At 67.6% G+C, this 53,440-nt stretch carries 62 protein-coding genes and 1 tRNA gene (2 of these 63 running past the window's edge); 30 read left to right on the top strand and 33 right to left on the bottom strand.

What is annotated here, in order from left to right; translation table 11 throughout:
* On the top strand, window positions 1–141 hold the end of the coding sequence (locus FOZ74_RS09155; RefSeq protein WP_255437542.1) for an RNA polymerase sigma factor. Its footprint begins 486 nt before the window's first position; the window shows 141 of its 627 coding nt (coding positions 487–627); the start codon falls outside the window, past its left edge; the stop codon is at window positions 139–141.
* A gap of 9 nt (window positions 142–150) precedes the next feature.
* Window positions 151–894 carry a hypothetical protein gene (locus tag FOZ74_RS09150; protein ID WP_146912775.1) on the top strand — a complete coding sequence of 248 codons (744 nt, stop codon included), beginning with the start codon at window positions 151–153 and terminating at the stop codon, window positions 892–894.
* 22 nt (window positions 895–916) lie between these two features.
* Here the strand turns inward: FOZ74_RS09150 and FOZ74_RS09145 are convergent, their stop codons facing one another.
* The 13 genes from FOZ74_RS09145 to FOZ74_RS09085 form a co-directional block, all read right to left on the bottom strand.
* On the bottom strand, window positions 917–1,354 hold the full coding sequence (locus FOZ74_RS09145; RefSeq protein ID WP_255437850.1) for a type III secretion system chaperone: 438 nt from the start codon (window positions 1,352–1,354) through the stop codon (window positions 917–919).
* A gap of 72 nt (window positions 1,355–1,426) precedes the next feature.
* Window positions 1,427–1,702, bottom strand: coding sequence for an EscF/YscF/HrpA family type III secretion system needle major subunit (locus tag FOZ74_RS09140; RefSeq protein ID WP_146912773.1), 276 nt, complete (start codon window positions 1,700–1,702; stop codon window positions 1,427–1,429).
* A complete protein-coding gene (locus FOZ74_RS09135) occupies window positions 1,699–2,049 on the bottom strand; it encodes a hypothetical protein (protein WP_146912772.1) in 351 nt (116 codons plus the stop codon). Before FOZ74_RS09135 ends, FOZ74_RS09140 begins: the two co-directional genes overlap by 4 nt.
* Window positions 2,050–2,066: 17 nt before the next feature.
* Window positions 2,067–3,479 (bottom strand): type III secretion system inner membrane ring subunit SctD, encoded by a 1,413-nt coding sequence (gene sctD / locus FOZ74_RS09130; protein WP_146912771.1) that lies wholly within the window; start codon window positions 3,477–3,479, stop codon window positions 2,067–2,069.
* A 117-nt stretch (window positions 3,480–3,596) separates the two neighbouring features.
* Entirely contained in the window at window positions 3,597–5,690 is a 2,094-nt protein-coding gene (sctV, locus tag FOZ74_RS09125; protein WP_146914148.1) for a type III secretion system export apparatus subunit SctV, read from the bottom strand.
* Between the two features lie 29 nt (window positions 5,691–5,719).
* A complete protein-coding gene (gene sctY / locus FOZ74_RS09120) occupies window positions 5,720–6,154 on the bottom strand; it encodes a type III secretion apparatus assembly chaperone SctY (protein WP_255437540.1) in 435 nt (144 codons plus the stop codon).
* Between the two features lie 4 nt (window positions 6,155–6,158).
* Window positions 6,159–6,578 (bottom strand): type III secretion apparatus assembly protein SctX, encoded by a 420-nt coding sequence (gene sctX, locus FOZ74_RS09115; RefSeq protein ID WP_186764562.1) that lies wholly within the window; start codon window positions 6,576–6,578, stop codon window positions 6,159–6,161.
* A gap of 256 nt (window positions 6,579–6,834) precedes the next feature.
* Complete coding sequence (locus tag FOZ74_RS09110; RefSeq protein WP_146912769.1) at window positions 6,835–7,284, bottom strand: type III secretion system chaperone; 450 nt, start codon at window positions 7,282–7,284, stop codon at window positions 6,835–6,837.
* Window positions 7,285–7,286: 2 nt separating this feature from the next.
* Entirely contained in the window at window positions 7,287–9,842 is a 2,556-nt protein-coding gene (locus tag FOZ74_RS09105; protein ID WP_146912768.1) for an inositol phosphate phosphatase SopB, read from the bottom strand.
* Window positions 9,843–10,040: 198 nt separating this feature from the next.
* Window positions 10,041–10,421 carry a CesT family type III secretion system chaperone gene (locus FOZ74_RS09100; protein WP_146912767.1) on the bottom strand — a complete coding sequence of 127 codons (381 nt, stop codon included), beginning with the start codon at window positions 10,419–10,421 and terminating at the stop codon, window positions 10,041–10,043.
* A gap of 3 nt (window positions 10,422–10,424) precedes the next feature.
* Window positions 10,425–11,537 (bottom strand): type III secretion system gatekeeper subunit SctW, encoded by a 1,113-nt coding sequence (gene sctW, locus FOZ74_RS09095; RefSeq protein WP_146912766.1) that lies wholly within the window; start codon window positions 11,535–11,537, stop codon window positions 10,425–10,427.
* Window positions 11,538–11,645: 108 nt separating this feature from the next.
* The gene (locus FOZ74_RS09090; RefSeq protein ID WP_146912765.1) at window positions 11,646–12,128 is read right to left on the bottom strand and encodes a type III secretion system chaperone; all 483 of its coding nucleotides are present in this window, start codon (window positions 12,126–12,128) and stop codon (window positions 11,646–11,648) included.
* A gap of 35 nt (window positions 12,129–12,163) precedes the next feature.
* The gene (locus FOZ74_RS09085) at window positions 12,164–14,650 is read right to left on the bottom strand and encodes a hypothetical protein (protein ID WP_146912764.1); all 2,487 of its coding nucleotides are present in this window, start codon (window positions 14,648–14,650) and stop codon (window positions 12,164–12,166) included.
* A 183-nt stretch (window positions 14,651–14,833) separates the two neighbouring features.
* Between FOZ74_RS09085 and FOZ74_RS09080 the strand changes: the two genes are divergently transcribed.
* The 26 genes from FOZ74_RS09080 to FOZ74_RS08955 all read left to right on the top strand — a co-directional run bounded on the left by FOZ74_RS09080 (window position 14,834) and on the right by FOZ74_RS08955 (window position 39,194).
* Window positions 14,834–15,127, top strand: coding sequence for a hypothetical protein (locus FOZ74_RS09080; RefSeq protein ID WP_146912763.1), 294 nt, complete (start codon window positions 14,834–14,836; stop codon window positions 15,125–15,127).
* Window positions 15,128–15,488: 361 nt separating this feature from the next.
* The gene (locus FOZ74_RS09075; RefSeq protein ID WP_146912762.1) at window positions 15,489–16,139 is read left to right on the top strand and encodes a hypothetical protein; all 651 of its coding nucleotides are present in this window, start codon (window positions 15,489–15,491) and stop codon (window positions 16,137–16,139) included.
* A 26-nt stretch (window positions 16,140–16,165) separates the two neighbouring features.
* Window positions 16,166–16,663 carry a SycD/LcrH family type III secretion system chaperone gene (locus tag FOZ74_RS09070; RefSeq protein ID WP_186764561.1) on the top strand — a complete coding sequence of 166 codons (498 nt, stop codon included), beginning with the start codon at window positions 16,166–16,168 and terminating at the stop codon, window positions 16,661–16,663.
* 45 nt (window positions 16,664–16,708) lie between these two features.
* Window positions 16,709–17,539 (top strand): type III secretion system translocon subunit SctB, encoded by an 831-nt coding sequence (sctB, locus tag FOZ74_RS09065; RefSeq protein ID WP_146912760.1) that lies wholly within the window; start codon window positions 16,709–16,711, stop codon window positions 17,537–17,539.
* A gap of 23 nt (window positions 17,540–17,562) precedes the next feature.
* Entirely contained in the window at window positions 17,563–18,786 is a 1,224-nt protein-coding gene (gene sctE / locus FOZ74_RS09060) for a type III secretion system translocon subunit SseC family protein (protein ID WP_146912759.1), read from the top strand.
* 28 nt (window positions 18,787–18,814) lie between these two features.
* Complete coding sequence (locus FOZ74_RS16470; protein ID WP_186764560.1) at window positions 18,815–19,291, top strand: tetratricopeptide repeat protein; 477 nt, start codon at window positions 18,815–18,817, stop codon at window positions 19,289–19,291.
* A 36-nt stretch (window positions 19,292–19,327) separates the two neighbouring features.
* Window positions 19,328–19,768 (top strand): hypothetical protein, encoded by a 441-nt coding sequence (locus tag FOZ74_RS09050; RefSeq protein WP_255437537.1) that lies wholly within the window; start codon window positions 19,328–19,330, stop codon window positions 19,766–19,768.
* A 37-nt stretch (window positions 19,769–19,805) separates the two neighbouring features.
* Window positions 19,806–20,240, top strand: coding sequence for a type III secretion system inner rod subunit SctI (sctI, locus tag FOZ74_RS09045; RefSeq protein ID WP_146912758.1), 435 nt, complete (start codon window positions 19,806–19,808; stop codon window positions 20,238–20,240).
* Entirely contained in the window at window positions 20,237–21,076 is an 840-nt protein-coding gene (sctJ, locus tag FOZ74_RS09040) for a type III secretion system inner membrane ring lipoprotein SctJ (protein ID WP_146912757.1), read from the top strand. The genes sctI and sctJ overlap by 4 nt, the downstream gene beginning before the upstream one ends.
* A gap of 86 nt (window positions 21,077–21,162) precedes the next feature.
* Window positions 21,163–21,864 carry a hypothetical protein gene (locus FOZ74_RS09035; protein WP_146912756.1) on the top strand — a complete coding sequence of 234 codons (702 nt, stop codon included), beginning with the start codon at window positions 21,163–21,165 and terminating at the stop codon, window positions 21,862–21,864.
* Window positions 21,834–22,475 carry an HrpE/YscL family type III secretion apparatus protein gene (locus FOZ74_RS09030; RefSeq protein ID WP_146912755.1) on the top strand — a complete coding sequence of 214 codons (642 nt, stop codon included), beginning with the start codon at window positions 21,834–21,836 and terminating at the stop codon, window positions 22,473–22,475. The genes FOZ74_RS09035 and FOZ74_RS09030 overlap by 31 nt, the downstream gene beginning before the upstream one ends.
* On the top strand, window positions 22,472–23,857 hold the full coding sequence (sctN, locus tag FOZ74_RS09025) for a type III secretion system ATPase SctN (protein WP_146912754.1): 1,386 nt from the start codon (window positions 22,472–22,474) through the stop codon (window positions 23,855–23,857). The genes FOZ74_RS09030 and sctN overlap by 4 nt, the downstream gene beginning before the upstream one ends.
* Window positions 23,854–24,363 (top strand): type III secretion system stalk subunit SctO, encoded by a 510-nt coding sequence (gene sctO, locus FOZ74_RS09020; protein ID WP_146912753.1) that lies wholly within the window; start codon window positions 23,854–23,856, stop codon window positions 24,361–24,363. Before sctN ends, sctO begins: the two co-directional genes overlap by 4 nt.
* Window positions 24,360–24,968, top strand: a complete 609-nt coding sequence (locus FOZ74_RS09015) for a hypothetical protein (protein WP_146912752.1) — start codon at window positions 24,360–24,362, stop codon at window positions 24,966–24,968. Before sctO ends, FOZ74_RS09015 begins: the two co-directional genes overlap by 4 nt.
* Window positions 24,969–24,982: 14 nt before the next feature.
* Window positions 24,983–26,101 (top strand): type III secretion system cytoplasmic ring protein SctQ, encoded by a 1,119-nt coding sequence (gene sctQ / locus FOZ74_RS09010; RefSeq protein WP_146912751.1) that lies wholly within the window; start codon window positions 24,983–24,985, stop codon window positions 26,099–26,101.
* Between the two features lie 22 nt (window positions 26,102–26,123).
* Complete coding sequence (sctR, locus tag FOZ74_RS09005) at window positions 26,124–26,774, top strand: type III secretion system export apparatus subunit SctR (protein WP_146912750.1); 651 nt, start codon at window positions 26,124–26,126, stop codon at window positions 26,772–26,774.
* 78 nt (window positions 26,775–26,852) lie between these two features.
* Window positions 26,853–27,122 carry a type III secretion system export apparatus subunit SctS gene (gene sctS, locus FOZ74_RS09000; protein ID WP_146912749.1) on the top strand — a complete coding sequence of 90 codons (270 nt, stop codon included), beginning with the start codon at window positions 26,853–26,855 and terminating at the stop codon, window positions 27,120–27,122.
* Between the two features lie 24 nt (window positions 27,123–27,146).
* The gene (gene sctT, locus FOZ74_RS08995) at window positions 27,147–27,947 is read left to right on the top strand and encodes a type III secretion system export apparatus subunit SctT (protein WP_146912748.1); all 801 of its coding nucleotides are present in this window, start codon (window positions 27,147–27,149) and stop codon (window positions 27,945–27,947) included.
* A complete protein-coding gene (gene sctU / locus FOZ74_RS08990) occupies window positions 27,944–28,990 on the top strand; it encodes a type III secretion system export apparatus subunit SctU (RefSeq protein WP_146914145.1) in 1,047 nt (348 codons plus the stop codon). The genes sctT and sctU overlap by 4 nt, the downstream gene beginning before the upstream one ends.
* 67 nt (window positions 28,991–29,057) lie before the next feature.
* Window positions 29,058–29,465, top strand: a complete 408-nt coding sequence (locus FOZ74_RS08985; RefSeq protein WP_146912747.1) for a type III secretion system chaperone family protein — start codon at window positions 29,058–29,060, stop codon at window positions 29,463–29,465.
* Between the two features lie 11 nt (window positions 29,466–29,476).
* Complete coding sequence (gene sctC / locus FOZ74_RS08980; protein ID WP_255437536.1) at window positions 29,477–31,411, top strand: type III secretion system outer membrane ring subunit SctC; 1,935 nt, start codon at window positions 29,477–29,479, stop codon at window positions 31,409–31,411.
* A 1-nt stretch (window position 31,412) separates the two neighbouring features.
* Window positions 31,413–34,172, top strand: a complete 2,760-nt coding sequence (locus FOZ74_RS08975) for an MFS transporter (RefSeq protein WP_146912746.1) — start codon at window positions 31,413–31,415, stop codon at window positions 34,170–34,172.
* A complete protein-coding gene (locus tag FOZ74_RS08970) occupies window positions 34,159–35,196 on the top strand; it encodes an ABC transporter substrate-binding protein (protein WP_146912745.1) in 1,038 nt (345 codons plus the stop codon). Before FOZ74_RS08975 ends, FOZ74_RS08970 begins: the two co-directional genes overlap by 14 nt.
* Window positions 35,193–35,951 carry a hypothetical protein gene (locus FOZ74_RS08965; RefSeq protein ID WP_146912744.1) on the top strand — a complete coding sequence of 253 codons (759 nt, stop codon included), beginning with the start codon at window positions 35,193–35,195 and terminating at the stop codon, window positions 35,949–35,951. Before FOZ74_RS08970 ends, FOZ74_RS08965 begins: the two co-directional genes overlap by 4 nt.
* On the top strand, window positions 35,948–37,132 hold the full coding sequence (locus tag FOZ74_RS08960) for a hypothetical protein (RefSeq protein ID WP_146912743.1): 1,185 nt from the start codon (window positions 35,948–35,950) through the stop codon (window positions 37,130–37,132). The genes FOZ74_RS08965 and FOZ74_RS08960 overlap by 4 nt, the downstream gene beginning before the upstream one ends.
* Window positions 37,122–39,194, top strand: a complete 2,073-nt coding sequence (locus FOZ74_RS08955) for a PP2C family protein-serine/threonine phosphatase (protein ID WP_146912742.1) — start codon at window positions 37,122–37,124, stop codon at window positions 39,192–39,194. Before FOZ74_RS08960 ends, FOZ74_RS08955 begins: the two co-directional genes overlap by 11 nt.
* A 110-nt stretch (window positions 39,195–39,304) precedes the next feature.
* Here the strand turns inward: FOZ74_RS08955 and FOZ74_RS08950 are convergent, their stop codons facing one another.
* The 20 genes from FOZ74_RS08950 to FOZ74_RS08855 form a co-directional block, all read right to left on the bottom strand.
* Complete coding sequence (locus FOZ74_RS08950; protein WP_146912741.1) at window positions 39,305–39,904, bottom strand: hemerythrin domain-containing protein; 600 nt, start codon at window positions 39,902–39,904, stop codon at window positions 39,305–39,307.
* Between the two features lie 588 nt (window positions 39,905–40,492).
* A tRNA-Met gene (locus tag FOZ74_RS08945) sits at window positions 40,493–40,569 on the bottom strand.
* 25 nt (window positions 40,570–40,594) lie between these two features.
* Window positions 40,595–40,984: a 50S ribosomal protein L17 gene (gene rplQ, locus FOZ74_RS08940; protein WP_146912740.1), complete on the bottom strand. Its 390-nt coding sequence runs from the start codon at window positions 40,982–40,984 to the stop codon at window positions 40,595–40,597.
* A gap of 92 nt (window positions 40,985–41,076) precedes the next feature.
* Window positions 41,077–42,069: a DNA-directed RNA polymerase subunit alpha gene (locus tag FOZ74_RS08935; protein WP_146912739.1), complete on the bottom strand. Its 993-nt coding sequence runs from the start codon at window positions 42,067–42,069 to the stop codon at window positions 41,077–41,079.
* Between the two features lie 112 nt (window positions 42,070–42,181).
* A complete protein-coding gene (gene rpsD / locus FOZ74_RS08930) occupies window positions 42,182–42,805 on the bottom strand; it encodes a 30S ribosomal protein S4 (RefSeq protein ID WP_146912738.1) in 624 nt (207 codons plus the stop codon).
* A 95-nt stretch (window positions 42,806–42,900) separates the two neighbouring features.
* Complete coding sequence (rpsK, locus tag FOZ74_RS08925; RefSeq protein WP_146912737.1) at window positions 42,901–43,305, bottom strand: 30S ribosomal protein S11; 405 nt, start codon at window positions 43,303–43,305, stop codon at window positions 42,901–42,903.
* 17 nt (window positions 43,306–43,322) lie between these two features.
* Window positions 43,323–43,688, bottom strand: a complete 366-nt coding sequence (rpsM, locus tag FOZ74_RS08920) for a 30S ribosomal protein S13 (RefSeq protein ID WP_146912736.1) — start codon at window positions 43,686–43,688, stop codon at window positions 43,323–43,325.
* A gap of 21 nt (window positions 43,689–43,709) precedes the next feature.
* Window positions 43,710–43,823 (bottom strand): 50S ribosomal protein L36, encoded by a 114-nt coding sequence (gene rpmJ / locus FOZ74_RS08915; protein ID WP_084301239.1) that lies wholly within the window; start codon window positions 43,821–43,823, stop codon window positions 43,710–43,712.
* Between the two features lie 125 nt (window positions 43,824–43,948).
* Window positions 43,949–45,268 (bottom strand): preprotein translocase subunit SecY, encoded by a 1,320-nt coding sequence (secY, locus tag FOZ74_RS08910; protein ID WP_146912735.1) that lies wholly within the window; start codon window positions 45,266–45,268, stop codon window positions 43,949–43,951.
* Between the two features lie 16 nt (window positions 45,269–45,284).
* The gene (gene rplO / locus FOZ74_RS08905; RefSeq protein WP_146912734.1) at window positions 45,285–45,716 is read right to left on the bottom strand and encodes a 50S ribosomal protein L15; all 432 of its coding nucleotides are present in this window, start codon (window positions 45,714–45,716) and stop codon (window positions 45,285–45,287) included.
* A 10-nt stretch (window positions 45,717–45,726) separates the two neighbouring features.
* Window positions 45,727–45,909, bottom strand: a complete 183-nt coding sequence (gene rpmD, locus FOZ74_RS08900) for a 50S ribosomal protein L30 (RefSeq protein WP_146912733.1) — start codon at window positions 45,907–45,909, stop codon at window positions 45,727–45,729.
* A 26-nt stretch (window positions 45,910–45,935) separates the two neighbouring features.
* Window positions 45,936–46,457, bottom strand: coding sequence for a 30S ribosomal protein S5 (gene rpsE / locus FOZ74_RS08895; RefSeq protein ID WP_146912732.1), 522 nt, complete (start codon window positions 46,455–46,457; stop codon window positions 45,936–45,938).
* A 12-nt stretch (window positions 46,458–46,469) separates the two neighbouring features.
* Window positions 46,470–46,835 carry a 50S ribosomal protein L18 gene (rplR, locus tag FOZ74_RS08890; protein WP_146912731.1) on the bottom strand — a complete coding sequence of 122 codons (366 nt, stop codon included), beginning with the start codon at window positions 46,833–46,835 and terminating at the stop codon, window positions 46,470–46,472.
* Between the two features lie 14 nt (window positions 46,836–46,849).
* Window positions 46,850–47,383, bottom strand: coding sequence for a 50S ribosomal protein L6 (rplF, locus tag FOZ74_RS08885; RefSeq protein ID WP_146912730.1), 534 nt, complete (start codon window positions 47,381–47,383; stop codon window positions 46,850–46,852).
* Between the two features lie 22 nt (window positions 47,384–47,405).
* Window positions 47,406–47,801, bottom strand: a complete 396-nt coding sequence (rpsH, locus tag FOZ74_RS08880) for a 30S ribosomal protein S8 (RefSeq protein ID WP_146912729.1) — start codon at window positions 47,799–47,801, stop codon at window positions 47,406–47,408.
* Window positions 47,802–47,821: 20 nt separating this feature from the next.
* Entirely contained in the window at window positions 47,822–48,127 is a 306-nt protein-coding gene (gene rpsN, locus FOZ74_RS08875) for a 30S ribosomal protein S14 (RefSeq protein ID WP_146912728.1), read from the bottom strand.
* Between the two features lie 8 nt (window positions 48,128–48,135).
* The gene (gene rplE / locus FOZ74_RS08870) at window positions 48,136–48,675 is read right to left on the bottom strand and encodes a 50S ribosomal protein L5 (RefSeq protein ID WP_146912727.1); all 540 of its coding nucleotides are present in this window, start codon (window positions 48,673–48,675) and stop codon (window positions 48,136–48,138) included.
* Between the two features lie 11 nt (window positions 48,676–48,686).
* Window positions 48,687–49,007 (bottom strand): 50S ribosomal protein L24, encoded by a 321-nt coding sequence (rplX, locus tag FOZ74_RS08865; RefSeq protein WP_146912726.1) that lies wholly within the window; start codon window positions 49,005–49,007, stop codon window positions 48,687–48,689.
* A 12-nt stretch (window positions 49,008–49,019) separates the two neighbouring features.
* Window positions 49,020–49,388 (bottom strand): 50S ribosomal protein L14, encoded by a 369-nt coding sequence (rplN, locus tag FOZ74_RS08860; RefSeq protein ID WP_146912725.1) that lies wholly within the window; start codon window positions 49,386–49,388, stop codon window positions 49,020–49,022.
* Between the two features lie 169 nt (window positions 49,389–49,557).
* A complete protein-coding gene (locus FOZ74_RS08855) occupies window positions 49,558–51,165 on the bottom strand; it encodes a glycerol-3-phosphate dehydrogenase/oxidase (protein ID WP_146912724.1) in 1,608 nt (535 codons plus the stop codon).
* A gap of 35 nt (window positions 51,166–51,200) precedes the next feature.
* Between FOZ74_RS08855 and glpK the strand changes: the two genes are divergently transcribed.
* Both glpK and proC read left to right on the top strand, forming a co-directional pair.
* Window positions 51,201–52,703, top strand: coding sequence for a glycerol kinase GlpK (gene glpK / locus FOZ74_RS08850; protein ID WP_146912723.1), 1,503 nt, complete (start codon window positions 51,201–51,203; stop codon window positions 52,701–52,703).
* Between the two features lie 99 nt (window positions 52,704–52,802).
* A protein-coding gene (proC, locus tag FOZ74_RS08845) for a pyrroline-5-carboxylate reductase (protein ID WP_146912722.1) crosses the window boundary here: on the top strand, window positions 52,803–53,440 show its 5' portion. The gene runs 199 nt beyond the window's last position; the window shows 638 of its 837 coding nt (coding positions 1–638); the start codon lies at window positions 52,803–52,805; its stop codon lies off the right edge, out of view.

The following is a 53,440-nucleotide window of genomic DNA, read 5'->3' as shown; positions in this document are numbered from 1 at the left end:
GTGGCCGTGGACGAGCTCTCCTATGAGGATGCGGCGGCCTTGCTCACCGTGCCGGTGGGTACGGTGCGCAGCCGCATTTCGCGTGCGCGCGGCGAACTGCGCAGTCGCATGCGGCTGGCCGGCGTCGAGCTGGATTTTTGAGCTTGCGCCATGGGTTTCGCGCCTCAACCCGCCATCCCCCCCCGGCTGTGGCCGGTGCGCGAAGAGCGCCTGCAGCAACTGCGCTCCCGGCTGCTTGCCCCCGCAGATGCCGATGCGGTCATGGGTCTGCGCGAGCAGGTCTTGAGCGACCTGCCGCACCCGGACCTGTATGTGCGCGAGGACGACGAGCCGGGCTTCGTGCACCTGCATCTGGCACGCAAGGATGCGCGCGGCGGCGAAACCATAGGCGTCTTCGATGCCGATCGCCTCGTGGCCTATGCCATGCTGGGTCTGCCCGCGGCGGGCGACGCGGACAATCTGGCGCGCTACTTTCCGGCGCACGTCGCCAGCCCGGCGCGCACCGCCCACCTGGCCAGCTGCATGGTGCTGAAGCCCTACCGCGGCCACCATCTGCAGCGCATGCTGCTGGTGGCGCGCATTGCGCTCGGGCAGGCGCATGGGCGCAGCTTCTTCGTGGCCATGGTGTCGCTGCACAACCATGCGAGCCGCCACAACATGATGCGCGAGGGCATGCGCATAGGCTGGGTGGGGCAGATCGACGGACTCAAGCGCCAGCTGCTTGCCATCGAGCCGGACGGCGACTGGCGCTTCGACGCGGTGGAGCGCCACCTGGTCGATGGCCAGGACTGGCAAGGCCAGAGCGAGCTGACCCGAAGAGGCTGCTGGGGCGTGGCCCATCAAGACCTGCGCGGGGACGCGGACCGGCTGGTGTTCCTGCGCCGAACGGCCTGAGCACCGGGCCGGCAATCGCGGCTCACACCTTTTGCATCCAGGGCGACATCGGCGCCGGCGTCACCGGCTGGCTCGTGGGGGCGCTGAGCCGGGGCTCCCAGCGTTCTGCCGCGTTCAGCATGTTTTCGATCTGGCGCAACAGCTCGGGCGCGCCACCCTGCGCCGGCACCAGCGCATGCTGCAGGCACGGCTGCTGCGCGTCATCGAGGGCAAACCAGCCGCCCGCGCTGCCGCCGCCCCAGGCATTGGCGCCCAGCAACAGCAGGGCGTGCTCGGGTGTGGGCGGTGCGCACAGCAGCCGGCAACTGAGCAGCACCCGCCCCTGCGCAGGGGCTGCGCGCAATTCAAGCATGCGCTGTCCGTCAAACACCAGGCGGCAGCACCCCTGGGCATCGGCGCGCAGGCCTTCGATGCCCAGTTCCCGGCCCAAGGCCAGCAGCAGCTGGCCAAATGCATCCATCACGACAGGTGCTTCTCAAGCAAGCCAACCCCAGCCGATACCAGCCCTCTTGGGCGCTGTCCGCAGCGGCTTTCAGCCTGCTTTCTGGATGATGCCCTTGAGCGCATCGCCGAGTTCCTTGGTGATGGTGCTCTGCAGCTGGATCATCATCGACCATTTCTGCAGGTCGGCCTGCAGCATGAGCATGTCGGCCTGGCTGACGTTGCCGTCGCCGGCGCTGTTGATCTTGTCGATCTTGGCGCGCAGATTGGTTTCCGCGTTGTCGGTCACCGCGCCCAGGGCCTGGGCAATGGAATCGAAGCTGACGACACCGCCCCCGGCGGAGCCCGGGCTTACTGAAGCAGTCATGGGATCACTCCTTTCTGGCTAGCTGAATGGCCGAGCTTGTTCGATGCGACTCCATCGTTCGGCACACCGATCGAGTCCAACACGGCTTGCGCGGCCTCACAGGCGGCGCGAACCGCTTGCAATACGGCGAATTCCTGCGGTTTGACACCCGCCTGCACAGCTCTGCGCAGACGCGCGTCCATCGTCGCGATCCGCGCGACCGCCGCTCCACGGGCCTCTCGCGCCGCTGCGGCCGGGCCGTCGAGCGCGGCCTCCAGCGGGCTCAGGGCGCCCCAGGGGGCAGGCTCGGCCTCGGTGGCCGGGCGGGAAAACCCATGGATGGCCAAAAAATCACGGAGCTCGCTCATGGCTGCATTGTGCGGGTTCAACGCTCTACCACCAAGCGCCGCGGCATGTCGAAGATCAGCAGCTCGGGCTCGATGGATTGCAAGCGCCAGCCCGCATGCGTGCCCCCGGGCAGCAGGCGGCTGCCGTCGGGCAGCACCAGATAGGACTGCCGGCCGCTGACCACGCTGCGGATGGCAAAGGGCGCGGGGCCGCGTTCGGCCTGCTGCAGCGCCTGCACCGATTGCACCGACACATGCAGCGGCAGGCCGCGAAAGCGCTTGACCAGAGCCACGAGGGCGTTCTCCAGCTGGCTCCGCGCATTGGGCAGCAGCGCGACGCTCAACTGCATCTGCTCGCCATCCCACTGCGCCCGGGTATCGGGGAAACCCGCCGCGGTCAGCACCGAACGCACCTGCGGCGCCAGCTGTTCGGCCAGGCGCAGGCCATCGCTCACCGTCAGTTCGCGCGGCAGTTGCTCGCGTACCGCGGCCAGCGCTTCATTGCGCATGCCCGCGTCGGCGACGATGCCCTCCACACGCAGGCTTCCCGGCCCATCCGGTACGAAATCGAGTTGCGGAAAGCGCATGGCCAGCAAGGCGCGCAGCTCGGCCTGCAGTTCGCTGGCCACGCGCACCTGCAGCGCCGGCTGCGGCTGGTGCTGGGCCAGGGCTTCGGCCAGGCGGTCGAATTGCGCGAGCGTGTCCACCCAGCCCTGCACCAGCACCCTGCCATCGGCGCGCGGCTGCAGCTTCAGGCGCAGTGCCGGATCCACCTGGGCAACGCGCAGCTGCAAATCACCCAGTTGGCGGCGCGCGGCCTGCGTGCGATCGATCGGCGCAGCGGGCGCTGGCGCCAGCCCCGCGACCGGTGCCGCGCTACGCACCCAGACCCAACAGGCCAGCGCGATCGGCAGGCCCAGGGCCGCCAGCAGCAGCCAGCGACCGCCGGCCGTGCGCGTGGCCTGGGCACCGGCAGCCGGCACACCGGTGCGCTCGGCTGCGTCCGCACTCGGCGGCAAAGGTGGCAAAGGCGCGAGCGGGTCGGCTGGCGCATCCTGGGCGACCGCCAACGTGATCGCCGCAGCCTGCTCGGCTACGGGCGCCGCCGCCCGCGCGGGCAGCGTCGTCGGCCCATGCCCCGGTGCCCTTGGCCAATCGGTGTGCGGCGCGCTCACGCACAGGCTGAGGCCACCCCAGCGGCGCGCCACGCCCAGCTGTGCGGCCTCGGCACACGCTTGGTCGTCCGGTGTTCCGGCGGCCGGCCAGAGCAGCCAGCGGCCCCCTTCGAGCAGATGCAGACGTGCCAGACCGGCGTCCGGCGCCAGGTCGGTCAGGATCACGTCGCCTTCATCGCCCGCGCCCAGCAGCAGGCCGTCGAAGGCCGGCGCGCTGGCGCCCGCATGGCGGCCGTCGAGCACGCGCAACTCGACCGCAAAGGCATCACGCATCATGGCGCGGCGCCCTCCGCTGTCTGGCAGCGATCGTGCACGGTTTCAAGCAAAACATGCCTCCAGCCGTTGCCTGTTCTGCGTCAACAGCTATCAATTTGGGTGCGTTCACGACCACGCTCACAAATCGATCCGTGCCAGCGGCTGGATGTTGATTTCCTGCGTCAGCTCCTGGTAGCTGAGCACTGGCAGTTCGTACAGATCCTGCTCGATCATCTTGCGCATGTAGCGGCGGATGTCCATCGAGGTCAGCAGCACGGGACGTTGGCCGCTCGCGCCGATGTCGCCCACGGCCTTCCTGATGTTTTCCACCAGCTTCTTGCTCACCGCCGGGTCTAGCGACAGGTAGCTGCCCGCCGAAGTCTGGCGTATCGCTGCGCGCACCTGGTCTTCGATGGCCGGCGCCAGCAGGTAGGCGGGCAGCACGTTCTGCCCGCTGGAATACTTGTAGCTGATGTGGCGCTTGAGCGTGGAGCGCACGTATTCGGTCAGCAGCACCGAATCCTTTTCCTTCTGTCCCCACTCGATCAGCGCTTCGAGGATGGTGCGCAGGTTGCGCACCGAGATGTCTTCGGACACCAGGCGCTGCAGGATCTCCGCGATCTTCTGTATCGGCAGCACGCGCGTCGATTCCTTGACCAGATCGGGAAAGCGCGCCTCCATCGCCCCGAGCAGGAAACGCGTCTCCTGGATGCCGATGAAGTCGGCCGAGTACTTCTTGAGCACGAAGGCCAGGTGGTAGGTCAGCACCTGGCTGGCGTCCATGAAGGGGATGCCGCTGCCGCTGAGCGTGTCGCGCAGCGCATCGCTGACCCAGAGCGTGGGGATGTGCGGCAGGAACTTGCGGTCGCTCTCGTAGGCGATCTGCAGCGCGTCCAGGTTCCGGGTGTTCTCGCGCACCAGCAGATAGCCGGGACGCAGTCGCCCTTGCGAGACCGGCACCTCCGACAGCAGGATGTTGTAGCTCTCGGCCTCCAGCGCCTCGTTGAAGCGCAGCTGTATGCCCGGAAACGGCACACCCAGGTCAAAGTACAGCGCCCGGCGGATCTTCAGCAGCTCGTCGTTCAGCGTTTCGGCATCAAAGCTGTGCTGCAGGCCGGCGGCCACGTCCATGAGCAGCGGCACCGTGGGGGCAAATTCCTCGCTGCCGTCGCCCTTGGGCTTGCGCGGCTTCTCGCCCGCGGCCTGCATGGCCGGCACTTCGGTGACCTGGCCGGTGGCCTCGTCCACCACCTTGCGCGTACTGCGCAGCAGCGTGAAGCCCAGACCGCCCACCACCAGCGCCAGCACCAGGAATACCGGCCAGGGCATGCCCGGAATCAGCCCCATGCCCAGCGCCACGGCGGCAGCGATCATCAGCGCGCGCGGCTGCGCCATGACCTGCGCGCCGATGTCCTTGCCGACGTTGGACGGCCCGCCGTCCTCGGACTGCACGCGCGTGACGATCATGCCGGCGCAGATCGCGATGAACAGCGCCGGGATCTGCGAGATCAGCCCGTCGCCTATGGTCAGGATGGAGTAGGTCTTCATCGCATCGGCCGCGCTCATGCCGCGCTGCATGGTGCCGATGACGATGCCGCCCAGCAGATTCACCGCCACGATGATGAGGCCGGCGATGGCGTCGCCCTTGACGAACTTCATCGCGCCGTCCATCGCGCCGTAGAGCTGGCTTTCCTTCTCCACGATGCCGCGGCGGCGCTTGGCCTCTTCCATGTCTATGGTGCCCGCGCGCATGTCGCCGTCGATCGACATCTGCTTGCCCGGCATCGCGTCCAGCGAGAAGCGCGCCGCCACCTCGGCCACGCGCTCGGCGCCCTTGGTGATGACCACGAACTGCACGATGGTGAGAATCAGGAACACCACCAGGCCCACGACCAGGTTGCCCCCAACCACGAAATTGCCGAAGGTTAGGATGATGTGCCCGGCGTCCGCCTGCAGCAGGATCAGGCGCGTGGTGGCGATCGAGATGCCCAGGCGAAACAGCGTGGTGACCAGCAGCACCGACGGGAACGAGGAAAACGACAGCGGCGAGGGCAGATACATCGCGACCATCAGCAAGATGGCCGAGATCGTCATGTTGGTGCCGATCAAAAGGTCGACCAGCCAGGTCGGCAGCGGCAGGATCATCATGAAGATGACCGCCACCAGGAAAGCCGCCAGCACCAGGTCGTTGCGGCTGGTGACGACCTGCACCACGCGCTGCAGGCGCGACAGACCGCCGGACGCCAGGGTATCGCCCGCCACTATGCGCCCGCCACGGCAGCCGCCGTGTCCCCATGGCTTGGCGCGGCCGCCTCGTCGCGCAGGCGCACATAGGCGCGCATGGCGCTGGCCGCTTCCTGTGCCTGGCCCTGGGCCTGCAACGCCTGCGCACGCACCAGATGAAAGGCCGCGTCCATGGCGCCAGCCAGCGCCAGGCGCTCCAGCGTGGCCAGGGCGCGCTGCGGCTTGGCCGAACGCACCTGCGCCAGCGCCAGCATGAGCAGCGCACGCGCGTCGTCCGGCGCCAGCACGTCGCGCGCTCCCAGCAGCACCGCCGCCTTGTCCGGCAGGCCGTGCTGCAGATAGATGTAGCTCAGCAGGTCCATGACCTCGAGCTGGCGCGCCAGCGGCAAGGCGCCGCCTTGCGCTTCGGAGGCGGGCAGCTCGCCAGCCCGGGGCGTGGTGTCAGCAGCCAAAGGCTTACCCCTGATAGAGCACGCTGCGGTACATCTGCACCAGGTCGCGCAGCTGGCATTCTTCGTTCAGCAGGCGCGTGGCGCGGTTGAGCATGCGCAGCTGCTCGGCGTCCTGCCTGCTCTCGGAGCCCTGCAGGCGGGCCGCGGCCTCGCGCAGGCTGTGTTGTATGCCCTCCAGACCCTGGCGAAAGCGCGTGGGTGTCATCAGTTCGCGGTGCTCCAGCTCGGGGCGGATGCGGCTCTCCAGCGCATCGTCGAGCGTGGGCAAGGCCAGCAGCGCCTCGACCTGCGGGCGGGCCGCCACGTCGGCCGGCGCGCTCTCCTGGCGCTGGGGCAGCGAGGGCATGTCCTCGCGCCGGGCGTAGGTCACGCGGTCGATGCCGCGGTCAAAAGCCAGGCTCTGGCCAAGGGCGAAGTCAGACATGGTGCAGATCCGTTGAACAACAGGATGAAAGAGAAAACGTCTTGCCGCCCCTTGAGTAACCGCCCGCGGCAGCCGGTTCCATTGTCCGCCAAGCCCCGTGGCGCTGGCGCATGCAGAGGGGCTCTCCATCGCAGGCCGGGTTCGGCCCGCAATCACCCACGCGCGGCGGCGCCGCAGCGCGTAATGTACGGTCCGCCCGCCGTCTCGGCCGACAGGTCCTTGCGCAGCCCTGGCAAGGCGCGGTCGCGCGCCCGCCTCAGGCGGCCCAGACCCCCGGCGGCAGCGCTGCGGCGCCGGCAGGCGGGCTGCCGCCGGGCGCGCCCAGGCGCGTCTGTTCGGCCAGCGCCACCTCGGCAAAACGCGCCAGCTCCTGGGCCAGCCCGGCTGCGTCCAGGTCCTGCAGCGGCCACAGGCGCGCCAGGGTGAGCTGATCGCCCCACAGCGACCAGGTCGCTCCCTGGCTGCCTTCCCAGACATGGTTGGCAGCAAGCAGCCGGCGCAAGACGGCCTCGGGCCGGGCGGCCGGCAGGGCACCCACCTGGGCGTAGGCCAGCAGTGCCGCCTCCTGCTCCTGCAGCCGCAGCGTGAGCTCCAGGCGCTCGTCTATGCGCAGGCCGCAGGCGCCATCGGCGTCGGGTACGAGGGGCAGGCCCAGGACGTCACCCAGGGCGTGCAGCAGCGCATGGGCTTGTTCACGTGTGTTCATGTTCAGCTCTTGGTGTATCTGGAAAGACCGAGGAAATTGGCGGTGAGCTCATCGTCGCCGCCGCTTCCGCCAAACTGCTCGTACAGCGCACTGACGCCCAGCAGCTTGTAGCCTGCGTAGCCGGTGTTCAGGCGCTGCATCTCGAAGTTGCCGCTGTGCGTGACGACTTCATGGAACTGGGCGATCTCCTCCGGGCTGCGCACGCGTTCATAGTGCGGCACCCTGCCGCCGAGCTGCATCTGCAGCTTGAAGTGCTTGATCTCGGCGTCGAGCTCACCCGTCCTGTCTTTGCCACTCTTGCAGTTGAACATGACCTTCAGGCCGAACATCTCGGCCAGCACCGCCAGACGCGTGGGCATTTTGTAGGGTTCGCTGCCGGCCACGCGGTAGCTGCCGTCCTGCTGGATCTGCGCGATCTGCTGCGCCAGATCGCGCGCCTGCGACAGCCGCAATTCGATGGGCGCCAGCTGCGCCCGCAGCCGGCGGGCGCGCTCGCCATCGCCCGAGCGCTCGGCACTTGCGAGCTCAGCGCGCTTGTCCAGCACCTGCTGCTCCAGCTCGCGCATGCGGGAGCCGACCAGGCCGCCGGGCATGCCGCCCTGGGCGATGGTCTGGACGTCCTCACCCAGCAGCTTGCCCAGCGCCTCGCCGTTGAGGCCGGCGACGTTGTCCCAGCCGCCCACGAGCCATGAGGCCGAGCCCACGCCACCCGCATTCACGCCGTAATTGCAGGCCACGGGGTTCACCCGCAGCGTGATCTGGCGCGGCCGCCCCTCCTCGTCCAGCACCTCGAAGCTCTGCACACCGCTCACGTCCTTCCAGGCCTGCACCTGGTCTTGCACCATGCGCCGCTCGTTCTCGTGCGCGCCCTTGATCAGCGGGCGCACGTTGTCCGGCGTGAGCAACGATATGGACAGGATGTCCACCGGCACCTTCTCGCCGGCCAGCGCACGCTGCATCAACGCCGGGTCGGTCAGCACGGTGGCCAGCACCGTCTCGCGCGCGCGGTTGAGATTGGCCTGGCGGCGCATGGCGTCCACCAGCGCGGCGTCCTCGCGCACGGCGGCGAGCGTCTCCTTCAGGCTGATCGGGCCCAGATGGTGCTGCAGCTGCTGCGCCTCGTAGTCGGCCAGTCCGGTGTCGCTCAAGGTCTGCAGCAGGCGCACCTCACGCTCGTTCTCGCGCAGCCATTGCTCCTTGGGCAGCAGCTGCTCGACCATGGGGGCGAGCTCGTCGTCGCCCATGTGAGCAATCTCGCCCGGCGTGATGCCGAAGGCCGAGATCACGCCATGGCGCAGCCCGTCGAACAGCACCTGGCCCTGCCCGTCCGTGAGCCGAGTGCGCGCGAGGTTGACCGCATGGGTGTATTCAGCGCTGCTGTGGGCATTGAAACCCTTGCCCGCGTAGGCGCTGATGAAATTGCCCGCCGGGGTGGTTTCACTGTAGCTGAGCACCGTCTCGCTGCCCGATTGCAGCTGGATTTCCTTGACGATGGGCGCCCAGTCCTGATCCCTGTTGAGCACCTCGTTCATCGCATGGTGAAACGCGTGACCCACACCCCCGGGGTCGAGGCCGACTTGCTTGAAGACGGCCTTGAGCGTGTCCTGGATGATGGTCTGCTCGTCGATCCTGGGCGTGTTGGCCGCGGTGCGGTGGCTGTTCAGAAGTTCATTCACGTGCAGCTGGCGCGCGCGTTTCTGTTCGCCGCCGAAGAGCCAGCCCTTCAGGCCCGTGACCGGCTTCTTGCCCACCACTTGCGCGGCATTGCCGAGCTGGCCGGCGTGCTGCAGCGCCTGCGTGCGCAGGAAGTCCGCACGCGCCTGGAAGATCTCGGCGCGCGCCGCGTTCAGCGCCTGGCGCTGGGCGCCGCTCAGGTCGGCACGCTGCAGCTGCGCATCGATCACGCGCACCGCCCCCTCGGAAAACTGCGCCTTGCTCTGATACATGCCCGAGAGCGAGAGCGGTGAATCCACCACCGTGTGCCCGAGGTAGCTGATGCGGTCCTGCACCTGGGCCTGCAGGCTCTCGCACAGCGTCCGCACCTTGTCCTGCACGCCTTCGGGCAGGTCATCGAAGCCATCCTTCAGCAGCCCGGCAAGTTTGTCCTGCAGGCCATCGAGCCCCTCCATCTGCGCCATGAGCTTGTCGCCCACGGCCGGGCCGGCACTCAGCTGGGCATAGGCGTCCCCCAGCAGCTCCAGATGTTCGCGCAGCGCCTGCCCGGCGGCGCTCAGCTGGCCGCCATGGGCAGCACGGTCGGCTTCGGCGGCGTTGATGAGGGCATTGATCTGGCCCACCGTGGCATCGCGGCGCGTGCCTATCTGGTGCGCCGGCACGCCGTCCAGCCGCAGGTCGGTGAGCTTGCGCGCGCCGCCGACGCCGCCATTGACTGCACCACGTATGCTCTGGGGCAGCGACAGCGCAATACGGTGGGCGCCAGCCTGGCCACCGAGCGAGCCGACCGAGCGGCCCTCCTGCTTGCCGGTATCCAGGTTGATCGTCGCCAGCCATTGGGCGCTTTGCAGCTGGCTGCGGTTGCCGATGCTCTCCAGTGGCATGCTGTTTCTCCTTGCTCCAGCACGGCGCTGCACCGCGCAGCGCCGCCTCTCCCGGTTTGAGTAACGCCACCCAGGGTGCCAGTTCCACCGGAAAAATTTTGGTCTTTTTGGCCTCTGGCCCTTATGCAGAAACCGCTGACAGCTAGCGTTTTTGAATAGTCCGGCTGGGTGCGTGCCCGGATCTTGCTGCACCCCGCCTCAGTCGCTGCGCAGCCGCTGCAACAGGGTCTGCAAGCCCTGCATGGCCTGCTCCAGTTCGCGTGCGCCCAGCCCCTGCTCGGCCAGGCGCAGCGCCAGCACCAGCCAGTCCTGGCCGTCGGCACTGAACAGGCCGGGCTGGATCGCCGCCGCCCCCGCCTCGGGTAGCGCCGCACGCTTCATCGCGCGCAGCAGCAAGACGGTGGCCTCGTGTGCCGCCACGGGCTCGCTCAGGTGCACCACCACCTGCTCACCCTGGCGCGCCACGCCGAGGGCCGCGCCCGACGCAAAGCGCAGCTGCAGACTGTCATTGGGCCCGGGCGCCAGTGCAGCGATGCCTATCCGGTGGCCAAGATCGGCCAGTGCCTGTTCCATGGACATGGGTCAATACTCCTCGCGGTCTATGGCCACGTCCAGCGCTTCCTGCACCGCGTTGAAGACCGAAAAACGCTGTTCGCCATCGTTGAAGACCTGCGGTGGCATCTCGTGCAGCAAGCTCTTGACGCCACCGATGAAGGCAATCTGCGCCGCCACTTCGCGCGCGCCGTAGCTCTCGGACAAGCTGGAAAAGCGCGTCGGCGACAGCCAGTTTTCCGCACTCACCGCGACCAGTTCCTTCATCAGCGCGACCGCACCGGGGTTCGCGTTCAGGTCGTGCCTGGCTGCAAGCCCGGACAGCAGGCTCTGACAGCCTTCCAGCACGGTGGCAGCCACGCCAAGGTGGTAGATGTCCTGCACTAGGCTCTGCAGCCGTGCAGGCTCGGCGCTCGGGCGCTCGGCAGCCAGATCCTGGCCCAGCGCGCGCGTCAGGCGCTGCAGGCCGCGGGTGAAATCCTGCTCGCCAAAGCGCTCCACCACCAGCTGCAGGGTCTGGTTGAGCGTGGCCGCGCCCAGCACCACGTCGGCGTAGGCCTGCTGGAACCGCGCCACCTCGGCCGGCGCGCCCGCTTCCTCGGCCGCTGCGCCTATGGTGTTGATGTCCGCGCGGATGCGCGGGCCGTGGCTCATCTCCAGGTCTTCGAGTGCCTCCTGCAGACGCTCCAGCACGTCCGCCGCGGCGCCTTCGCGCTGGCCTTGGCCCAGCGCGTACTGCAGCGCCAGATACTGCGAGCCGGGGTTGTCAAAGCTCTCTCGCGCCAGCCTGGCAGGGTCGCCCTGGCCGGCAAGCATGCGCTTGGCAAGCGCCACGAGCTTTTCCGGCCCGTCGTTGCCCTCCGCGGCGTTGACGTAGGCTTCGATGGCCTCGGCGCTCATCAAGGCCAGCGGCCGGGCCAGCTCCTTCTTGCGCTCTGCGGTGTGCTTGGTTTCGGCCTTTTCGGAGTGGTGCAGGCTGATCTCTTCGGCCGCGTCGGTGAGCACCGAGTCGGCAGTGTCCACCACCACCTGCTGCTGGTTCAGCATGCCGCGCATGCCGGCGCTGGCGTCGGCGCCGGCACCGGCGTTCAGCCCCGGGCCAAAGCCGGCCAGGCCGGCTTGCGATGCATCAATGCGCTCCATCTCGATACTTTCTCATGTCCGCTTCAGGCAAAGACCGCGCCACCGCGCCGCCGCCGAGCCGTCGGCCCCGGCCGGCACGGCGAAAGCACCGGCGGCGCAGCCGCGCGGTCAAGCACGCAGAAAGTGGCCCATGTCCGGCACGCTCACGGCGGCGTCCACGCCTTGGCCGCCGATCGGTCCGGCGGTCAGGGCCGTCTGCACGGCCACGCGCTCGCTCCAGTCTTCCGCCGCCGCGATGAACTGCTCCACCAGTTTCACGAAGGCCGCGGCCGAGGTGGTTTCGGCCGGTACGCTGCGACACAGCACGATCTCGCGCAGGTGCGCGTCGATCGCGAGCGTGGCCCCGGCGGTATCGCCGCCGAACAGATTGGCTTCGAGCAGCGTGCGGTACAGGGCTTCGCCCCCGCGGGCCGGGGCCGCAGCGAGCACGCTGTAGATCTGGATGAGGCCGGCTTCGGCGTCGCGTTCGAAGTCGATCGCCAGGCTCGCACCCACCACCAGGCGCGCACAGCCCTGGTCGTCAAAATGCAATGCCTGCGGCAGGCCGGCGCTCTGGCCAAGGTCCAGCAGAAGTTGGTCGCATGAGGACATGTTCGGTTTCCTTCACAAGATGGGCAGGGCGCGGATCAGGGATTCTCGTCCTGTGGGGGCGCCGGCACGAGCTCGTAGCTGTACTCCAGCGGCTCATGCATGCGCACCGACAGGTCGGCGCCGATGTGCAGCGCAAAGCGATACTGCACCCGGCTTTGCTCGGGTTGCATCAGCACCGGGGCGCCCAGCCCTTCGGACGCATTGCGCGGCGCCGGAAAGAACATCGAGATATTGGAGGTCTCGTGCTTCACGGTAAGCAGCAGACCGCCCTCGCCATCGCTTTCGAAGCGGTAGTCGTTGTGCTCGACCCCCATCACGCGCCCCGGCGTGCCGTCGTCCAGGCGCAGCGGGCTCGATTGCGTGAGCATCACCGCCTGCATGCCGGCCTGCACGTTCTGGTTGGCCAGGCGTGTGGCCAGCATCAGCAGCGCATCGTTGTTGCCGGCAAGGGCACGCAGCTGCGCCACCGCCCCTGCCATGCGCGCATTTGCATCGGCCACGCCGGCGTCAAGCAGCTCGCGCGCCTGCCCCCCGTCGGTGGCTATGGCATAGCGGGCGCGCGGCAGGTCCTTGATGAAGCCGGCCGTCACCTGCCCGTGCACGTCGTGCGGCGGATCGGTCTGTGGCCGGGCGACCATGGCATCGATGTTTGCTTTCAGGGCATCCTGCACTGCCGGACCGCCCCGGCCGAAGCGCACGACAAGCCTGTCGTCGGGCGTGAGGGCCACGCCGTACTGGGCAAGCAGCAGCTCGCGCACCTGCGGCGCCTGCCCCGCCCAGCCCGGCTCTCCCGCGACCAGCTCGCGCGCCTGCAGCGCATTGCCCACGGCCTCACGCAGCAGGTGGATGTCGGTCACGCGATCGAACATGGTGGCGCCCAGACGCGGGTCGAAGGCTTCCGTCGACTGCCCGCCGGACAGCAGCAGGGAGGCGCTGTTGCTCAGCTCGGAAGCGAGCTCCTCCATCACCTGGCTGTTCAGGCGCTGCGACAGCGCCTGCAGCGCCGGCGTATCCATCTCCTGCATGGCGCGCTCCATCAGCCGTGCGCGAAAGTCCATGATCTCGTCGGCCCCTTCGGCCTTCATGCCCAGGTTCATGTGCACCTGCAGCGCCTCGTCGCCCAGGGGCTGCGCCCGGGCCAGCCCCTGCAGGCACGCCGCCAGGTTGCCCGTGGCCAGCGCCGTCAGCGCCGCCTGCGCGCCCTGGGCATAGGCGGACAGCACCTCTTCGCGCCGGCGGTTGGCATCCGCGGCCACCTGCGCCTGACCGGCCTGCACGCCAAGCGCACGCAATCCCTGGCCAAAGGCGTGCAACTGGCTGGAATTGAGCTCGGACAACTGGAGCAGATGGTCGGGCGTGAGGTAGTCCTCCAAATGCGCGAGTACGCGGGCGTGGGCGGCGTTCACCGCCTCGGGGAAACGCAGGTCGTGCACCTCGCTGTGTTCGCGCAGCTCGGCGAGCGCCTGGCCCATTTCGGCAACCTGGCGCATGTAGGCCTGGGGGCTGTGCAAGGGGCCGCCGGGGTCGTCCTCGGGCGCCAGGCCCGCGTGGCTGAGCAGTGCGGCAAAGCCCGTGGTCAAGGTCTGCTCCAGCTGTTCGGCACGCAGGCCGATCGCACCCATGACCACGAACGAGGCCGTCGTGGCATCGTGGCCTGCAAGCTGTCTCGTCTCGTTCATCAGCGCATGCAGTTCGCGCGTGGGCAGCTTGTTGACCATGGACGCCAGCGGCTCGAGCTCGCCCGCATCCTGCGCCTGACTGGTACGCTGCTCCAGTGCCTGCAGCACCAGCGCACGCTGCATGTGCCTGAGCTCATCCCGGGGCACGTTCCTGAAACCCTGCTGCTCCAGAACCTCACGCGCGGTGTTGTAGAGCTCCTGGAAGGCCCGCCCGGTGATGCCCTTGTCGGCAGCCTCCTCGGCCACCATCGAAATGGCCAGATCAAGGGGCTCGCGCAGCGCGGCCACTGCAGCTTCCACCGCGCCCTGTTCCATCGCACGGCGCACGGCGGCCAGCGTCGGGTCCCCCTTGAGCGCGGAATTCTCCGCCATGGCCAGGCCCGCATGCAGGGCTTCGCGTTGTGCCGGGCTCATGTTGGCAAGGTGCACCGCCGTGCGCTGCTCTATCAGGTCGGCATAGGCGAGGCCCCGACTCGTCGCGGGCCGGGCAGTGGTGGGCAAGGCTTGCAGCAGGCGCAGCGCGGTGGCGCCGTCCGCCATGTGCCCGCGGCCATGCGAGAGGGCACCGAGCAGCTCGCCAAGCTGCGCCCCCGACTCCTTCAGGCCGGCGCGGAACTTGGACCCGCTGCGCACCCCGTGCGGGGTCACCGCATTGAGCGCCCGCGAGGCCAGGCTCTGTATGCCGCGGCCTATGTCAGACAGCACGCGCCCGGCGCTGCGCGCAGGCTGCGCCTGACCCTGCTGAATCTGGCGCCCGCCCAATTGGCCCACGGGACTTTGCTGGAAATCGTGGCGTAGCGCGATGCCATGCATGGAGGCGCCGGGTTGGATGGCTGGTGGCATGTTCGTGGTGTCCTTTCGCTGACTTGAGTAACCGCTGTCAATCGCAAGTTCCACGAAAGATTCTTGCCGGAATCCGTATTGACCCGGCTGCATGGAACCATTTTTTGCGCTACGTTACTTATCCTGCGCAGATCGCGACATGGTCTTGTCGATTCCCGCCAAAACGCCCAGGAGAACTTACGCATGGCACACACCCCGTCCCCCGAAGAACGCGCCGCCCAAGTGCGGGAAGCCATCCACAACGCCGAGAAGGCGCTGGAGCGCGGCCAAAGATTTTTTGAGGAACATGGTCTGGACAGCGAAAAGGCCCATGCTTTTCTCAGCTCCAAGATGGACGAGAAGGCACAGACCGAGGCACGGCGCCAGTTTGAACAAGACATGCGGGACATTGATCAGGAGGTGCACGAGCAGGCCGCCCGTGAAGCCAGCCTGAATGCCGCGCCTTCCGCGCCTCGCAGGCATCGTCCCATGATTTGAAACAGCGGATTTGAAAATCCGTTGTCCATGAAAACCGGCGCGGGCAGGTGAAGCTGCTGAAACAGCGATGCCCCCGGAAGCCATCAAGTACTGAGGCGCAGCCAATACGGCGCTCATTGGAGCCTAAATGGCGAATGAACACGCCGCGCCTGCAGGATTGATCGACAAGAGGGATGGCGCCGCGGATGAACCCACGCGTCTGCAAAGCAGAATTCCAAGCCGAGAACAGGCTCCGACGCACAGCACGACATCCTTCCGAAGATCAAAAAGATTTCGTGGATCTGGAACCCAAGTGGCCCTGCCGTTACTTACCCTTCAAGTATTCCCGTACTTTTGAACATATTTATTCAAGGAGCTGAAAATGAGCATCTCTGGCGTTGGCAATGCTGCCATGCAAAACATCGATCTCCAGAACATGGATATTGAAACCCTGTTGATGACTGTTCAGTCGCAACGTGCCCAGTTGCTGGACGTGCAGTTAGCCAATCAAATCCAGGAAGTTCAGAACCGCAACGACAAGATCGCCAAGTTGAACGCCGTTCTGACTGCTCTGAACAAAATCGATGGCGAATTCAAGAAGGACAAATCCACCGAGAAACTTGGCAAAGACCTCTACCAGAAACACCAAGCCGAGCTGAAGGAGGCGTGCGATGCCGCCGGGATTTCGCTCGAAATATCCGACAAGGTGGACAACAGCGCGCAAATTGCAAAACTTGAAAAGATGGCAAAGGATTATCCTGGACTATCTTTTGCCTACAAGGGTCAGATCGACAGCCTGAAGATGACGCACAACCCCGACGGGGGGCTCTCTCCGAGCACAAAGAAAGGCGACATAACCACCGCCATCAACAACGTCAAAGGACAAATCGATGCGGCCAACAATTCCACCCAGATGGACATGCTTCGCTTGCAAAGCTTGACCAACAAGCGCAACGAAGCCTTCGACGTGATGACCAATTTCATCAAGAAGATGCAGGACAGCCGCTCCGCAATCATCGGCAACATGCGCTGATGGATGTTCGCCGAGGAAGCTTTGTTGTGAACAACGCCATGAGCAACACGACGCCCGAGCAGGAAGCCATGCCCTTGCAGGCCGAATTTCGCCAACTGCTGCTCAACGGCGGCATTCTGGCCAACATCTCGGGCATCACCGAGCAGGAGTGCGAAGGCCTTTACCAGTTTGGCCACGGCTTCTACAGCCAGGGCCGCTATCAGGAGGCTTTTCGCATCTTCGCGCTGCTCGTTACCTACAACCACCTGGAAGCACGTTATCTGATGGCACTGGCGGCGTCGGCGCAGATGCTGGGCCGCTATCGAGACGCGCTGCAGCACTACACCACGGCTACGCTGTTGTTGCTGACCGATCCGGCACCCTTGCTGTACAGCGCCGAATGCTGTATCGCGCTACGTCAGACGGAAGGCGCCATCGAATCCCTGCGACTGGCGCTTGAGCTTTGTGGCGACCAGCCCGAACACGCTGCGGTGCGCACCCGCGCCGAGGCGCTCCTCGCACCACTGCAAGCTGCGGCGCACTGAGAGACCGCCAGACCTCGGCAAAACTCTTCTACCTGGAGTACTTTCATGTCCATTTCCGGCACTACCAACCTCCCGCCGTCATCCAGCCTGCCGCCACAAGACCCCTCCGCTACCGGGCGCATCCAGTCCGGCGTGGGCGCCCAGTTCACGGACATCAGCGAGGCACGGCAACAGCTTCAGGGTCTGATCGACAGCGTTGCCGGCAGCTTGGCACGGTCCGATCTGCCGCTGCCGTCAAGCCCAAGCAGCAAGGCGGCATCCAGCACCCTGAATGCGATCGGACAGCTGTCCTTGCAGGAGATGCAGACCGACATCTACGCGGTCATGGCGCTGGTTGCCAAAAGCGCGCAGCAGCAGCGCAATTCAGCGCGCGAACTGCGCCACAGCGAAATGGCGGCGCAAGTCAAATCCCTGACCGACGCAGCCCAGGAGATCCGCAACGCCGCCAAGGATCGGCTGGCGGGTGCCATCCTGTCCGGCACCATGCAGATCGGCGCTGGCGCCGTGCAGATCGGCGGTGCCGCCAAGACCATGAAGGCCACGCAGAATGCGTTGGGGCAATCAGGTGTCAGCGACGCTCAGCTGGGTGCGCTCACTCAAGTCGCGGCCGGCTACAACACCACCACCCAAGCCGTCGGTCAAGTCATGACCGGCACCGGCAGCATCCTGGGCGGGATCATGGAACACCAGGCGGCGCAGCACGATGCCCGCAAGGCCGAGTTGGAAGCGGCGGCCAAGGCGCACGAAACCGCCACTCAGCAGGCAGGTGACGTGATGCAGCAGATGCAGGACATGCTGCGCGATATTCGCGACAAGCTCACCTCGATGGATCAGTCGCGCTCCGAAACCGCGCGCGGTATCGCACGCAACATCTGATCCGCTTCCTGGAAGGCCAAACCATGACGAGTATTTCAGCCGCCGGCACCCCGCCCACCGGTCTTGGGCAGATGCAAACCGACGCCAACCTGGCTGCGCTGCAGCAGGCAGCGGGGACGATCACGACGCAGCCGATGAGCGCCGCACTGATGGCGCAGCTGCAGGCAACGCTCAATACCACGCCGTCCAAGGGCGACGGCGTGAAGAACGAGCTGAACGCACCGGCCATCGCGGCCCCGATATCGCAGCTGTCCGCGGACGATCTGATCGCCCTGCTGCAGCACATGAAGAGCAAATCGCAGGATCAGCAAGTCAAGACGGCCCAATTGGGCCTGGAAAAATCCCGCATCGATGCGAAGCAAAACAACGAGGCGCAGCAGAAAAAAATCAAGGAATGGATACAGAAGTGCGAAAAGGAGGCCAAGGCGGGTTTTCTTGGCAAGCTTTTCGGCTGGATAGGCAAGATTTTTGCCGTGATTGCTGCCGCCATAGCCGTGGTGGCGTCGGTGGTGGCCACACCGTTTTCCGGCGGTGCGGCGGCAGCGCTGACGGCACTGGCGGTCGTGGGTCTGGTGGCTGCGACGATGTCACTGGCCGACCAGATATCCAAGGAGGCCGGGGGGCCGGAGATCAGCCTGTCCAACATGATGACCAAGATGGTCGGCGGCCTGCTCAAGGCCTTCGGCGTGCCCGAGGAAAAGGCCGAGCAGATCGGCCGCGCCATGGCCGGCGCACTGGCGATACTGGCACCGGTGGCCGTGCTGGTCGAGCCGCAGCTGCTGGGCACGATGGTGCAGGGCATCGCCCAGCTGGCGGGCGCAGATGCCAAGACCACGATGGCGCTGACCATGGCGTTCAGCATGGCAGCGGCCCTGACGGTCGGAATAGGTACGGCGGTGGCCAGCGGCAACCTGGCCAAGATGTCCGACCCGCTGATGAAAGCCGTCAAGTCCATCGTTGATGCCGTGGCGCAGACCGTCAGTGCCACGACGCAGATCGGCCAAGGTGCCGCCAATATCGCCAAGGGCGTTTATGCGGAACAGGGCGAGAAGGCACAGGCCGACAAGAAGGAACTGGAGGCCTTCCTGCTGAAAATCAATCAGACGATGGAGGATCAGCGCGAAGAATTGCGCAAGCTCATCCAGCAGCTGGAGGAAGGTGTTCTGGCTGTTAGCCAGATGATCCAGAACGCTGCCGAGAGCATGTCCCAGATCACCAGCAACATCGGCAAACGCGCCGCCGTCTGACCCTGAACACGTTTGCGGAGAGATTTGCATGAACACGCCACAAACACGGCTACAAAGCGATGCAGACCGCTTTGCCGCCGATTTCACCCGCGGCTTTGAAGAGCTGCAGGCATCGCGGCGCTTCACCGCCGAGCAACTGGAAGTGATCTACGCCCTGGCCTATTCGCACGTGCAGCAGCAGCAATGGCAAAAGGCCCTGGCGATCTTCGCCTTCCTGTCGCAATACGGGCCGACGCGTTCGCACTACCTGGCCGGCCTGGCGCTGTGTCTGCAGATGGTGCAGCGCCACGACGAGGCGATCAACATCCATTCGCTGATGCTCGTGCTCTTTCCCGAGCAGCTCGCGCCCCTGCTGCACATCGCCGAAAGCCAGCTCGCCCTGGGCGAGCGCGCGGCGGCGGTCAAAACGCTGCAACAGCTCGACGCCGCGCTTCCCGCCGGGGTTATGCTTCAGCAGCGCGCCCAGGCCCTGCTGGAGCGCCTGGCGAGCACCGCCAGCGCCTGAGCCTTGCAAGAATGCCCATGGGCCCACTGCTTGTCGATGACCGCTGAATCCGCGCTGCTGGGCAGCGACGATATCCGTCTGCTCACCGAAATCGGCTTTCTTGCTGCCGGTCGCGGTGAGCTCGCGCGCGCTGAAGCCATCTTCGGCGCGCTCGCCTTGCTGCGCCCCCAGCGCGCGTTCGCCCACGTCGGCATCGCCCTGGCCTTGATGAACCGGGGGCGCCCCGGCGAGGCGGCGGCGCGCACCGAGCGCGTGCAGTTGCCCGCCGGCCCCGAACGCGAGCTGCTGGCTGCCGTGCGCGGCCTGGCCTTGCAGCTCGACCGCCGCAACGCCGAGGCCACGCGCCTGCTGCAGTCCGTCGTCCACCCGCATGCAAACGCCCGGGAGCCGGCAAGCGATGGCGTGCGCCTGGCCCGGCGGCTGCTGGGCGAGGACGTGTCCGCCGCCCCTGCCGCGCTGGCCACCGCCCCGGTCTGAGCAGGTGTAAACGCCCCCACGCATCCGGAGCCCGCCCATGGAAATCGCATCCGCCCACCTCGTTGCGCAACTGGCGCAAACACTGCCGAGCCCGGCGCCAGCGGCGGAGCCGCCTGCGCTGGCAGCGGGGCCCGACGCTCTGGCGGCGGCACGCTTTCAAAGCCTGATGCAGGCACCGCCGGCAGAACTGACCGCGCCCGCTGCGGCGGCGCAGCAAGCGCTGGGCAGCGCTGCGCCGCTGAGCGTTTCACTGGGCGACCGCATTCTGTCGGGCATGCAGCACACTGCAGGCAGCGTGCAAGGCACCTGGCGCTCGGTGGCCGACAAGCTCAATTCCCCGCTGCCCATGGACACGCGCGAGATGCTGCAGGTCCAGCTGCAGCTGTCGCAGGTAGCGGTGCAGTACGAGCTGCTGGGCAAAGCGATTTCGCGCAGCACGCAAAACATTGACCAACTGGTGCGCATCCAATGAGCTTGCACCGTGCCCCCTCTTTCTGGCGCCGCGCGCTGCATGGTCTGGTGCTGTCCCTGAGCCTGCTGCTGCTGGCCTGCGGCGGACGCGTGGACCTGATGGGCGCCGTGCCCGAAGACGAGGCCAACGAGGTGCTGGCGGTGCTGCTCAAGGCCGAGGTCAATGCGGTCAAGACCCCCGGCAAGGACGGCCTGGTCGGCGTGCAGGTGAGCAGCCAGCAGGTGGGCCAGGCCTTGCAGGTGCTGCGCGACAACGGGCTGCCGCGCGAGCGCTACGCGGGTATGGGCCAGGTGTTCAAGAAGGAAGGCCTGATCTCCTCGCCACTGGAAGAGCGCGCGCGCTATGTGTATGCGCTGTCGCAGGAGCTCTCGGGCACGCTGTCCAAGATCGACGGCGTGCTCTACGCGCGCGTGCACGTGGTGCTGCCCGAGCGCGGCGTGGCCGGCGAGCCGGGCGTGCCCTCCACCGCCGCGGTGTTCATCAAGCACCAGGAGGGGCGCGACCTGGAGCTGCTGCAGCCGCAGATACGGCGGCTGGTGACCAACAGCATTCCGGGCCTCTCGCCCGAGCGTGTCTCCATCGTCTTCGTTTCCGCCCCGGCGGCGGAGGAAGCGGCTGCCAGCCCGCCGCTCGCCCACGTGATGGGTATCGGGGTCAGCGCCGATGCGGCCGCCCGCTTGCAGGCGCTGCTCTGGGGCCTGGTGATCGCGCTGCTGCTGGCGCTGGGCGCCGCCGGCTGGCTGACCTGGCGCTTTGCCCTGCCCGCCTGGAAGGACGGCAAGAAGGCTGCGGGCGGGCTGCAGACAGCACAGGGAGCGCAACATGGCACAGCCTGAGATAGCCACTTTTATGGTAGCTGTCAGCGCCCGCCACACAAGCGTTTGAGGCCATTTTCTTTTAAAACAACGGGGACAGCACTGAAGTGGCCACGAGCGCGACACCTGCTGCATGGCACGGCCTGGGGCATCCGGCGCTGGCGCAGCTGCTGCGCTTCAACCAGCTGCCCAGCTTGCTGCTGCACCCCGAGCAGGCACAGGAGCTGGCGCCGCCCGAGGGCTGGAGCAGCCCGCTGGCCCAGCGCCCCGGCGTGCTGGCCGCGCTGCACAAGCGCTGGTCCGCGCGCCTGCTGCAGGGCCTGGGCAGCGCGGCCACGCCGGTACTGGACCTGAGCCTGCCCGCTCTGGCGCTGGCGCTGGCGGACGCCGGTCTGCTGGCTCGCCTGGCGCGCGCGCTCGGCTTGGCGCTGCTGGCGCGCGAGCTGCGCCGCGTCATCGTGCGCGACGAGGTGCTGGCGCTGCGCCAGGCGCTCGGCGCCGAAGAGGTCCGACAGGCGCTCGACGAGAGCCCGCACGCCCACCCCGAGCTCGAAGACGCGCAGCTCTGGCTGGCCCACGGCTGGACAGCGGCGCCCGAGCTGCTCGGCAGCTGCGTGCTCGCGCGCGCCTGGGAGGATGCACCCGCTCCGCTCGCGCGGCGTGCCGACTGGCGCCTGCCGCCGCTATCCTTGAGCGCCCAGGCACGCGCAGGCCTGCCGCTGCCACCAAGCGCGGCGCGCACACTGTGCCTGCGCCGACTTGAACAGATGGATCCCGCATGGCTTTCCTGCTTTACCGCGACGCACTGAGCCCCACGCGCACCCTGGCCAGCCGCGTGCCGCCGGGCACACGCATCGTGCGCGCCGCCGACGTGGCCGCGCTCGGCGAGGCCGACGCGCTGCTGGCCGACGCCCGCGCGCAGGCCGAGGCCATCGTCGCGGCCGCGCAAGGCGCGTTCGACGAAGAGCGCCAGCGCGGCTACCAGGACGGCCTGATGCAAGCGCGCATGGAGCAGGCCGAAAAGATGATCGACACCGTGAGCCGCACGGTGGACTACTTTGCCCAGGTCGAGCAGGAGATGGTGGCGCTGGTGATGGGCGCGGTGCGCAAGATCGTCGAAGGCTTTGACGACGAGCAGCGCGTGCTGGCCGTGGTGAAGAATGCGCTGTCGGTGGTGCGCAACCAGAAGCAGATGACGCTGCGCCTGCACCCCAGTCAGGTCGAGGTGGTGCGCGCGCGCGTGAACGACCTGCTGGCCGCCTACCCCGGCGTGGGCTATCTGGACATCCTGGCCGACGGCCGCCTGGCGCCCGACAGCTGCATTCTGGAGAGCGAGATCGGCATGGTCGAGGCCAGCATCGAAGGGCAGATCGCCGCACTGCAGGCCGCCTTCCAGAAGATCCTGGGCAACCGCGTATGAACGACTTGGCCGCCCCTCCCGCCGCGCCGGCGCGCAGCAACCGCCAGTTCGACTACATCACCGAGATGATGGAGCTGGCGCTGCAGGACACTTCCACGCTGCGCATCAAGGGGCGCGTCACCCAGGTGATAGGCACCATCATCAAGGCGGTGGTGCCGACGGTGAAGGTGGGCGAGGTCTGCCTGCTGCACAACCCCGGTGAAGACTTCGAGATGAAGGCCGAGGTGGTGGGTTTCGTGCGCGACGCGGCGCTGCTCACGCCCATAGGCGACATGTATGGCATCTCGGCCGCCACCGAGGTGATTCCGACCGGACGCTCGCACATGGTGCCGGTGGGCTTCGGCCTTCTGGGGCGGGTGCTCGACGGCCTGGGGCGGCCGCTGGACGAGGCCGAGCGCGGCCCGCTGGAGGCGACCAAGTACTACCCGGTGTTTGCCGAGGCGCCCGACCCGCTCACGCGACGCATCATCCGCGAGCCGCTGGAGCTGGGCGTGCGTGCGCTCGACGGCTTGCTCACTTGCGGCGAAGGCCAGCGCATGGGCATCTTCGCAGCCGCGGGCGGCGGCAAGTCCACGCTCATGGCCATGCTGGTCAAAGGCGCGGCGGTGGACGTGACGGTGGTGGCGCTGATCGGCGAGCGCGGGCGCGAGGTGCGCGAATTCCTCGAGCACGACCTCGGCCCCGAGGGTCGGCGCAAGGCCGTCATCGTCTGCGCCACCAGCGACAAGTCCTCCATGGAGCGCTCCAAGGCGGCCTACGTGGCCACGGCGATTGCCGAGTTCTTCCGCGACCAGGGCAAGAAGGTGCTGTTCCTGATGGATTCGGCCACCCGCTTTGCGCGCGCCCAGCGCGAGATTGGCCTGGCTGCGGGTGAGCCGCCCACGCGCCGGGGCTTTCCGCCCAGCGTGTTCGCCACGCTGCCCAAGCTGATGGAGCGCACCGGCATGAACCACCTGGGCTCGATCACGGCGCTGTACACCGTGCTGGTGGAAGGCGACGACATGACCGAGCCGATCGCCGACGAAACCCGCTCCATCCTGGACGGGCACATCGTGCTCTCGCGCAAGCTGGGCGCGGCCAACCACTACCCGGCCATCGACGTGCTGGCCTCGGCCTCGCGTGTGATGAACGCGGTGATCACGCCCGAGCACAAGAAGCTCGCCGGGCGCCTGCGCGAGCTCATGGCCAAGTACGAGGAGGTGGAGCTGCTGGTCAAGATCGGCGAATACAAGCGCGGGGGCGACCCGAACACCGACGAGGCGATCGACAAGATCGAGGCGATACGCGCCTTCCTCAGGCAGCGCACCGATGAGCGCTGCGGCATGGAGGAAACCCTCCAGCGCCTGGCCGACCTGGTCGGCCCGGGTGGAGCCAGGCCATGAGCGTGTTTCGCGACCTGCTGCGCATCAAGACCTTCCGCGAGGACCAGGCCGAGCTCCAGGTGCGCCACCAGCGCGAACAGGCGCGCCAGGCGCGCCAGGAACGCGAGCAGGCCCAGGCCCTGCTGGAGCGCCTGCTGCGCGAAGGCGTGGAGGTGGAACTGCGCATGTACCGCGAGCTGTGCGAGCGCATCGTGCGCCTGCGCGAGATCGAGGACGTGCAACTGGCCGTAGCCGGTTTGCGCCAGCGCGAGGCCACGCAAGAGGACGCGGTGCAAAGCGCGCTCGGCCAGGAGCAGCAGGCCGATGCGGCGCTGCAGCAAGCCCGCCAGGCGCACAAGGAGGCCACGCGCCAGAAGGAGAAGTTCATTGACCTGTCGGCCAACTTCGACAGCGAGCGAGCGCGCGAGGCCGAGCGCCGCGAAGACCTGGAAATGGAAGAAGCCGCCAGCGTGCGCCGCGACCGCGAGGAATGGGACGTGAGCGAGCCCGAGGAGGAAGGCGCATGACCGGCAGCGACCGCGGCATCCACCTGGACATCGGCCTGCCGCCGCGCTCCGATCCACGCCACACCGCCGGCGACAGCGGCCTGGCCAAGCCCGGCAAGGGCGGGCGCGACGAGCAGCAACTGCAGCAGGACGCCGGCCGCATGCAGTCGCTGTTGCAACAGGCACCCGCGGCATCCGCCGCCCCGGCACCCCAGGCCGAACGCCCTTTCGACCTGTTTGGCCAGGGTATGTCCGGCGTTGCGGCAGTCACCGGCCCGGCTGCCCCCGCGCCCGGAACCGGCGCGCTCGCCGGCCTGGACGAGCGCCTGTCGCAAATGGCCCGGCGCCTGCTGGTGGGTGAAGGCCGCCACGGCGGCCAGGCCGTGCAGATGCAGCTGGCCGACGACGACCTGCCCGGCGTGGTGCTGGAAGTCTTCGAGGACGAAGGCGCGCTGATCGCCCAGTTCACCTGCTCGCAGGAAGACCCGCGCGAGCGCCTGGCGCGCAACGCCCCCTGGCTAGCCGAGCAACTGGCCGAGCGCCTGCAGCGCGCCACCCTGGTACGCGTGCTGGCCGACGACCCCGAGGACCCCTGCCCCGTGGAGGCCCGCGCGGGCCGTGCCTGACCCCTGCACCGTTCATGAACGATCTGTCCTCGCCCGCATCGCCGCCCGCGCTCGAACGCCTGTCGCGCAACGAAGCCCAGGCGCGCACCACCATCGCCCAGCGCGGCGGCGCACTGGCGCTGCGTCTGGGCGGCCAGGCCTGGCAGGCGGATCTGCGGCCGCTGGCGGGTGGTGCCGCTCCTGCCCCACAGGACTGGATGCTGCAGGTCGAATGGGCCGGCGCCACGCTGTGCGTCTGCGTTCCGCCGGCCAGCGTGGGCGAGCTGAGCGCCCCCTTGCTCGACGGCGCGAGCCTCACCGAACTGCCCGCCGAGCTGGCGCTGGCCATGCTGGAGGCGGCCCTGGGCGACGTCTTCACCGCGCTGCGCACGCTGGGCCGCGGTGAGCCCCAGCTGCTGCAGGCCGCCACCGGTGCCGAGCTTCCGGCCGGCTGCAGGCATGGCGTGCAGGCCTTGCTGCGCCAAAGCGATGGTCCGGCGGCGCTGGATGCCACTCTGCACCTGGATGCGCTCGGCCTGCTGTTGCTGGCCGGCCTGCTGGTCAGGCGTGCGCCCCGCCCGCCCGCGCCACATGCCCTCTGGCCGCTGCGCCTGCCCGCCGAGATCGGCTGCACCCGGGTGACCGCACAAGAGCTGGCCAGCCTCGGCGCGGGCGACGTCGTGCTGCTCGACGTCAACCATGTGGACGCGCAGCGCACGCTCTGGCTCAGCGCAGATGGCCAGCAGGGCCTGCGCGTGCAGTTGCCCGCGCTCTCCCCGTACGAATCCGAATCCGAAGCTTCAGCCGGGCCTCAGGCGCAGCCGCCGCAGGCCCCCGTGCTGATCGTCACCCATGCCTGGAGTGCCACCATGCCCACCACCGAACCCGCGCCCGCCGAACCGCTGGACGCCGATGCCGAACTCGCTTCGCTGGACGCGCTGCCCGTGCGCCTGTCCTTCGACCTGGGCGAGGTGACGCTCACCCTCGCGCAGGCACGCGCGCTGCAGCCGGGACAAACTCTGGAGCTGGCGCGCCCGCTCTCGGGTGGCGTGCGCATCCGTGCCAACGGCGCGCTGATCGGCGAGGGCGATCTGGTGCAAATCGACGGCCAGCTGGGCGTGAGCGTGCGCACGCTCACGCTCCAGAACCCCTGAAGCGCAAGCACGACTGCCCTGCATGAACACCGGGTTCGACCCCATCACGCTGGCCCTGGTGCTGGCCCTGCTGGCACTGTTGCCCACGGTGGTGGTGGTGACCACTTCGTTCCTGAAGATCGCCGTGGTGCTGGCGCTGCTGCGCAACGCCCTCGGGGTGCAGCAGGTGCCGCCCAATCTGGCGCTGTACGGCATGGCGTTGATTCTCTCGGCCTACATCATGGCGCCGGTGGGCGTGCACATGGCCGACAGGCTCAGCGCCAACCCCGAGACCCTGGGCAGCGTGCCCGCACTGGTAAGCGGCGTGCGCGAAGGCGCAGAGCCCCTGCGTGAGTTCATGGCGCGCAACAGCAAGGTGGAGCAGCGCGACTTCTTCCTGCGCACCGCGCAGCGCCTGTGGGGGCCGGACCTGTCGGCCGGCATGACCGAGCGCGACTTCATGGTGCTGATGCCGGCCTTTCTGGTATCGGAGCTGACGGCGGCCTTCCAGATCGGCTTCCTGCTCTACCTGCCTTTCGTCGTCATAGACCTCATCGTCTCCAACATCCTGCTGGCCATGGGGATGATGATGGTCTCGCCCGTCACCATCTCGCTGCCGCTCAAGCTGTTTCTCTTCGTCATGCTCGACGGCTGGTCGCGTCTGGTGCAGAGCCTGATCCTGACCTATCTTTGATCCACAAAACAAATAGCTGCCGGCGCAAGCGGGGCAAGCGTTAGAGGCCGATTTCATCAATATTCCATTTGCCTGACCATGCAAACCGTAGACGTCGTCGCGTATTTCACACAAGCCTTGTATCTGGTGCTGTGGCTGTCACTGCCGCCGATCGCAGTGGGGGCGTTGGTGGGTACGCTGTTCTCGCTGTTTCAGGCGCTCACGCAAATCCAGGAGCAGACGCTGTCCTTCGGCATCAAGCTGATCGCGGTCACCGTCACGCTGCTGCTGACGGCGCGCTGGGTGGGGGGCGAGATGTTCAACTTCGGCGCACAGATCTTCGACGCGCTGGCGCTGGCGGGGCGCTGAGCCGGGCCGCCTGCAGGGAACCCGATGGACGCGCCGGTTACTTACGAAGACCTCAAGTCCTGGCTGCTGGCGCTGGCACTGTCACAGCCGCGCATCCTTGCCATGTTCATCGCCCTGCCCCTGTTCAACACCCAGGTGGTGCCCGGCCTGCTGCGCTTCGGCGCCGCCGGGGCGCTGGGCCTGCTGACGGTGCCGCTGCTGCACGCGCAACTGGGCAGCGCCGATCTGACCTCGCCCGCGGTCTGGACGTTGCTGGTGGTCAAGGAGGCCTTCATCGGCTTCGTGCTGGGTTACCTCGCGGCCATCCCGTTTTGGACCTTCGAGGCCGTGGGCTTTCTGATCGACAACCAGCGCGGGGCCAGCATCTCCTCCACCCTCAATCCGCTCACGGGCAACGACTCCTCGCCCATGGGCATCCTGATGAATCAGGCCTTCATCGTCTTCTTCCTGGTGTCGGGCGGCTTCGGCCTGTTGCTGGGTGGGCTGTACGACAGCTTTCGACTGTGGAGCGTCACCGACTGGGCGCCGCAGCTGCACCCCGACTCCGCCGCGCTGATGCTCGAGCAGCTCAACCGCCTGGTGCGCATGGCGCTGCTGCTGGCCGCGCCGGCGATGGTGGCCATGTTTCTGGCCGAGCTCGGGCTGGCGCTGGTCAGCCGCTTTGCGCCGCAGCTGCAGGTGTTCTTCGTCGCCATGCCGGTCAAGAGCGGACTGGCGGTGCTGATCCTGATTCTTTACGCCGCCTCGCTGTTCGACTACGGCAGCGACCTCGTGGATTCCGTAGGGCGCGCCGTGCCCTTCTTGAACGAGCAGTGGGGGCGCTGATGAGCGAAAAAACCGAACAGCCCACAGCCAAGAAGCTGCGTGATACACGCCAGAAAGGCGATGTCGCCTACAGCAAGGACTTCACCCAGACCATTCTGATTCTGGCCATCTTCGGCTACATGCTGGTGGCCGGCGGCAAGATCGTGGACGACCTGCTGGAGATGATTCTGCTGCCCGCCACCGTGCTGCAGATGAATTTTGCCGACGCGGCTAACGTGGTCAGCTCCGAGCTGCTCAAGGCCGCCACCTGGGTGCTGCTGCCCTTCCTGCTCATCATTCTGATCCTGGGCATTTTTGCCGACGCGATGCAGGTCGGCCTGGTGCTGGCTTTTGAAAAGCTCAAGCCCTCGGCCAAGAAGCTCAACGTCATCGCCAACCTCAAGAACATCTTCTCCAAGAAAAATCTGGTGGAGTTTCTCAAGTCGGCCATCAAGATCGGCTTTCTGTCGGCGCTCCTGTGGCTGCTGCTGCGCGACGCCTTCCCCATCATGACCAGCATTCCACAGGCCGGCCTGGCGGGCATGGGGCAGGTGATCGGCTCGCTGATCAAGACCATGCTGATCAACATCGGCCTGGCCTATGCCGTCATTTCGCTGGCGGACTTTGCCTGGCAGCGCTATTCGCACCGCAAGCAGCTCATGATGAGCAAGGACGAAGTCAAGCGCGAATACAAGGAGATGGAGGGCGACCCGCACATCAAGCACCAGCGCAAGCAGCTGCACCAGCAGATGATGCAGGAGGGCGCCGTCAACAGCGCGCGCAAGGCCACGGTGCTGGTGACCAACCCCACGCACATCGCCGTGGCCCTGCACTACGAGGAGGGCGAAACACCACTGCCCGTGGTGCTGGCCATGGCCGAAGGGGCGCTGGCCGAGCGCATGATGCGCGCCGCACGCGAAGCCGGCGTGCCGGTGATGCAGAACATCCCGCTCGCGCATTCCCTGATGGAACAGGCCAGCAGCGGCCAGTACATTCCATCGGAGCTTGTCGAACCGGTGGCCGAAGTCCTGCGGCTGCTGCAGCAAATGAAAGAACACGAATGAGAGCGCCCTGCGCCATTCCCCAATCGGCCTGCCGCGGCGCCGGCCACACCCGCTTCACGGAACACGCATGCTGACCGCTTCCCACCCCACTGCCGGCAACGCCCTGCTGGCCAGCTACGCCGCCACCGCACTGGGCCAGAGCGGGCCGCACGACGGCAGCCGGCTCAACCTCACGGTGGACGAGCGCTACCGGCTGCAGCTGCGCAGCCTGTCCGACGGACGCATCCAGGTGCGCTCGCGCCTGTGCGAGCTGCCCGAAGCCGGCCCGGCGCGCGACGAGCTGCTGCGCAGCATGGGCGCGCTCGCCTGCGGGCGCATCCAGGGCGCTGGCGCCGCCTGCGTGGTGGACGCCAGCGAGCGCGCGTTCTGGCTCAGCCAGACCGCGGCCGCCAGCTCGACGCAGGAAGTGGACGAGCTGGTCGGCGACTTCGTCAACGAACTGGCCTTCTGGGGCCAGGTGCTGTCCAGGCAATGAGGGCGCCGAACATGATGCGCGCCAATGCGTGGCACTGGGGCCGCCGCGCGACAGTGCTGGCAAGCCTGGTCGCGGTGTTGGGCCTGGCCGGGCCGACGGCCTACGCCAGCCCGCCGCCCTGGACGGACGACCCCTTCAACTACTACGCCGAGAAGCCCGTCTCGGTGGCCGAGGTGCTGCGCGACTTCGCCGGCTCCTTCAGCCTCGGGCTGGATCTTTCGCCGCAGATCGGTGGCAAGGTCAACGGGCGCTTTCAGGCGCGCAACCCCGGCGAATTCCTGGACCAGCTCGGCAGCGCCTACGGCTTTCAGTGGTTCACCCATGCTGGCACGCTGTTCATCAGCCGCACCAGCGAGATGAGCACGACCTCGATCAACGCCTCCGGCTCCAGCATGCCGGCGGTACGCAAGGCCCTGACCAGCCTGGGCGTGCTGGACGCGCGCTTCGGCTGGGGCGAGCTGCCCGAGCAGGGTCTGGCGCTGGTCTCGGGCCCGCCAGCCTACGTGGCGCTGGTGCAGCGCACCATGGCCAGCCTGCCGCCGCTGGGCGGGGGGCAGAAGGTGGCGGTGTTTCGGCTCAAGCACGCCTCGGTCGACGACCGCACCATCACCTACCGGGACCGACAGCTCACCACGCCGGGGCTCGCCCGCGTGCTGCGCGCATTGATCAGCGGCGGCGACGGCGGCGCCGCCACCGACGTGATCCCGATCGGGGCCGACAGCGAAGCCGTCAACCGCCTGGCGGCGCCGCTGCGCGCCAGCGGCAACCCGCAGGCCGCGGCGCTGCCGCCCAGCAGCCACCAGCTCGCCCCCATCGCCCCCTTGTCCGGCGGCGATGCGCACAAGACGGCGGCGGCCACGGCCGAAGGCGCGGACCCGGCCGCGTCCGCCAGCGCACGCCTGTCCAGGCCCTCCATCCAGGCCGACTCGCGCCTGAACGCGCTGATCGTGCAGGACACGCCCGACCGCCTGCCGATGTACCAGGCCTTGATCGAGCAGCTTGACGTGCCCACCGCGCTGATCGAGATCGAGGCCATGATCATCGACGTGAACTCCACGCGCCTCGATGAACTGGGCATCGCCTGGGGCGGGCGCAAGGGCGGCGTGGCAGCGGGTTTTGGCGACGTCTCGCCAGCGGCCGGGGCGCTGACCATATCGGGCGCCGCGCGCAGCGCCAACATCAACACCAACAGCGTGGTGCTTGATGCGGGCAACTACCTGGTCACGCGCATCCGCGCGCTCGAAGGCATAGGCGAAGCCTCGATCCAGTCGCGCCCGTCCATCCTCACCATAGACCACACCGGCGCGCTGCTCGACCTGTCCGAAACCTTCTATATCCGCACCACCGGCGAGCGCGTGGCCACGGTCACCCCGGTCACCGTGGGCACCACGCTCAAGGTCACACCGCACTACATCGAGCGCGACCGGCTGGGACCGACCATCCAGCTCGACGTGGACATCGAGGACGGACAGATTCAGGACCGCCAGGTCGACGGCCTGCCCACGGTGCGGCGCAGCACCGTCAGCACCCAGGCCATCGTGGGCGAGAGTCAGACCCTCCTGATCGGCGGCTACAACACCCAGCAGACCGTGCATTCCAACGACCGGATCCCGGTGCTCGGAGAAATCCCGCTGCTCGGCAGCCTGTTTTCGCACAAGGTGGACAACCGCCAGGTGCGCGAGCGCCTCTTCCTCATCAAGCCGCGCGTGGTGGCGCTGCCCGAGTCGGAACCGCGCGGCGCCGGGCCGGCGGCGCGCATCGTCGCTCCGCCGGGGCGCGAGTTTCCGGGCGAGTCTGCCGACGCGTACATGGACGATCCGTCGCGCGACGAAGCCTCGCGGCTGGTGAACCCTCCGCCCGCGCCGGCCCGCCTGCCCGATCGGATGGAGCCTTCCGGCAACTACGCACCAGGGACGGATCTGCGGCCGGCATCGGGAGAGTTCTGAGATGCGCTCCGACGGCACACGCACGCCCGCGGGGCACGCAGCCGGGGCCTGGAGCCACGGCATGTCGGCGTTTCGCGTGGCTGCGCCGGTCGCCTGGCTGCTGGTGCTGCTGTCGGCGCTGCTCATCGGCCTGCGCATCGAACAGGTGATGCTGGAATTTGCGCAAAGCCGCAGCCTGCGCACCGCCCAGCGCGTCAGCGACCAGATCGCCTTCGGCTACCGGCTGGGGCTGGGTCTGCATGACCAAACGCAGCTGCCTGTGGTGCTGGCACGCCAGGGCGCCCAGGACACCGAGCTGGTCGGCGGCTGGGTCGCCACCGGCGACGGCGAGGTGGTGGCCGAGCTCGGCCAGTCGGCCGGCCGCTACGCCGGTGCGCTGCACGGCAGCTGGACCGCCCGGCTCATGGGCTCGGGCAACCATGCGGATGCGCCCGTGGCATCGCTGGTACGCCAGCAGGGCGCGCAGATGTTCGTCGGCACGGCGCTGCTCGACCCCTCGGGCCATCGCGCCGGGGTTCTGTGGCTGGTCTATGACCTGAGCGCCTTGCGGGCGGCCGCATGGTCGGTGATCCGGCCACTGTGGCCTTACGCCCTGGCCGTGGGCATGCTCCTGTCGCTTGCGCTCGGCGGTATCGGCATGGCCTGGGCCCTGCTCACGGGCCGGCGCCTGCGGCAGGCGGGCTCGGCGCTCGGCGCTGCCGAGCCCGAAGACGCCCTCCACCTGCCTGAGCTCGAGCGCGCCGCGCCCGGTGGCCGGCGCGCCGGCGCCTTGCTGGCGGCGGCCATGCTGCTGAGTTTTGCCGCCCTGACGCTGCTGGCCTGGCAGGGTCGCCAGCTGGCCAAGCCGCTGCTGCTCGAGCAGATCGACCGCAACGCCCGCTCGGTGCTCAGCATGGCGCAGGAACAGGTGCAGCGTGCGCTCTCGCTGGGCATTCCCGCCGACAGGCTGGTGGGCGTGGATGCCATGCTCCAGGCCGAGCTCGAAACCGCCCCCGAAGTGGCCTTCCTTGCCTGGCAGAGTTCGCCCGACAGCGCCCCGGTACTCGTCAGCCAGACCAGGGCGAGCGCGAGCGAGGCAGCCCGGGCGCTGGCCGCCGCGGGCGAGGGCGACACGGCCTTTCGCCTGGTGCGGCAAACGGTGACCGCGCTGGCCGGTGGGGGCGCGGCAGCGGGCAGCGACGCCAGCCTGAGCAGCGGCACCACGTTTGCCTACATCGATGCACGCGTGCGGGCCGTGCTGATCGATCTGGCCTTTGCGATTCTGGTCGGCCTGGTGCTGGCGCGCGAGATGCTGGGCGCCACCTGGCAGCGCTCGGTGCTCAAGCCCTATCTGGATTTTTCCGTGCTCTGGGCGCAGTGGTGCCGCCAGGCGCGCAGGTTGCGCCTGCAGGCGGACGTCGCCCACCGCGCGGGCACGCAGCGGCTGCACGACTGGTGGCAAGACATCCGCCAGACGCTGCAAGACCTGGCTGCGCAGGCCGCCTCCGTGCTGCGCGGCGAGCAGCCCAACGCCCGCGCCATGGCGCTCACGCGCATACGCCTGCTGGTCTTTCTCACCGCGCTCTCGGACGAGCTGCTGCGCCCCTTCTTCACCGTGTTCGCCTCGGAAATGCAGCCGCCGGGCCTGGCCATTTCACCCACCACGGTGGCGGTGCTGCCGGTGGCCACCTTCATGCTCACGCTGGCGCTGGCGCAGCCGCTCGGGCCCTGGCTGGCCCGGCGCGTGGCCATGCGCTGGGCGCTGTTTCTGAGCTCGCTCGCCGGCGCTGCGCTGCTGCTGGCCACGGCCTGGGCGCAGGACGCGGCCACGCTGATGCTGCTGCGCGCGGGCAGCGGGCTTGCCTACGGCCTGCTGCTCATCCTGGCGCAGACGGCCATCGTGCGCCTGACCGACAGCCGCAGCCGCGGGCGCGGCCTGGTGGAGGTGGCCGCCGCGATCGTTGCCGCAGGCGTCTGCGGCCCGGCGCTGGGCGGCCTGCTGGTGCAGCGGCTGGGCACCACTCTGGCCTTCGCCGCCTGCGCGCTCTGCCTGGGCATGGCGGCGCTGGTCAGCATCAGCCTGCCCCGGCTGCAGCACGAAAGCAGCGACGTCCCGCCGGCATTGGGTTGGCGCGGCATGGCGGCGATACTGCGCAACCGCCAGGTGATGGCGGTGACCTGGTACGCTGCGGTGCCGGCCCGCCTGGCCGCGGTGGCGTTGCTGGTGGTGGTCACGCCGCTGTACCTGCAGGCACAGGGCGAGAGCGCCGCGGTGTCCGGGCGCGTGCTGCTGGCCTACTTTCTCGCATTCATGATCGTGGCGCCGCTGGTGGCGCGCTGGTCTGACCTGAGCGGGCAGCGCCGCTCCTGGGTCGTCTGGGGTTGCGCGCTCTCGGCCCTGGCCTGCGGCCTGATGGTGCTGGTGGGTGGCGCCTGGGGAGCGGCGCTGTGCTGCGCGCTGCTTGGGGTGGCGCAGGCTTTTCAATCGGCGCCGCAACTGGTGCTGGTCACCGAGGCCTTCGAGGCATCCAGCGCGCAAGCGCAAGGCGCCAGCCTGGCGGGCGCCCAAACCGTCACACCGGCGCAGGCGCTCGCGGCGTTTCGCTTCCTGGAGCGCGTGGGCAGCATCCTCGCGCCCTTCGTGGTGGCGCTGGCGGTGGCGCGGCTGGGCATGGACGGCGCAGTGCTGGTGGTGGGTGCGCTGCTCGCCCTGGGTACGCTGGGTTTGATGACAGGCTTGCGCGCCGCGCAGGCCGACGGAGTGAAACATGCAATGGCTTGAAGCCCGGCAGCGTCCGGGCGCCGCCCTGATCCTGGCGGCCCTGCTGGCGGCCAGCGTGCCGATGCGTGCGCCGGCGCAGACGCCGCAGCCAGCCGCGGCGCCGGGCTACCACATCGTGATGGTGCTGCCGCACCGGCCCGAAAACACCGAGGCCGGCTTTCAGGACTACCTGCTCAAGCGCAACCTGAACGTGAAGATCGACACCGTGGTGTATTCGGGCCGCGCCGAAGACGGGCCGGCCACGGTCGAGAAGGTGCGTGCGCTGGCGCCCGACCTCATCTACACCTGGGGCACGGGCACCACCCTGGCCATGGCCGGCAAGCACGACGCCGGCCCGGACCAGCACATCCGCGACATCCCCATCGTCTTCACCGAGGTGACCGACCCCGTGGGCTCGGGCCTGCTCAGGCAGACCAACCCGCCGGGACGCAATGTCACCGGCGTCAGCCACGTGGCGCCCGTGGCGGTGCAGTTGAACGCGATGCGCGGCTACCTGCCCTTCAAGCGCCTGGGCTACATCACCAACCCGGCCGAATCCAATACCGTGGGCGTGGCCGATGAACTGCGCCGCATGGCGGGCGGCGAGGGCTTCGAGCTGCTGGAAGCGGCACTGCCGCTGGACGCGAGCGGCCAACCCCAGGCCCAGGCGCTGCCCGCGCTCATCCGCGGGCTGCGCGAGCGCGGCGCCGACCTGCTCTATGTCGGCCCCAGCACCTTCCTTGCCTTCACGCACCGGGATTTGGTATCAAAAACGGCAATTTCCGAAGGCCTGCCTACGTTTTGCGCTACAGAGAGCATAGTCCGCAAGGCATCCTGCATGTTCGGCCTGTTCGCCAACGGCACCAATGTGGGGCGCTTCGCCGGCTACAAGGCGGCGCAAATCCTGGTGGACAAGACGCCTGTGGAGCGCATCCCCGCCGAATCGCTGCAGCGCTTTTCGCTGCTGATCAACATGGGCACGGCCAAGGCGCTGGGCCTGTATCCGCCGCTGGCGCTGCTGAACGTGGCCGAGGTGGTGCAATGAACCCGGGGCCCGAGCAGCTGCCCCGCCCGCGCCCCGGACTCGCTGCCTGCGTGGAGCTCGCCTGGCGCTGGTGGCTGATGGCCATGCTGGGCCTGCTGCTGCTGGTGGCGTTGCTCGCCGGCCTGCAGCGCGCGCAGGCCCAGGGCCTGCGCGAAGCGCGACTCGAGATCGCACTGCAGTCCCTGCGTGAACGCCTGCAGACCAACCTGGCGCTGGGCTTCGATCTGGCCGGCAGCCACCAGGCCCAGGCCATGCTGGAAGACCTGTTGGCCGACGACCCCACGCTGGTCGCGGCCGAGGTGTTCGACGCCGGCGCCATCTCCCTTTTCAGCACCGACCGCGGGGCCATCGGCGAACAGGTTCCGGCCGAATGGCTGCTGGCCAGCACCGGGGCACAGGCTGGCGTGGCGACGGATGCGCAGGCCGCTTCCCTGACCGCCTGGCGCGTCGTCGGCGAAGAAGACTTCACGCTCGGTCTTCCCGTGCACGGGCCATTTGGCGAGCTCGCGGGGCAGGTGTGCATCACTTCGGCGCTGGCGCCCCCCCCCTCGCCCTGGCCGGTGCTGGCGGCCGCGCTGGCGGCGGCGTTCGGCCTCACCCTGGCCACCCTCGTATTGGCCAGGCTGTCGCTGCGCGCGCTGGCATCCGCTCGCGATGAGGCCCTGATGGATCAGGCCGCCACACGGCTGCAGCGGGCCGAACAGCGCATCGCTGGCGCGCTCGATGGTCTGGCGCAGGCGCGGGAGCCGCTGTGAAGCGCCGCGGCGGCCCGCCTGTGCATGCTGCGCGGCGCTTTGCCCTGCGCGGCCTGGTACTGCTGTGCCTGGTCTTTCTGGGCCTGAGCTGGGTGGCGGTGCACCAGCTGCAAGGCATGGCCATCCAGGAGGCCGAAGGCCGCGCCCGTCTGGTGGCGGATGGCATGGCGCAGCAGGTGCAACATGCGGTGCAGGTGGGCGTGCCGCTGAACGAGCTGGTGGGAGTGACGGCCTTGTTCGAACACCGCCTGCAGGCCTTTGACGACCTGCTGGCAGCCAGCCTGCACGACAGTCGGGACCAGGTCTTGCACCAGCGCGCGCGCGGCAAGACGGGCGCGGCCGCACTTGCCGTCCAGGCCCCGGTGACCGTCAGCGGCATACCGGTGGCGCGCATCCATGTACTGTGGCGCGAACCCGCCACGGCCACGCTGTTGACGCTCTGGGCAGTGCCCCTGGTCGCACTGCTCGCTTTCACCGGTGCGCTTGGGGCCGAGGGCCTGCGCTACAGCCTTGCGGGCGAGGTCTTGCATCGCGAGCGCATCGTGGCCGCGGCCTGCAGCCGCATAGGCGCTGGGGACTTCGCCTTTCGCCTGCCCCGCCTGGGCCGGCGCGAGTTCGATGCCCGTCTGCCCTGGCTCAGGGCGCAGTTGCGCCATGTCAACGAGCAATTTGAACGCCTGCAACGCCTGACGCAGTCGCTGCGGCGTACCGAGCCCGAGCAGACCAAGCGCGCACTGCTGGACGAAGGCCTGGCAAGGGTCGAAGGCCGCGACCAGTATTCGCAGATGCCGGCGCTGGTCTTGTCCGACCTGCCAAGCCGCACCGCACGTGCGCGCTGGCGCGGCCTGTGGCTGGGCCTTGCAGCGTGGCTGCTGGCGCTGGCCGGCACCGGACTGCAGCCGCTGGGCCTGCTGGCGCTGGGCTTGGGTCTGCTGATGCTGGTGGCGCTGCCGGCCACGCGCCGCCAAGGCCGGTCGGCTGGGCTGGGCCTGCTGCTGGGCGGCGTGGCCCTGGGCCCGGGCCTGTGCCTGCTGGCGCTGCAGGTCTGGGCGCCGCAAGCCATGGCGCAGCTGGGCGGCTGGGGCCGCGGCGCTCTTGTGTTCTGCGCCCTGGCTGCCGTGGTGCTCCCTTGGCTGCCCACACCGGGCCGCTGCCCTGCGGAGGGCGCGGATGCCGCTTAGAACACGCATCACCTTGCTGGCCCTGATCGCCGCCATGGCGCTGGCGTTGATGGTGGGCGCAATCGCCTGGCAGCGTGATCGGGTCTTGAGCGAGCGCTACCATGGGGTGTTGCTGCAATCGCAATCCATCGCCTGGAGCCGACTGCAGGACGAATCGGGCGCGGCCCTGCGCGCCGGCGTCGCGGCCACCCTGCAACAGGCGTCGCTGGAGCGCGCCTGGCAGGCCAGGGACAGGCAGGCGCTCAACGCCCTGGTGCGTCCGCTGCTGGAGCAACACCCGGGTTGGCGCGCCGACTGGTTCGACGAACAAAGGGCTCTGGTGCAGTCGAGTTCGAGCAGCCTGCTGCAAGACGCGATGGTCGATGCCGGCTGGCTCAGCCGTGCGCTTTCAGGCAGCGCACCGCTGCTGGGTTTGAGCCAGGCTTCGCGCGAGCTTTATTACCTGGTGGCCACGCAAAGCTTTGGCCCGACGGGCGCGCGCGGCGTGCTCGCCCTGGGGCAGGACCTGAGCGAGCTGCTGCCGCAGATGGCGCATGCGATAGAGGGCGAGAGCTTCGTCGTCAACCTGCGCGGACGCGAGGTGACAGGAACGCAGGTGGGCCTCGCGCAAGCCGAAGGTCTGGCGCAGACCGTGCGCCACGCCCGGGTGCTGGAGGGCCAGAGCGCCAGCGGCCGCCATTGGCTCACGGCGACCCTGCCGCTGATCGGGCCCGACGGGCGGCCCATAGGGTCGCTGCTCTCCGTCTGGGATACCACCGCCCAGCGCAGCATCGACCGGCGCATGCAGGCGCTGGCCGTGGCAGGCATCGTGCTGCTGATCGGGCTGCTGGGCTTTGCGCTGTCCTTCGTCCTGCGCCGGGCCTTGCGGCCGCTGGATCGCTCCGTCGGCGTGCTGCGCGCGCTGGCTCAGGGCGACCTGCGCGCCGCGCCCGATGAAGACGACCAGGAGTTGCCCGACGAAGCCGGGCAGATCGCGCGCGGCGTGGCGGCGCTGCGCGGCGAGATGATCAACCTGCGCATGCTGCGCGACGAACGCGGGCGCGTGCGACAGCAGCAGGAGCGCTTGATACGCCGCGAACTGCGCCAGCTCGCGGGCAGCCTGGATGAAGAATCGCGCACCGAAGTGCTGGCCGCGCTGGAGCCCGTGCAGGACACCGAAGACGACAACGCCCTGGCCGGCCTGGCCAATACGCTGGGGCGCCTGTCCGGGCTGGTGGTGAGCCAGCAGGACAGGCTGATCGACCTGCTCAAGCGCCTGCGCAAGGCCATGGCCGAACAGGAGGTCTTGATCAGCCTGCGCCAGGAGCTGGAGATTGCGCGCACCATGCAGCTGTCCATCCTGCCACGCACCGAGCCCGAGACCGGAGCGGTCCACGTCTCGTCGCTGATGATTCCTGCCAAGGAGGTGGGGGGGGACTTCTACGACTACTTCCTGCTGGAGGACAACCGCCTGGCGCTGGTGATCGCCGACGTTTCGGGCAAGGGCATACCGGCGGCCTTCTTCATGGCGATTTCACGCACGCTGCTCAAGAGCATCGCGCAGTTCCTGCGCGAGCCCGCCGACATCATGGCCAGGCTGAACGACCGGCTCTGCGCGGAGAACGAGCAGATGATGTTCGTCACCACCTTCCTCGGCGTGCTGGACCTGGACACAGGCCGTCTGGATTACGTCAACGGCGGGCACAACCCGCCGCTGCTGCTGCGTTCGGGCGGCGAGGTGCAGATGCTGCCGCAGGGCCAGAACATTGCGCTGGCGGTGGTGGAAGGCATGCCCTTCAAACCGGGGACGCTGGCAATGGCGCGGGGCGACACCCTGCTGCTGTACACCGACGGCGTGACCGAAGCGGCGAACGCCGCCGGCGAGCTGTTTGGCGAGCCGCGGCTGGTGCAGGCGGTCAGCGCCCGCAGCGCCAAGGCCCGGGCCTTGCCGCAGGACATCCTGCAGGCGGTGCGCGACTTCGAGTCTGGCGCGGCGCAAGCCGACGACATCACCGTGGTTGCCGTACGGTATCTGGGTGCGACAGGCGGCGCAGGCGGCGGCCAGGAAGCGCCTGCGGGTTGAAGAAAACTTTGCGGCGCTTCAGCGCCGGACGCCGCAGGTATTGCATCGGCCACGGCCTGTGCCCTGTCGAGAGGCTGCACGTCGGCGCCAGCACCGGACGATGCACGAGGTCACCGGGCCGCAGCCAGCTCCTGGCGCAGGCCTATCGGGCTGGGTGTGCAGTGCACGATGCGCTGGAACAGCCGCTCGTGCTCCGGCGAACGATAGGCGTCGCCTCCGAGCGGATCCTGGTTGGCCATGAAAGCCTCGTCGATGCGCGCCCAATCCTCCGCCGTGAGAACCTTGTTCGCCGCGGGGAGGATCAGGGTCTCTTCCAGCCGCATGTGCTCGAGGTAAAAGGTGATGTAGCTGTTGAGCGCCTGGGTAAACGCCGGGCGCCGCCCTTCGCCCATCAGCTCCCAGGCCAGCAGCTGGTGCTGCAGTTCGCGCACCGTGCGCTCGCCGTCCAGGTGCTCGCGCTCGAGCCGCTCGAGCAGGGGCACATGCTCAGGCGCCCGTGCGAGCAAGGGCGCAAACAGGAAGCGGGACTCCTTGGGGTGGTGGTCTTGCTCGGGTACCTCGTCGATGTAGAACAGCATCGCCCGCATGGCGTCGAAGAACGCCTGCGGATCGTCTTCGGGGCCGCGCTTGAGCATCATGCGCAGCGAGCGCAGCACGGCAGCAATGGAAAAATGCTCTTCACAAATGATGCGCAAGGCAACCGGCTCCATGGCAAGGCCCCGAAAGTGTGTGCAAAGCGTCAGTATGGCGAGCAGCCTGTGCGAAGACCATGATCCATGTCAAGAAGCAAAACACCCGCAGGAGCGGGGAGGCCAACAATCGTCGCAGCGGGTTGCGGCGCCCCCTTCTTCTGCTGCAAGGTCGCCAGGCATCGAACGCGCAAGGACACCGGCCTTGGCCTGCAACCGGGTCATGTGACGGCCCCTTGAAGGGCTGCCGCAGAGCTAACTGACGTCCTTTCGGCCTCGCGCGGCAGGAAACCCGGCCGTGAAGATCTTTCCGGGGGCGCCACGGCACTGATGGTTCCGGCGGCGGCTGAAGCCCGCTCTCTGCTCGTGTCCCAACACATGGTGCAAGTCCCCAGCTCCGGACAGGGCTGAGATGCGCAGTACGCGACGAGCCACAGCGGCCCGCTTAAAAGCCGGGCTGTAGTCCCCACTGCATGCGCTTGGTCCTTGATTCCATGAGACCTTCCTTCCTGGCAGAAAAAGGTGTCAACCGGGGCAGGACGGGTCACGCAGACACAAAAAAGCCCACCGAAGTGGGCTTTCGAATTCAAGCGAGGCGCTTGATCTGATTGGTTGCGCGGGAAGGATTTGAACCTCCGACCTTTGGGTTATGAGCCCAACGAGCTACCAGACTGCTCCACCGCGCGGTAAGCTGGCTATTGTAGCAGGGTTTCAGGCCTTGGCTTCGTCGCCGGAAGCGGGCGCTGCGCGGTCCACGAGTTCCACGTAGGCCATGGGAGCGTTGTCGCCCACACGAAAACCCATCTTCAGAATGCGGGTGTAGCCGCCCGGACGGGCCTTGAAGCGCGGCCCCAGGTCGGTGAACAGTTTGGTGACGCTGTCGCGGTTGCGCAGACGCGCAAAGGCAAGGCGGCGGTTGGCCACGGTGTCCTGGCGTGCCAGGGTGATCATGGGCTCGACCACGCGGCGCAGTTCCTTGGCCTTGGGCACAGTGGTCTTGATGGCCTCGTGCTCGATGAGCGAGTTCATCATGTTCTGCAGCATGGCCTTGCGATGGGCGCTGGTGCGGTTGAGTTTGCGCAGTCCGTTTCCGTGACGCATGGTGCTTTTCCTTCTTTACGCTTGTTATGCAGGGGGCCGTATCAGGTACCTCCCGCGGCACTTGGGCGGCAGAGGTGCCGCCCGATTCTCAGTCAACGCTTTTCAAGCCCTGCCGGCGGCCAGTTTTCCAGGCGCATGCCCAGGGTCAGGCCACGCGAGGCGAGCACTTCCTTGATCTCGTTGAGCGACTTGCGACCCAGGTTGGGGGTCTTGAGCAGCTCGTTTTCGGTGCGCTGGATCAGGTCGCCGATGTAGTAGATGTTCTCGGCCTTGAGGCAGTTGGCCGAGCGCACGGTGAGCTCGAGCTCGTCGACCGGGCGCAGCAACACCGGGTCGAAGGTGGCGGCGCCGGTGCGCGCAGCGGAGGCGCCGGCCTCGAAGGGGTCGCCGCCATCGAGCTGGGCGAACACCGCCAGCTGCTCGACCAGGATCTTGGCCGAGGTGCGCACCGCCTCTTCGGCCGTGAGCGTGCCGTTGGTTTCGATGTCGAGCACCAGACGGTCCAGGTCGGTGCGCTGCTCCACGCGGGCGCTCTCGACCGTGTAACTGACGCGGCGAATGGGCGAAAAGGAGGCATCCATCACGATGCGCCCTATCGTCTTGTTGGGCTCGTCCCCGTGCCAGCGCTGGTTGCCGGGGACGTAGCCACGGCCCTTTTCAACCTTGATCTGCATGTCCAGCTTGCCGCCGGCCGACAGCGTGGCGATCGGATGCTCGGGATTGATGATCTCGACGTCGTGCGGCGTCTGGATGTCGCCGGCCACGACCACGCCCTCGGCGTCCTTGCGCAGGGAGAGCGTGACCTCGTCGCGATTGAAGAGCTTGAACACCACGCCCTTGAGGTTCAGCAGGATGTTGATGACATCTTCCTGCACGCCGTCGATGGCGGCGTATTCATGCACCACGCCGGCAATCGACACCTCGGTCGGCGCATAACCATCCATGGAAGACAGCAAAACCCTGCGGATGGCGTTGCCCAGCGTATGCCCGTAGCCGCGCTCGAACGGTTCGAGCTCGACCTTGGCACGGTTGGCACTGACCTGCTCGACGTTGATGGTCTTGGGTTTGAGCAAATTGGTTTGCATGCGGACTTCCTCTCAATGCCCCCGGCTCGTTACACCGGTAAGGCTGATGAAGCGCCAGCACCGCGATGCCTCGCGGTGTGGAACGATTGCAAAATGCCTGCGGAACTGGCGATCAGCGCGAATACAACTCGACGATCAACGACTCATTGATGTCTGCGCCGAACTCGTCGCGATCGGGCACCTTCTTGAAAACGCCCTCGACCTTGTCGGCATTCACTTCCACCCAGGCGGGGATGCCGACCTGCTGGGCCAGCTGCAGCGCTTCGCCGATGCGCGCCTGCTTCTTGGACTTCTCGCGTACCGCGATCTGGTCGCCTTCCTTCACGAGGTAGGAAGCGATGTTCACCGACTGGCCGTTGACCGTGATCGCCTTGTGCGACACGAGCTGGCGCGCCTCGGCGCGGGTGGAGCCGAAGCCCATGCGATAGACCACGTTGTCCAGGCGCGATTCGAGCAGCGACAGCAGGTTGGCACCGGTGTTGCCGCGACGGCGCTCGGCCTCTTCGAAGTAGCGGCGGAACTGCTTCTCCAGCACGCCGTACATGCGCTTGACCTTCTGCTTCTCGCGCAGCTGCAGGCCATAGTCCGAGGTGCGCGAGCCGGAGGTGCGGCCGTGCTGGCCCGGCTTGGAGTCGAACTTGGCCTTGTCCGCAATCGAGCGACGCGCGCTCTTGAGGAACAGGTCGGTGCCTTCACGGCGGGAGAGTTTGGCCTTGGGGCCGAGGTAGCGTGCCACGGGGGTTTCCTTGATTGGGGGATCTGCTGCGGGTCGGGCCGCAGGAGCCACCTTCGCGCCAGGCGATGGGTGGCGGTGGGCTTAGGGGAGAAAAATCAGATGCGGCGGCGCTTCTGCGGGCGGCAGCCGTTGTGCGGCACCGGGGTCACGTCGGAAATCGAGGTGATGCGAATGCCGAGGGCGCCAAGCGCGCGCACCGACGAATCACGGCCGGGGCCGGGACCCTTGATCTGCACGTCCAGGTTCTTGATGCCCTGCTCCATTGCGGCACGGCCGGCCATTTCCGAAGCCACCTGCGCGGCAAACGGCGTGGACTTGCGCGAACCCTTGAAGCCCTGGCCACCGGAGGACGCCCAGGACAGGGCGTTGCCCTGGCGGTCGGTGATCGTGATGATGGTGTTGTTGAACGAGGCGTGCACGTGGGCCACGCCGTCGGAGACGTTCTTGCGGACCTTCTTGCGTACGCGCTGCGCGGCGTTGCTGGAGGGAGATTTGGCCATATGGATCTTTCAATACCTTATTTCTTCAGCGTTGCGGCGCCCTTGCGCGGGCCCTTGCGGGTGCGCGCATTGGTGCGGGTGCGCTGGCCGCGCACCGGCAGACCGCGACGGTGGCGCATGCCGCGATAGCACCCGATGTCCATCAGGCGCTTGATGTTCATCGTGGTTTCGCGACGCAGGTCGCCTTCGAGCGTCAGCTGCGCCAGCTGGTCGCGGATCTTCTCGAGATCGGCGTCCGTCAGGTCCTTGACCTTGGTCGAGTAGGCGATGGCGCAGGCGTCGCAGATCTTGCGTGCGCGCGAGCGACCGATGCCATAGATCGCCGTCAGGCCGATTTCGGCGTGCTGATGCGGCGGGATATTGATACCAGCGATACGAGCCATTTGCGTCCTCTAATCGTTCAATCAACCTTGGCGCTGCTTGTGGCGCTGGTCGCTGCAGATCACGCGCACCACACCCTTGCGGCGGATGATCTTGCAGTTGCGGCAAATCTTCTTTACGGAAGCCGACACTCTCATTTCTTTCTCCTGGGCAATGCGAACGGCACTCTCACCTTGAGCCGCGCCGATTCCTAAAGCGCTCCGGCCTGCCGCCCTGTGCGTTTTGCAGAACCGAGTATTGTATACGATCACTTCCCATCAGGCTAGCCATTGATGGTGGTGCGGAAATTCGCCTTCTTGAGCAAGGATTCGTACTGCTGGCTCATCAGGTAGCTCTGCACCTGGGACATGAAGTCCATGGTCACGACCACGATGATCAGCAGCGAGGTGCCGCCAAAATAGAACGGCACGTTGTAGCGAAGGATCAGGAATTCCGGCAGCAGGCATACCAGGGTGACATAGATGGCACCGACGAAGGTCAGGCGCAGCAGGATCTTGTCAATGTACCTGGCGGTGTTTTCGCCCGGACGGATGCCTGGAATGAAGGCGCCGCTCTTCTTGAGATTGTCTGCCGTCTCGCGGCTGTTGAATACCAGCGCCGTGTAGAAGAAGCAGAAGAAGATGATCGCGCCCGCATACATCATCACGTAGATGGGCGAACCCGGCGTGAGCGTGCTGGACAGGTCCTTGAGCCAGCGCATGGATTCGCCGGTGCTGAACCAGTTCACCACCGTCGCGGGCAGCAGGATGATGGACGACGCGAAGATCGGCGGGATCACGCCCGACATGTTCAGCTTCAGCGGCAGGTGCGAGGACTGGCCACCATAGACCTTGTTGCCCACCTGCCGGCGCGCATAGTTGACCAGGATCTTGCGTTGGCCCCGCTCCACGTACACCACGAAATAGGTCACCAACACCACCAGCGCCACGATGAACAGCGAGATGATGATGCTCATGGCACCCGTGCGTACCAGCTCCAGCAGGCCGCCGAGCGCGCTCGGCAGTCCGGCAACGATGCCGCCGAAGATCAGCAGCGAAATGCCGTTGCCCAGCCCCCGCTCGGTCATCTGCTCGCCCAGCCACATGAGGAACATGGAGCCCGCCGTCAGGCTGACCACTGCGGTCACGCGGAAGCTGAAGCCCGGCTCTATCACCAGACCGGGGGTGCTCTCCAGCGCCACGGCGATGCCCAGCGACTGGAACAGGCACAGGCCAAGCGTACCGTAGCGCGTGTACTGGGTGATCTTGCGCCGCCCCGACTCGCCTTCCTTGTTCAGGGCTTCGAACGTCGGTATCACGTAGGTCATCAACTGCATGATGATGGCCGCCGAGATGTAGGGCATGATGCCCAGAGCGAAGACGGTGAAGCGCTCCAGCGCACCGCCGGAGAACATGTTGAACAGGTTGAGGATGCCGCCCTGCTGGCTGTTGAACAGCTGCGAGAGCTGGTTCGGGTCTATGCCGGGCACGGGAATGTGCGCGCCGATGCGATAGACCACCAGGGCGAGCAGCAGAAATACCAGCCGGCGACGCAGGTCGCCGAACTTGCCGGTCTTTGCCAGCTGGGCCGCGTTGGTTGCCACGATGCGCCCGGCCCCCTCAGGCGACGCTGCCGCCGGCGGCTTCGATCGCCGCCTTTGCGCCTGCGGTCGCACCGACGCCCGTCAGCTTGACGGCCTTGCTCAGGCTGCCGCTGTTGATCACCTTGACCACACGCGCGATCTGGCCGACGAGGCCGGCCTGCTTGAGCGTGGGCAGATCGACCTCGGCGGCGCCCAGGCGCTCCAGAGCGGCGAGGGTGACTTCAGCGTTGTACTTGAGCGAAACGGATTTGAAGCCGCGCTTGGGCAGTCGGCGTTGCAGCGGCATCTGGCCGCCTTCGAAGCCGACCTTGTGAAAGCCCCCGGAACGCGACTTCTGACCCTTGTGGCCACGGCCTGCGGTCTTGCCCAGGCCCGAGCCGATGCCGCGGCCTACGCGACGCGGCGCATGCTTGGCACCGGCAGCGGGCTGGATGGTATTGAGTTTCATGATCGACCTTTCAGACAATCTTCACCAGGTAGGCGATCTTGTTGATCATGCCGCGCACCTCGGGCGTGTCCTTGAGCTCGCTCACGCTGTTGAGCTTGCGTAGACCCAGCCCGCGCACAGTGTCGCGATGGGATTGCTTGGTGCCTATGGGACTGCGTACCAGTTGCACCTTGAGAGTCTGCTGTGTAGTCACTGTATGCCTCGATTCGGTTGCCGGCATCAGGCGGCGAAGAGGTCTTCGACCGACTTGCCCCGCTTGGCGGCGATTTCCGCCGGCGTCGTGGAGCGTGCCAGCGCGTCGAAGGTGGCGCGCACCATGTTGTAGGGATTGGACGAACCGTGGCTCTTGGCCACGATGTCGGTGATGCCCATGACCTCGAAGACCGCGCGCATCGGGCCGCCGGCGATGATGCCGGTGCCCTTGGGGGCCGGTGCCATCATCACCGTGGCGGCGCCATGGCGGCCGACCACGTTGTGGTGGATGGTGCCGTTCTTGAGCGACACCTTGACCATGCGCCGGCGCGCCTCTTCCATGGCCTTCTGCACGGCCGAGGGCACTTCCTTGGACTTGCCCTTGCCCATGCCCACGCGGCCATCGCCGTCACCGACCACGGTCAGGGCGGCAAAACCGAGTATGCGACCACCCTTGACGACCTTGGTGACGCGGTTGATCGCGATCATCTTCTCGCGCAGACCGTCGTCGCGCTCGTCGTTTTGCATCTTGGGTTGAAACTTTGCCATTTTCCGCTCCGCTCAGAACTGCAGACCCGCTTCACGGGCTGCTTCCGCCAGGGCCTTGACCCGGCCGTGGTAGGCATAACCGGCGCGGTCAAACGCCACTTTTTCGACACCCGCCGCCCTGGCCTTTTCGGCAATGCGCTTGCCGACGACCGAGGCCGCGGCCGCATTGCCGCCCTTGCCTTGGCCGCCCAGGGCTTCGCGCACTTCCTTTTCGGCGCTGGACGCACTGGCCAGCACCTTGGTGCCGCAGCCGGAGATCACGGTGGCGTAGATGTTCAGGTTGGTGCGATGCACGGTCAGGCGCACCGCGCCCTGCTGGGCAATGCGGATGCGGGTCTGGCGGGCACGGCGCTGACGCTGCTGTTTCTTGTCTAGCATGATGGTGCAGCTCCTTACTTCTTCTTGGTCTCTTTGATCACGACCGTCTCGTCCGCATAGCGGATGCCCTTGCCCTTGTAGGGCTCGGGCGGACGCACGGCGCGGATCTCGGCGGCCAGCTGGCCCACCACCTGGCGGTCGGCGCCCTTGAGCACGACCTCGGTCGGCGTCGGGCAGGCCACGCTGATGCCGGCGGGCATCACGAAGTCCACGGGGTGGGAATAGCCCACGCTCAGATTGAGCTTGTTGCCCGAGGCCGTCGCCTTGAAGCCCACGCCGATGAGCGTGAGCTTCTTCTCGAAGCCACGGCTGACGCCGACCACCATGTTGTTGACCAGTTGGCGCACGGTCCCGCTCAGGGCATTGGCTTCGCGGCTTTCGTCGGTCGGCGAGAAGCTGAGCTTGCCGCCGTCGCTGGCCACCTTGACCAGGGCGTTCTGCGGCACGGACAGCGTGCCGCCCGAACCCTTGACCTGGATGTGGTCGGCAGTAATGGAAACATCCACCCCCGAAGGAATGGCAATTTGTGCTTTGGCTACGCGAGACATTGCGGTATTTCTCCTTTGCGCGTCAGGCGACGTAGCACAGCACTTCGCCGCCCACGCCGCTGGCGCGCGCCTTGCGGTCGGTCATCACGCCCTGGGGCGTGGTGACGATGGCCACGCCCAGGCCGTTCATGACCTGCGGGATGGCGCTGCTACCCTTGTAGACACGCAGACCGGGGCGGCTGACGCGCTCGATGCGCTCGATCACCGGACGACCGGCGTAGTACTTCAGCGCGATCTGCAGCTCGGACTTGCCGCCTTCGCTCTTGACCTGGAAATCCTCGATGTAGCCCTCGTCCTTCAGGACCTGGGCGATGGCCACCTTCACCTTGGAGGCGGGGGCCGACACCGTGGTCTTGGCGACCATCTGGGCGTTGCGGATGCGGGTCAGCAGGTCGGCAATGGGATCACTCATGCTCATGGTTCAACTCCTGCTTGTGCTTACCAGCTCGCCTTGATGACGCCCGGGATGTCGCCGGCAAAGGCCAGCTCGCGCACCTTGGCGCGGCCCAGGCCGAACTGGCGGAAGGTGCCGCGCGGGCGCCCGGTCATCTCGCAGCGGTTGCGCTGGCGCGTCGGGTTGGCGTTGCGCGGCAGCTTCTGCAGCGCCAGGCGCGCAGCGTCGCGCTCCTCGGTGCTGCGCTTGGCATCGGCGGCAATCGCCTTGAGTTCGGTGTACTTGGCGGCGTACTTGGCAGCCAGCTTCTCGCGCTTGCGTTCACGCTCGATCAAACTTTTCTTGGCCATGCGCTACCTCAGTTCTTGAAGGGGAAACGGAACGCCGCCAGCAGCGCCTTGCATTCGGCATCGGTCTTGGCGGTGGTGGTGATGCTGACGTTCAGACCACGCAGCGCATCGACTTTGTCGTACTCGATTTCCGGGAAGATGATCTGTTCCTTGACGCCGATGTTGTAGTTGCCACGGCCGTCGAAGGCACGGCCCGAGACGCCGCGGAAGTCGCGCACGCGCGGCAGCGCCACGGTGACGAAGCGGTCCAGGAACTCGTACATGCGCACGCCGCGCAGCGTGACCATGCAGCCGATGGGCTGGCCTTCGCGTATCTTGAAGCCCGCGATGGCCTTCTTGGCCTTGGTCACCACGGGCTTCTGACCGGCGATCTTGGCCAGGTCCGCCACGGCGTTGTCCATCACCTTCTTGTCCGCGACGGCCTCGCCCACGCCCATGTTCAGCGTGATCTTGCTCAGGCGCGGCACCTCCATCACGGAGCTGTAGCCGAACTTTTCCTTGAGTTCGCCCGCGATCTTCTCGCGGTAGAGTTTTTGCAGTCGTGCCATCTGTGTTTACCTCAGGCGGTGGCGATTTCGGCGCCGTTGGACTTGTACACGCGCACGCGCTTGCCGTCGTCCTGCACCTTGATGCCCACGCGATCGGCCTTGCCGGTCTGGGCGTTGAAAATGGCGATGTTGGACTGGTGGATGGGCATGGCCTTTTCGACGATGCCACCCGTGGTGCCCTTCATCGGATTGGGCTTGACGTGCTTCTTGACCAGGTTCACGCCCTCGACCAGGAGGTGCGTCTCGCTGGCGCGCGCCGTCACGGTGCCGCGCTTGCCCTTGTCGCGCCCGGCCAGGACGATGACCGAGTCACCCTTGCGAATCTTGTTCATGGGAGGCCTCTTTCAGATCACTTCGGGAGCGAGCGACACGATCTTCATGAACCGCTCGGTGCGCAGCTCGCGCGTGACCGGGCCGAAGATGCGGGTGCCAATGGGCTCCAGCTTGGCGTTGAGCAGCACGGCGGCGTTGCCGTCGAACTTGATGAGCGCGCCGTCGCTGCGGCGGATGCCCTTGGCGGTGCGCACCACCACCGCGCTGTAGACCTCGCCCTTTTTGACGCGGCCACGCGGAGCGGCTTCTTTGACGCTCACCTTGATGATGTCACCGACGCTGGCATAGCGGCGCTTGGAGCCGCCCAGCACCTTGATGCACTGCACGGTCTTGGCGCCGGTGTTGTCGGCAACCTCTAAACGAGATTCTGTCTGGATCATTGCAATATTCCCAACTTGCACCGGCTCGGCCGGACAGTCTTGGGCCCGTCGTCCGCCCGGGCAAATGGCTTTGCCTGGGCTTGCCGCTGGGCAAGAAGTCTCGTGCAAAAGGCACGAAGCCGCGCATTATGGCAGCGTTTTGCAGGCCTTGCAAGAGACTTGCGATTTTTCAGGCGGGCAACCGTGCATAGCCGCGCGCCAGCGCGAGGAAGTCGTCCACCGGCACCGGTCGGCCCAGCTCTTCCCCCAGGATGGCCGCCACCGCCGGCGCCAGCCCGCCCGCCAGGCGCGCGTCGAGGAACAGCATGCGGCTGCGCCGCGCGAGCACGTCCTCGACGCTGCGCGCATATTCGTGGCGCGCGGCAAAGCGCACCATGGCTTCGCTCAAACCCGGCGCAAGCCAGTGCTCTGCCCCGGGCAGCGCCTGGACGCTGGGTGCTTCGCTGCCGTACAGATGCAGGCCCGGCGGCTCGCTCAGCGCGTGGGCGCTGGCGCCTTGCATCGCGCCCACCAGCGCCAGCTCGCGCGTGACGCCGCCCGGGCGCGTGTCGAGCAGGCCGTGCTGCATGCATTTGTCCAGCACGTCTTCGGCCATGGCGCGGTAGGTCGTCCACTTGCCGCCGGTGACGCTCACCAGGCCGCCGGGCTCGACGAGCACGGTGTGCTCGCGGCTGACCGAGCGGGTTTGCGCGCCCGAGAAATGGCGCGGCTTGACCAGGGGACGCAGGCCGGCCCAGCAGCTGCGCACGTCCTGCGGCTGCGGGGCCCGGCCGAGGTAGCGGGCGGACTCGCGCAGCAGGAAGGCGACCTCTTCGGGCAGCGCGCGCGGCTCCAGCGCCGCATGTTCGCGCTCGGTGTCGGTGGTGCCTATCAGCAGCTTGCCCAGCCAGGGCACGGCAAACAGCACCCGCCCGTCGGCGGTCTTGGGCACCAGCAGCGCATGCGGGCCGGGCAGGAAGTCCTGGTCGACGACGATGTGCACGCCCTGGCTGGGCACGACCAGCGGGGCGTGCCGGGCGGCCTGGGCGTGCGCGTCCATGGCGCGCACCTCATCGACCCAGACGCCGGTGGCGTTGACCACGGCGCGCGCCCGGACTTCGAACTGCCGCCCGGTTTCGGCGTCTTCACAGGCCACGGCGGCAAGCCGGCCGCCTTCGTGCCGCAATGCGCGCACCGGGCAGTAGTTGAGCACCAGCGCGCCGCGCGCGGCGGCGGTGCGCGCCAGGGCCAGCGCCAGGCGGGCGTCGTCGAACTGTCCGTCCCAGTAGGCGACGCCGCCCTTCAGGCCCTCGGCGCGCAGGCCGGGCAGCTTGCGCAGCGCCCCCATGCGCGAGAGAAATTCGGTGGGGCCGAGCCCGGCGCGCCCCGCGAGCACGTCGTACATCTTCAGGCCCGTGCCGTAGAACGGCGTCTCCCACAGGTGGTAGGACGGCATGACGAAGCCCAGCGGCTGCGCCAGATGCGGCGCGTTGCGCAGCAGCGTGGTGCGCTCGTGCAGCGCTTCGTGCACCAGCGAGATGTTGCCCTGGGCGAGATAGCGCACACCGCCGTGCGCCAGCTTGGTGGCGCGCGAGGACGTGCCTTTGGCGAAGTCGTGCGCCTCCAGCACAACGGTGGAAAAGCCGCGCGCCGCCGCATCCAGCGCCACGCCCAGGCCGGTGGCGCCGCCGCCGATGACGAGCAGGTCCCAGGTGGGCGCCTGCTGCAGCCGTGCCAGCAACTGCTGCCGATCGGCCGGGGCCGCCTCCGATGTGGCTGTCGTCTGTGTGGATTTCATATGCTTGTCGCCTGCTTGACCTATCCTCGCACGCCATGACCTATCTGCTCGCCCTCGATCAGGGGACATCCAGTTCGCGCAGCATCGTGTTTGACCGCCAGGGGCGCATCTGCGCGCTGGCGCAGCGTGAATTGCCGCAAATCTACCCCCACCCCGGCTGGGTCGAGCACGATGCACTCACGATCTGGCAAGACCAGCGTAGCACCATGGTGCAGGCGCTCGAGCAGGCCGGCGTGCAGCCCGCGCAGCTGGCGGCCATAGGCATTACCAACCAGCGCGAGACCACGGTGCTCTGGAACCGGCGCACCGGCCGGCCGCTGCACCATGCGATTGTCTGGCAGGACCGGCGCACCGAGCCGCTGTGCCAGCAGCTGCGCGCGCGCGGCCTGGACGAGCGCATCGCGCACAAGACGGGCCTGCGCATCGACGCGTATTTTTCCGCCACCAAGCTACGCTGGCTGCTCGACGAGGTCCCCGGCGCCAAGCAGGCGGCGGAGCGCGGCGAGCTGGCCTTTGGCACCGTGGACAGCTGGCTGATCTGGCAGCTGAGCGGCGGACAGCGTCATGTGACGGACGTGAGCAATGCCAGCCGCACCATGCTGCTGAACGTGCACACCAACGAATGGGACCAGGAGCTGCTGGACTGGCTGGAGATCCCGCGCAGCGTGCTGCCCGAGGTGCTGCCTTCCAGCGGCACCTTCGGCCACACCAGCGCCGACCTGCTGGGCGCACCGGTGCTGATCGGCGGTGTGGCGGGCGACCAGCAGTCGGCACTCTTTGGCCAGGCCTGCTTTCATGCCGGCATGGCCAAGAACACCTATGGCACGGGCTGCTTCATGCTGATGCACACCGGGCAGAACTTCCGCACCTCGGCCAACGGCCTGATCACCACCGCGGCGGCGCAGCCGGGGGCGCAGGTGCAGTACGCGCTGGAAGGCAGCGTGTTCGTGGGCGGCGCGGTGGTGCAGTGGCTGCGCGACGGCCTGCACGCCATCAAGGCCAGCAGCGAGGTGCAGCAACTGGCCGAAAGCGTGCCCGACTCGGGCGGCGTGATGTTCGTGCCCGCCTTCACCGGCCTGGGCGCGCCGTACTGGACGCCGGATGCGCGCGGCACCATCACGGGCCTGACGCGCGGCAGCACCATCGCGCACATCGCGCGCGCGGCGCTGGAATCCATCGCCTACCAGAGCGCGGCGCTGCTCGCCGCCATGGGGCGCGATGCCGTGGCCGCCGGCGGGCAGCCGGTGCATGAGCTGCGCGTGGACGGCGGGGCCTGCGTGAACGACCTGCTGATGCAGTTCCAGGCCGATCTGCTGGGCATCCCCGTGGTGCGCCCGCAGTGCGTGGAAACCACCGCGCTGGGCGCGGCCTACCTGGCCGGACTGGCGGCGGGCGTGTACGCGGACCTGGAAGAGCTCTCCGCACAATGGCAAGTGGAACGGTGCTTTACGCCCACCATGGCACCCGGGCGCGCCGCCGAGCTGATGGCGCGCTGGGAGCATGCGGTGGCGCAGACCCGGCTGCAGCCACCAATTTGATAGCTGTTTGCGCTTGTACACATTGATTTTCCGATATCTTAATATCTGGAAACCTTACCAATACAGCGCAATCAGCTCCTTTTTTTGAGAGACTTTCCCATGACAAGCACCCAACCCCCATTGATCGCCTGCATAGGCGGCGGCAACATGGCCAGCGCGATTCTGGGCGGCCTGCTCGGCCAGGGCCTGGCGGCAGAGCAGCTGACGGTGGTCGAGCCCTCGGAGCCGGCGCGCGCGGCGCTGCACCAGCGCCACGGCCTGCAGGCCGCGCCCGACGCGCTGGCCGTGGCGCCGGCGCTGGCGCATGCCGACCTGGTGGTCTGGGCGGTCAAGCCCCAGGCCTTTCGCAGCGCCGCCGAGCCGGTTGCGCCGCACGTGGGCGCGGCCCTGCACCTGAGCGTGGCCGCCGGCATCCCCACCGGCAGCATCGCGCGCTGGCTGAGCACCGGGCGCATCGTGCGCGCCATGCCCAACACCCCGGCGCTGATAGGCCAGGGCATCAGCGGCCTGTTTGCCCGGCCCGAGGCGGGCGCTGCCGACAAGGCCCTGATCGAGCGCGTGATGGCCACCACCGGGCGGTTCCTCTGGGTGCAGACCGAGGCGCAACTGGACGCGGTGACGGCACTCTCCGGCTCCGGCCCGGCCTACGTGTTCTTCTTTCTGGAAGCCATGACCCAGGCCGGAGAAGCCATGGGCCTGACGGCCGAGCAGGCCCGCGACCTGGCCCTGGCCACCTT

The sequence above is a fragment of the Comamonas flocculans genome, from assembly GCF_007954405.1.
Lineage (GTDB): Bacteria > Pseudomonadota > Gammaproteobacteria > Burkholderiales > Burkholderiaceae_C > Comamonas_C > Comamonas_C flocculans.
Note: the sequence above shows the minus strand (reverse complement) of the source record. Positions and strands in the feature narration are given on the sequence as shown.

What these genes read in the sequence shown, in the direction of transcription:
- FOZ74_RS09150 (WP_146912775.1), top strand. Translation starts at nt 151, where the DNA reads ATGGGTTTCGCGCCTCAACCCGCCATCCCCCCCCGGCTGTGGCCGGTG.
- FOZ74_RS09145 (WP_255437850.1), bottom strand. Translation starts at nt 1,354, where the DNA reads ATGGATGCATTTGGCCAGCTGCTGCTGGCCTTGGGCCGGGAACTGGGC.
- FOZ74_RS09140 (WP_146912773.1), bottom strand. Translation starts at nt 1,702, where the DNA reads ATGACTGCTTCAGTAAGCCCGGGCTCCGCCGGGGGCGGTGTCGTCAGC.
- FOZ74_RS09135 (WP_146912772.1), bottom strand. Translation starts at nt 2,049, where the DNA reads ATGAGCGAGCTCCGTGATTTTTTGGCCATCCATGGGTTTTCCCGCCCG.
- sctD (WP_146912771.1), bottom strand. Translation starts at nt 3,479, where the DNA reads ATGATGCGTGATGCCTTTGCGGTCGAGTTGCGCGTGCTCGACGGCCGC.
- sctX (WP_186764562.1), bottom strand. Translation starts at nt 6,578, where the DNA reads ATGTCTGACTTCGCCCTTGGCCAGAGCCTGGCTTTTGACCGCGGCATC.
- FOZ74_RS09110 (WP_146912769.1), bottom strand. Translation starts at nt 7,284, where the DNA reads ATGAACACACGTGAACAAGCCCATGCGCTGCTGCACGCCCTGGGTGAC.
- FOZ74_RS09105 (WP_146912768.1), bottom strand. Translation starts at nt 9,842, where the DNA reads ATGCCACTGGAGAGCATCGGCAACCGCAGCCAGCTGCAAAGCGCCCAA.
- FOZ74_RS09100 (WP_146912767.1), bottom strand. Translation starts at nt 10,421, where the DNA reads ATGTCCATGGAACAGGCACTGGCCGATCTTGGCCACCGGATAGGCATC.
- sctW (WP_146912766.1), bottom strand. Translation starts at nt 11,537, where the DNA reads ATGGAGCGCATTGATGCATCGCAAGCCGGCCTGGCCGGCTTTGGCCCG.
- FOZ74_RS09090 (WP_146912765.1), bottom strand. Translation starts at nt 12,128, where the DNA reads ATGTCCTCATGCGACCAACTTCTGCTGGACCTTGGCCAGAGCGCCGGC.
- FOZ74_RS09085 (WP_146912764.1), bottom strand. Translation starts at nt 14,650, where the DNA reads ATGCCACCAGCCATCCAACCCGGCGCCTCCATGCATGGCATCGCGCTA.
- FOZ74_RS09080 (WP_146912763.1), top strand. Translation starts at nt 14,834, where the DNA reads ATGGCACACACCCCGTCCCCCGAAGAACGCGCCGCCCAAGTGCGGGAA.
- FOZ74_RS09075 (WP_146912762.1), top strand. Translation starts at nt 15,489, where the DNA reads ATGAGCATCTCTGGCGTTGGCAATGCTGCCATGCAAAACATCGATCTC.
- sctB (WP_146912760.1), top strand. Translation starts at nt 16,709, where the DNA reads ATGTCCATTTCCGGCACTACCAACCTCCCGCCGTCATCCAGCCTGCCG.
- sctE (WP_146912759.1), top strand. Translation starts at nt 17,563, where the DNA reads ATGACGAGTATTTCAGCCGCCGGCACCCCGCCCACCGGTCTTGGGCAG.
- FOZ74_RS16470 (WP_186764560.1), top strand. Translation starts at nt 18,815, where the DNA reads ATGAACACGCCACAAACACGGCTACAAAGCGATGCAGACCGCTTTGCC.
- FOZ74_RS09050 (WP_255437537.1), top strand. Translation starts at nt 19,328, where the DNA reads ATGACCGCTGAATCCGCGCTGCTGGGCAGCGACGATATCCGTCTGCTC.
- sctI (WP_146912758.1), top strand. Translation starts at nt 19,806, where the DNA reads ATGGAAATCGCATCCGCCCACCTCGTTGCGCAACTGGCGCAAACACTG.
- sctJ (WP_146912757.1), top strand. Translation starts at nt 20,237, where the DNA reads ATGAGCTTGCACCGTGCCCCCTCTTTCTGGCGCCGCGCGCTGCATGGT.
- FOZ74_RS09030 (WP_146912755.1), top strand. Translation starts at nt 21,834, where the DNA reads ATGGCTTTCCTGCTTTACCGCGACGCACTGAGCCCCACGCGCACCCTG.
- sctN (WP_146912754.1), top strand. Translation starts at nt 22,472, where the DNA reads ATGAACGACTTGGCCGCCCCTCCCGCCGCGCCGGCGCGCAGCAACCGC.
- sctO (WP_146912753.1), top strand. Translation starts at nt 23,854, where the DNA reads ATGAGCGTGTTTCGCGACCTGCTGCGCATCAAGACCTTCCGCGAGGAC.
- FOZ74_RS09015 (WP_146912752.1), top strand. Translation starts at nt 24,360, where the DNA reads ATGACCGGCAGCGACCGCGGCATCCACCTGGACATCGGCCTGCCGCCG.
- sctQ (WP_146912751.1), top strand. Translation starts at nt 24,983, where the DNA reads ATGAACGATCTGTCCTCGCCCGCATCGCCGCCCGCGCTCGAACGCCTG.
- sctR (WP_146912750.1), top strand. Translation starts at nt 26,124, where the DNA reads ATGAACACCGGGTTCGACCCCATCACGCTGGCCCTGGTGCTGGCCCTG.
- sctS (WP_146912749.1), top strand. Translation starts at nt 26,853, where the DNA reads ATGCAAACCGTAGACGTCGTCGCGTATTTCACACAAGCCTTGTATCTG.
- sctT (WP_146912748.1), top strand. Translation starts at nt 27,147, where the DNA reads ATGGACGCGCCGGTTACTTACGAAGACCTCAAGTCCTGGCTGCTGGCG.
- FOZ74_RS08985 (WP_146912747.1), top strand. Translation starts at nt 29,058, where the DNA reads ATGCTGACCGCTTCCCACCCCACTGCCGGCAACGCCCTGCTGGCCAGC.
- sctC (WP_255437536.1), top strand. Translation starts at nt 29,477, where the DNA reads ATGATGCGCGCCAATGCGTGGCACTGGGGCCGCCGCGCGACAGTGCTG.
- FOZ74_RS08975 (WP_146912746.1), top strand. Translation starts at nt 31,413, where the DNA reads ATGCGCTCCGACGGCACACGCACGCCCGCGGGGCACGCAGCCGGGGCC.
- FOZ74_RS08970 (WP_146912745.1), top strand. Translation starts at nt 34,159, where the DNA reads ATGCAATGGCTTGAAGCCCGGCAGCGTCCGGGCGCCGCCCTGATCCTG.
- FOZ74_RS08965 (WP_146912744.1), top strand. Translation starts at nt 35,193, where the DNA reads ATGAACCCGGGGCCCGAGCAGCTGCCCCGCCCGCGCCCCGGACTCGCT.
- FOZ74_RS08955 (WP_146912742.1), top strand. Translation starts at nt 37,122, where the DNA reads ATGCCGCTTAGAACACGCATCACCTTGCTGGCCCTGATCGCCGCCATG.
- FOZ74_RS08950 (WP_146912741.1), bottom strand. Translation starts at nt 39,904, where the DNA reads ATGGAGCCGGTTGCCTTGCGCATCATTTGTGAAGAGCATTTTTCCATT.
- rplQ (WP_146912740.1), bottom strand. Translation starts at nt 40,984, where the DNA reads ATGCGTCACGGAAACGGACTGCGCAAACTCAACCGCACCAGCGCCCAT.
- FOZ74_RS08935 (WP_146912739.1), bottom strand. Translation starts at nt 42,069, where the DNA reads ATGCAAACCAATTTGCTCAAACCCAAGACCATCAACGTCGAGCAGGTC.
- rpsK (WP_146912737.1), bottom strand. Translation starts at nt 43,305, where the DNA reads ATGGCCAAATCTCCCTCCAGCAACGCCGCGCAGCGCGTACGCAAGAAG.
- rpsM (WP_146912736.1), bottom strand. Translation starts at nt 43,688, where the DNA reads ATGGCTCGTATCGCTGGTATCAATATCCCGCCGCATCAGCACGCCGAA.
- rpmJ (WP_084301239.1), bottom strand. Translation starts at nt 43,823, where the DNA reads ATGAGAGTGTCGGCTTCCGTAAAGAAGATTTGCCGCAACTGCAAGATC.
- rplO (WP_146912734.1), bottom strand. Translation starts at nt 45,716, where the DNA reads ATGAAACTCAATACCATCCAGCCCGCTGCCGGTGCCAAGCATGCGCCG.
- rpsE (WP_146912732.1), bottom strand. Translation starts at nt 46,457, where the DNA reads ATGGCAAAGTTTCAACCCAAGATGCAAAACGACGAGCGCGACGACGGT.
- rplR (WP_146912731.1), bottom strand. Translation starts at nt 46,835, where the DNA reads ATGCTAGACAAGAAACAGCAGCGTCAGCGCCGTGCCCGCCAGACCCGC.
- rplF (WP_146912730.1), bottom strand. Translation starts at nt 47,383, where the DNA reads ATGTCTCGCGTAGCCAAAGCACAAATTGCCATTCCTTCGGGGGTGGAT.
- rpsH (WP_146912729.1), bottom strand. Translation starts at nt 47,801, where the DNA reads ATGAGCATGAGTGATCCCATTGCCGACCTGCTGACCCGCATCCGCAAC.
- rpsN (WP_146912728.1), bottom strand. Translation starts at nt 48,127, where the DNA reads ATGGCCAAGAAAAGTTTGATCGAGCGTGAACGCAAGCGCGAGAAGCTG.
- rplE (WP_146912727.1), bottom strand. Translation starts at nt 48,675, where the DNA reads ATGGCACGACTGCAAAAACTCTACCGCGAGAAGATCGCGGGCGAACTC.
- rplX (WP_146912726.1), bottom strand. Translation starts at nt 49,007, where the DNA reads ATGAACAAGATTCGCAAGGGTGACTCGGTCATCGTCCTGGCCGGGCGC.
- rplN (WP_146912725.1), bottom strand. Translation starts at nt 49,388, where the DNA reads ATGATCCAGACAGAATCTCGTTTAGAGGTTGCCGACAACACCGGCGCC.
- FOZ74_RS08855 (WP_146912724.1), bottom strand. Translation starts at nt 51,165, where the DNA reads ATGAAATCCACACAGACGACAGCCACATCGGAGGCGGCCCCGGCCGAT.
- glpK (WP_146912723.1), top strand. Translation starts at nt 51,201, where the DNA reads ATGACCTATCTGCTCGCCCTCGATCAGGGGACATCCAGTTCGCGCAGC.